54 protein-coding genes, 1 tRNA gene, 1 pseudogene and 1 riboswitch (2 of these 57 running past the window's edge) are annotated in these 54,975 nt (G+C 72.7%); of the genes and pseudogenes, 19 read left to right on the top strand and 37 right to left on the bottom strand.

The window, feature by feature from the left end; all coding sequences use genetic code 11:
* The 3 genes in view from OG946_RS09320 to OG946_RS09310 are tightly spaced (each overlapping or abutting the next) and all read left to right on the top strand, a layout consistent with a single transcriptional unit that may run on beyond the window.
* Positions 1-1,318: the end of a phosphoribosyltransferase gene (locus tag OG946_RS09320; RefSeq protein ID WP_326795665.1), read on the top strand. 1,607 nt of this gene lie to the left of the window's left edge; 1,318 of the gene's 2,925 nt are visible here — the last part of the coding sequence; its start codon lies off the left edge, out of view; the stop codon is at positions 1,316-1,318.
* Positions 1,315-2,124, top strand: coding sequence for an HAD family hydrolase (locus OG946_RS09315; RefSeq protein ID WP_326795664.1), 810 nt, complete (start codon positions 1,315-1,317; stop codon positions 2,122-2,124). Before OG946_RS09320 ends, OG946_RS09315 begins: the two co-directional genes overlap by 4 nt.
* Positions 2,121-2,798, top strand: a complete 678-nt coding sequence (locus OG946_RS09310; RefSeq protein WP_326795663.1) for an O-methyltransferase — start codon at positions 2,121-2,123, stop codon at positions 2,796-2,798. Before OG946_RS09315 ends, OG946_RS09310 begins: the two co-directional genes overlap by 4 nt.
* Here OG946_RS09310 and OG946_RS09305 read toward each other — a convergent pair.
* The 3 genes from OG946_RS09305 to OG946_RS09295 all read right to left on the bottom strand — a co-directional run bounded on the left by OG946_RS09305 (position 2,776) and on the right by OG946_RS09295 (position 5,128).
* Complete coding sequence (locus OG946_RS09305; protein WP_326795662.1) at positions 2,776-3,420, bottom strand: DUF4383 domain-containing protein; 645 nt, start codon at positions 3,418-3,420, stop codon at positions 2,776-2,778. The two genes, OG946_RS09310 and OG946_RS09305, sit on opposite strands and share 23 nt — an antisense overlap.
* Positions 3,421-3,534: 114 nt before the next feature.
* Positions 3,535-3,765 carry an FmdB family zinc ribbon protein gene (locus OG946_RS09300; RefSeq protein WP_326795661.1) on the bottom strand — a complete coding sequence of 77 codons (231 nt, stop codon included), beginning with the start codon at positions 3,763-3,765 and terminating at the stop codon, positions 3,535-3,537.
* Positions 3,766-3,856: 91 nt separating this feature from the next.
* Entirely contained in the window at positions 3,857-5,128 is a 1,272-nt protein-coding gene (locus OG946_RS09295; protein WP_326795660.1) for a hypothetical protein, read from the bottom strand.
* A gap of 140 nt (positions 5,129-5,268) precedes the next feature.
* On the opposite strand from OG946_RS09295, the gene OG946_RS09290 reads away from it, so the two are divergent.
* Positions 5,269-5,340, top strand: a tRNA-Val gene (locus tag OG946_RS09290).
* 124 nt (positions 5,341-5,464) lie between these two features.
* Here the strand turns inward: OG946_RS09290 and OG946_RS09285 are convergent.
* The 13 genes from OG946_RS09285 to OG946_RS09225 all read right to left on the bottom strand — a co-directional run bounded on the left by OG946_RS09285 (position 5,465) and on the right by OG946_RS09225 (position 21,498).
* Positions 5,465-6,307, bottom strand: a complete 843-nt coding sequence (locus OG946_RS09285) for an AfsR/SARP family transcriptional regulator (RefSeq protein WP_326795659.1) — start codon at positions 6,305-6,307, stop codon at positions 5,465-5,467.
* Between the two features lie 16 nt (positions 6,308-6,323).
* A complete protein-coding gene (locus OG946_RS09280) occupies positions 6,324-6,926 on the bottom strand; it encodes a TetR-like C-terminal domain-containing protein (protein WP_326795658.1) in 603 nt (200 codons plus the stop codon).
* 139 nt (positions 6,927-7,065) lie between these two features.
* Positions 7,066-8,499 carry an NAD(P)/FAD-dependent oxidoreductase gene (locus OG946_RS09275; RefSeq protein ID WP_326795657.1) on the bottom strand — a complete coding sequence of 478 codons (1,434 nt, stop codon included), beginning with the start codon at positions 8,497-8,499 and terminating at the stop codon, positions 7,066-7,068.
* Between the two features lie 101 nt (positions 8,500-8,600).
* Positions 8,601-10,220, bottom strand: coding sequence for a class I adenylate-forming enzyme family protein (locus tag OG946_RS09270; protein WP_326795656.1), 1,620 nt, complete (start codon positions 10,218-10,220; stop codon positions 8,601-8,603).
* A 157-nt stretch (positions 10,221-10,377) separates the two neighbouring features.
* Positions 10,378-12,609 (bottom strand): MMPL family transporter, encoded by a 2,232-nt coding sequence (locus OG946_RS09265; RefSeq protein ID WP_326795655.1) that lies wholly within the window; start codon positions 12,607-12,609, stop codon positions 10,378-10,380.
* 57 nt (positions 12,610-12,666) lie between these two features.
* Complete coding sequence (locus OG946_RS09260) at positions 12,667-13,665, bottom strand: alpha/beta hydrolase (RefSeq protein WP_326795654.1); 999 nt, start codon at positions 13,663-13,665, stop codon at positions 12,667-12,669.
* Positions 13,665-15,245 carry an FAD-dependent oxidoreductase gene (locus OG946_RS09255; RefSeq protein WP_326795653.1) on the bottom strand — a complete coding sequence of 527 codons (1,581 nt, stop codon included), beginning with the start codon at positions 15,243-15,245 and terminating at the stop codon, positions 13,665-13,667. The genes OG946_RS09260 and OG946_RS09255 overlap by 1 nt, the downstream gene beginning before the upstream one ends.
* A gap of 5 nt (positions 15,246-15,250) precedes the next feature.
* Entirely contained in the window at positions 15,251-16,234 is a 984-nt protein-coding gene (locus OG946_RS09250; RefSeq protein ID WP_326795652.1) for an NAD-dependent epimerase/dehydratase family protein, read from the bottom strand.
* Positions 16,231-17,493 carry a nucleotide sugar dehydrogenase gene (locus OG946_RS09245; protein WP_326795651.1) on the bottom strand — a complete coding sequence of 421 codons (1,263 nt, stop codon included), beginning with the start codon at positions 17,491-17,493 and terminating at the stop codon, positions 16,231-16,233. Before OG946_RS09245 ends, OG946_RS09250 begins: the two co-directional genes overlap by 4 nt.
* 42 nt (positions 17,494-17,535) lie before the next feature.
* A complete protein-coding gene (locus tag OG946_RS09240) occupies positions 17,536-19,152 on the bottom strand; it encodes a class I adenylate-forming enzyme family protein (protein ID WP_326795650.1) in 1,617 nt (538 codons plus the stop codon).
* 27 nt (positions 19,153-19,179) lie between these two features.
* Positions 19,180-20,130, bottom strand: a complete 951-nt coding sequence (locus OG946_RS09235; protein ID WP_326795649.1) for a UbiA family prenyltransferase — start codon at positions 20,128-20,130, stop codon at positions 19,180-19,182.
* A 23-nt stretch (positions 20,131-20,153) separates the two neighbouring features.
* On the bottom strand, positions 20,154-20,315 hold the full coding sequence (locus tag OG946_RS09230; RefSeq protein WP_326795648.1) for a hypothetical protein: 162 nt from the start codon (positions 20,313-20,315) through the stop codon (positions 20,154-20,156).
* 535 nt (positions 20,316-20,850) lie between these two features.
* A complete protein-coding gene (locus tag OG946_RS09225) occupies positions 20,851-21,498 on the bottom strand; it encodes a GH25 family lysozyme (protein WP_326795647.1) in 648 nt (215 codons plus the stop codon).
* 293 nt (positions 21,499-21,791) lie between these two features.
* Between OG946_RS09225 and OG946_RS09220 the strand changes: the two genes are divergently transcribed.
* The 3 genes from OG946_RS09220 to OG946_RS09210 all read left to right on the top strand — a co-directional run bounded on the left by OG946_RS09220 (position 21,792) and on the right by OG946_RS09210 (position 23,785).
* On the top strand, positions 21,792-22,121 hold the full coding sequence (locus OG946_RS09220; protein WP_326795646.1) for a hypothetical protein: 330 nt from the start codon (positions 21,792-21,794) through the stop codon (positions 22,119-22,121).
* The gene (locus OG946_RS09215; RefSeq protein WP_326795645.1) at positions 22,118-22,324 is read left to right on the top strand and encodes a hypothetical protein; all 207 of its coding nucleotides are present in this window, start codon (positions 22,118-22,120) and stop codon (positions 22,322-22,324) included. The genes OG946_RS09220 and OG946_RS09215 overlap by 4 nt, the downstream gene beginning before the upstream one ends.
* A gap of 489 nt (positions 22,325-22,813) precedes the next feature.
* Positions 22,814-23,785, top strand: coding sequence for a hypothetical protein (locus OG946_RS09210; RefSeq protein ID WP_326795644.1), 972 nt, complete (start codon positions 22,814-22,816; stop codon positions 23,783-23,785).
* Between the two features lie 33 nt (positions 23,786-23,818).
* Here the strand turns inward: OG946_RS09210 and OG946_RS09205 are convergent, their stop codons facing one another.
* Entirely contained in the window at positions 23,819-24,421 is a 603-nt protein-coding gene (locus OG946_RS09205) for a DedA family protein (RefSeq protein WP_326800192.1), read from the bottom strand.
* Between the two features lie 310 nt (positions 24,422-24,731).
* The gene (locus tag OG946_RS09200; RefSeq protein WP_326795643.1) at positions 24,732-26,807 is read right to left on the bottom strand and encodes an MDR family MFS transporter; all 2,076 of its coding nucleotides are present in this window, start codon (positions 26,805-26,807) and stop codon (positions 24,732-24,734) included.
* A gap of 212 nt (positions 26,808-27,019) precedes the next feature.
* On the opposite strand from OG946_RS09200, the gene OG946_RS09195 reads away from it, so the two are divergent.
* Together OG946_RS09195 and OG946_RS09190 are read left to right on the top strand one after the other, a co-directional pair.
* Complete coding sequence (locus tag OG946_RS09195) at positions 27,020-28,093, top strand: peptidoglycan-binding protein (protein WP_326795642.1); 1,074 nt, start codon at positions 27,020-27,022, stop codon at positions 28,091-28,093.
* Between the two features lie 2 nt (positions 28,094-28,095).
* Complete coding sequence (locus OG946_RS09190) at positions 28,096-28,764, top strand: nitroreductase (RefSeq protein WP_326795641.1); 669 nt, start codon at positions 28,096-28,098, stop codon at positions 28,762-28,764.
* Between the two features lie 35 nt (positions 28,765-28,799).
* Here OG946_RS09190 and OG946_RS09185 read toward each other — a convergent pair whose 3' ends face one another.
* The 4 genes and pseudogenes from OG946_RS09185 to OG946_RS09170 all read right to left on the bottom strand — a co-directional run bounded on the left by OG946_RS09185 (position 28,800) and on the right by OG946_RS09170 (position 31,444).
* Positions 28,800-29,534, bottom strand: a complete 735-nt coding sequence (locus tag OG946_RS09185) for an SDR family oxidoreductase (RefSeq protein WP_326795640.1) — start codon at positions 29,532-29,534, stop codon at positions 28,800-28,802.
* A gap of 91 nt (positions 29,535-29,625) precedes the next feature.
* A pseudogene (locus OG946_RS09180) lies at positions 29,626-29,775 on the bottom strand (XRE family transcriptional regulator); the annotation flags it as partial.
* A 450-nt stretch (positions 29,776-30,225) separates the two neighbouring features.
* Positions 30,226-30,771: a hypothetical protein gene (locus tag OG946_RS09175; protein WP_326795639.1), complete on the bottom strand. Its 546-nt coding sequence runs from the start codon at positions 30,769-30,771 to the stop codon at positions 30,226-30,228.
* Between the two features lie 58 nt (positions 30,772-30,829).
* Positions 30,830-31,444, bottom strand: a complete 615-nt coding sequence (locus OG946_RS09170) for an ATP-binding protein (RefSeq protein WP_326795638.1) — start codon at positions 31,442-31,444, stop codon at positions 30,830-30,832.
* Between the two features lie 264 nt (positions 31,445-31,708).
* Between OG946_RS09170 and OG946_RS09165 the strand changes: the two genes are divergently transcribed.
* On the top strand, positions 31,709-32,596 hold the full coding sequence (locus tag OG946_RS09165; protein WP_326795637.1) for a helix-turn-helix domain-containing protein: 888 nt from the start codon (positions 31,709-31,711) through the stop codon (positions 32,594-32,596).
* Positions 32,583-32,786: a DUF397 domain-containing protein gene (locus OG946_RS09160; RefSeq protein WP_326795636.1), complete on the top strand. Its 204-nt coding sequence runs from the start codon at positions 32,583-32,585 to the stop codon at positions 32,784-32,786. Before OG946_RS09165 ends, OG946_RS09160 begins: the two co-directional genes overlap by 14 nt.
* Before the next feature lie 248 nt (positions 32,787-33,034).
* Here OG946_RS09160 and OG946_RS09155 read toward each other — a convergent pair whose 3' ends face one another.
* A complete protein-coding gene (locus OG946_RS09155) occupies positions 33,035-33,571 on the bottom strand; it encodes a DUF2087 domain-containing protein (protein ID WP_326795635.1) in 537 nt (178 codons plus the stop codon).
* The gene (locus OG946_RS09150) at positions 33,568-35,076 is read right to left on the bottom strand and encodes an amidase (protein ID WP_326795634.1); all 1,509 of its coding nucleotides are present in this window, start codon (positions 35,074-35,076) and stop codon (positions 33,568-33,570) included. The genes OG946_RS09155 and OG946_RS09150 overlap by 4 nt, the downstream gene beginning before the upstream one ends.
* 104 nt (positions 35,077-35,180) lie before the next feature.
* Here OG946_RS09150 and OG946_RS09145 point away from each other — a divergent pair, with 104 nt between their 5' ends.
* From OG946_RS09145 to OG946_RS09135, 3 genes are all read left to right on the top strand, one after another.
* Positions 35,181-35,774 (top strand): TetR/AcrR family transcriptional regulator, encoded by a 594-nt coding sequence (locus tag OG946_RS09145; RefSeq protein WP_326795633.1) that lies wholly within the window; start codon positions 35,181-35,183, stop codon positions 35,772-35,774.
* 85 nt (positions 35,775-35,859) lie between these two features.
* Positions 35,860-36,522: an HAD-IA family hydrolase gene (locus OG946_RS09140; protein ID WP_326795632.1), complete on the top strand. Its 663-nt coding sequence runs from the start codon at positions 35,860-35,862 to the stop codon at positions 36,520-36,522.
* 141 nt (positions 36,523-36,663) lie between these two features.
* Positions 36,664-36,936: a Tn3 family transposase gene (locus OG946_RS09135; RefSeq protein WP_326795631.1), complete on the top strand. Its 273-nt coding sequence runs from the start codon at positions 36,664-36,666 to the stop codon at positions 36,934-36,936.
* A gap of 6 nt (positions 36,937-36,942) precedes the next feature.
* Here the strand turns inward: OG946_RS09135 and OG946_RS09130 are convergent, their stop codons facing one another.
* On the bottom strand, positions 36,943-37,827 hold the full coding sequence (locus tag OG946_RS09130) for an aldo/keto reductase (protein ID WP_326795630.1): 885 nt from the start codon (positions 37,825-37,827) through the stop codon (positions 36,943-36,945).
* 14 nt (positions 37,828-37,841) lie between these two features.
* Positions 37,842-38,783: an NAD-dependent epimerase/dehydratase family protein gene (locus OG946_RS09125; protein ID WP_326795629.1), complete on the bottom strand. Its 942-nt coding sequence runs from the start codon at positions 38,781-38,783 to the stop codon at positions 37,842-37,844.
* A 70-nt stretch (positions 38,784-38,853) separates the two neighbouring features.
* On the opposite strand from OG946_RS09125, the gene OG946_RS09120 reads away from it, so the two are divergent.
* Positions 38,854-39,762 (top strand): LysR family transcriptional regulator, encoded by a 909-nt coding sequence (locus OG946_RS09120; RefSeq protein WP_326795628.1) that lies wholly within the window; start codon positions 38,854-38,856, stop codon positions 39,760-39,762.
* A 208-nt stretch (positions 39,763-39,970) separates the two neighbouring features.
* Here OG946_RS09120 and OG946_RS09115 read toward each other — a convergent pair whose 3' ends face one another.
* Both OG946_RS09115 and OG946_RS09110 read right to left on the bottom strand, forming a co-directional pair.
* Complete coding sequence (locus tag OG946_RS09115) at positions 39,971-40,552, bottom strand: TMEM165/GDT1 family protein (protein WP_326795627.1); 582 nt, start codon at positions 40,550-40,552, stop codon at positions 39,971-39,973.
* A 192-nt stretch (positions 40,553-40,744) separates the two neighbouring features.
* Positions 40,745-41,596, bottom strand: coding sequence for an ABC transporter permease (locus OG946_RS09110; RefSeq protein WP_442814598.1), 852 nt, complete (start codon positions 41,594-41,596; stop codon positions 40,745-40,747).
* Between the two features lie 184 nt (positions 41,597-41,780).
* Between OG946_RS09110 and OG946_RS09105 the strand changes: the two genes are divergently transcribed.
* The 3 genes from OG946_RS09105 (at position 41,781) to OG946_RS09095 (ending at position 44,714) form a co-directional block, all read left to right on the top strand.
* Positions 41,781-42,443 (top strand): HNH endonuclease family protein, encoded by a 663-nt coding sequence (locus OG946_RS09105; protein WP_326795625.1) that lies wholly within the window; start codon positions 41,781-41,783, stop codon positions 42,441-42,443.
* 198 nt (positions 42,444-42,641) lie between these two features.
* Entirely contained in the window at positions 42,642-43,331 is a 690-nt protein-coding gene (locus OG946_RS09100; protein ID WP_326795624.1) for an ankyrin repeat domain-containing protein, read from the top strand.
* Positions 43,332-43,478: 147 nt separating this feature from the next.
* The gene (locus OG946_RS09095) at positions 43,479-44,714 is read left to right on the top strand and encodes a hypothetical protein (protein ID WP_442814296.1); all 1,236 of its coding nucleotides are present in this window, start codon (positions 43,479-43,481) and stop codon (positions 44,712-44,714) included.
* Here OG946_RS09095 and OG946_RS09090 read toward each other — a convergent pair.
* A complete protein-coding gene (locus OG946_RS09090) occupies positions 44,700-45,110 on the bottom strand; it encodes a DUF2000 domain-containing protein (protein ID WP_326795623.1) in 411 nt (136 codons plus the stop codon). The two genes, OG946_RS09095 and OG946_RS09090, sit on opposite strands and share 15 nt — an antisense overlap.
* A 54-nt stretch (positions 45,111-45,164) precedes the next feature.
* On the opposite strand from OG946_RS09090, the gene OG946_RS09085 reads away from it, so the two are divergent.
* Complete coding sequence (locus tag OG946_RS09085; RefSeq protein ID WP_326795622.1) at positions 45,165-46,013, top strand: AraC family transcriptional regulator; 849 nt, start codon at positions 45,165-45,167, stop codon at positions 46,011-46,013.
* A gap of 20 nt (positions 46,014-46,033) precedes the next feature.
* On the opposite strand, the gene OG946_RS09080 is transcribed toward OG946_RS09085, so the two are convergent.
* The 8 genes from OG946_RS09080 to OG946_RS09045 form a co-directional block, all read right to left on the bottom strand.
* Positions 46,034-47,563 carry a UDP-N-acetylglucosamine 1-carboxyvinyltransferase gene (locus OG946_RS09080; RefSeq protein WP_326795621.1) on the bottom strand — a complete coding sequence of 510 codons (1,530 nt, stop codon included), beginning with the start codon at positions 47,561-47,563 and terminating at the stop codon, positions 46,034-46,036.
* Positions 47,564-47,601: 38 nt separating this feature from the next.
* Entirely contained in the window at positions 47,602-48,546 is a 945-nt protein-coding gene (locus tag OG946_RS09075) for an ECF transporter S component (RefSeq protein ID WP_326795620.1), read from the bottom strand.
* A complete protein-coding gene (locus tag OG946_RS09070) occupies positions 48,543-50,189 on the bottom strand; it encodes an ABC transporter ATP-binding protein (RefSeq protein WP_326795619.1) in 1,647 nt (548 codons plus the stop codon). Before OG946_RS09070 ends, OG946_RS09075 begins: the two co-directional genes overlap by 4 nt.
* The gene (locus OG946_RS09065) at positions 50,186-51,403 is read right to left on the bottom strand and encodes a CbiQ family ECF transporter T component (protein ID WP_326795618.1); all 1,218 of its coding nucleotides are present in this window, start codon (positions 51,401-51,403) and stop codon (positions 50,186-50,188) included. The genes OG946_RS09070 and OG946_RS09065 overlap by 4 nt, the downstream gene beginning before the upstream one ends.
* Entirely contained in the window at positions 51,400-52,110 is a 711-nt protein-coding gene (locus tag OG946_RS09060; protein ID WP_326795617.1) for an SCO2322 family protein, read from the bottom strand. Before OG946_RS09060 ends, OG946_RS09065 begins: the two co-directional genes overlap by 4 nt.
* Positions 52,107-53,435 (bottom strand): prenyltransferase/squalene oxidase repeat-containing protein, encoded by a 1,329-nt coding sequence (locus OG946_RS09055; RefSeq protein WP_326795616.1) that lies wholly within the window; start codon positions 53,433-53,435, stop codon positions 52,107-52,109. Before OG946_RS09055 ends, OG946_RS09060 begins: the two co-directional genes overlap by 4 nt.
* A gap of 169 nt (positions 53,436-53,604) precedes the next feature.
* A riboswitch (cobalamin riboswitch) is annotated at positions 53,605-53,680 on the bottom strand.
* 82 nt (positions 53,681-53,762) lie between these two features.
* Positions 53,763-54,833, bottom strand: coding sequence for a prenyltransferase/squalene oxidase repeat-containing protein (locus tag OG946_RS09050; protein ID WP_326795615.1), 1,071 nt, complete (start codon positions 54,831-54,833; stop codon positions 53,763-53,765).
* Positions 54,830-54,975: the final stretch of a class I SAM-dependent methyltransferase gene (locus OG946_RS09045; RefSeq protein WP_326795614.1), read on the bottom strand. The gene runs 580 nt beyond the window's last position; only the last 146 of its 726 coding nucleotides appear in the window; its start codon lies beyond the right edge, outside the window; it ends in the stop codon at positions 54,830-54,832. Before OG946_RS09045 ends, OG946_RS09050 begins: the two co-directional genes overlap by 4 nt.

Here is a 54,975-nt window from a genome sequence, read left to right as displayed (position 1 = left end):
CGTCACCGACTCCGCCGCCGACACCCCCGCCCTGCACGCCCCCGGCGGGCTCCTCGACGTGCTCGCCCCGCACACCGACCGGGTACTCCTCGCCGTGATCCCCTCCTACGTGCCCCCCGCCGCCGAGGCCGGGACCGGGTCCGCCGCCCTGGCCGAGCCCCTGCGCGGGCCCGCGTTCTCCTCCTACGCCCCCGACGACGTCGGCTGGCTCCTCAAGGACCTCTCCGACGTCGCCCTCGAAGCCCCCACGGAGGAGCGCGAGGAGGCCATCCAGCGCGGCGGCGCCCACTACGCCGAGTCGCTGCCCGTCGAGTACCAGCCCAGCCCCGACTACGTACGCCTCTTCCACACCGCCCTCGACGCCACCGCGGGCCGCATCGCGGACGCCGTCGCCACCGTCACCGAGACCGTGCTCGCCGAGCGGTCGCCCGCACCCGTGCTCGTCTCCCTCGCCCGTGCCGGCACCCCCGTCGGGATCCTGATGCGCCGCTGGGCCCGGTACGCCCACGGGCTCGACCTGCCGCACTACGCCGTCTCCATCGTCCGCGGCCGGGGCATCGACACCGCCGCCCTGCGCCGGCTCGCCGCCCACCATGACCCCGCCGACGTGGTGTTCGTCGACGGCTGGACCGGCAAGGGCGCCATCGCCCGCGAACTGGCCGCCGCCCTCGGCGACTTCCCCGCCTTCGACCCGCGGCTCGCGGTCCTCGCCGACCCGGGCCGCTGCGTGGACACGTACGGCACCCGCGAGGACTTCCTCATCCCCTCCGCCTGCCTCAACTCCACGGTCTCGGGCCTCATATCCCGCACCGTGCTGCGCGCCGACCTCATCGGCCCCGCCGACTACCACGGCGCGAAGTTCTACCGCGAGCTGGCCGGCGACGACCTCTCAGGAGACTTCCTCGACGCCGTCACCGCCCGCTTCCCCGCCCCCGCCGCCGTCCGCCCCATGCCCGCGGCCGCCGAGCGCGAGCCGACCTGGGCGGGCTGGGCCGCGGTCGAGCGGATCAGCGAGGCGTACGGCATCGGGGACGTGAACCTCGTCAAGCCCGGTGTCGGCGAGACGACGCGGGTGATGCTGCGCCGGGTGCCGTGGCGCGTGCTGGCGCGGCGCGGCGCGGGGGCCGACCTGGACCACGTACGGCTGCTCGCGGAGCAGCGGGGGGTGCCGGTGGAGGAGACGGACGATCTGCCGTACACCTGCGTGGGGCTGATCCACCCCCGGTACACCCGCGGGGCGACCGGCGCGGACGGCACCGCGGCCGCGACCGCCCCGGGCGCCCCCCTCCCCGACGCCCCTGGAGCGCCTGCCCTGTGACCATCATCGCCAGCGACCTCGACCGCACCCTCATCTACTCCCCGGCCGCCCTCGCCCTCGCCATGCCCGACGCCGCCGCGCCGCGCCTGCTGTGCGTCGAGGTCTACGAGGGCAGGCCGCTGTCGTTCCTGACCGAGACCGCCGCCGCGCTGCTCGCGGACCTCGCCGGGCGGGCCCACTTCGTCCCGGTGACGACGCGCACCCGCGAGCAGTACGGCCGCGTCCGGCTGCCGGGGCCGCCGCCGCGGTACGCGATCTGCGCCAACGGCGGCCACCTGCTGGTCGACGGCGAGGCCGACGCCGGGTGGCGGGCGCGGGTGGGCCGGGAACTGGCGGCGGGGAGCGCGCCGTTGGCGGAGATCCGCGCGCACCTGGAGCGGGCGGCGGACCCGGCGTGGCTGCGGAAGCTGCGGACGGCGGAGGACCTGTTCGCGTACCTGGTGGTGGAGCGGGCCGCGGTGCCGGAGGAGTGGCTGAAGGAGCTGGGGGAGTGGGCGGAGGGCCGGGGGTGGTCCGTCTCCGCGCAGGGGCGGAAGGTCTACGCGGTGCCGCGCCCGCTGACGAAGAGCGCGGCGGTCGCGGAGGTCGTACGGCGGGTGGGTGAGCCGGCGGCGGACGGCGTGCTGGCCGCCGGGGACTCCCTGCTCGACACCGACCTCCTCCTCGCCGCCGGCCGCGCCTGGCGGCCGGGGCACGGCGAGCTGGCCGCCCGCGGCTGGACCGCGCCGCACGTCACGGCGCTCGACGAGCGCGGCGTGGCAGCGGGCGAGGAGATTCTGCGGCAGATGGCAGGATGCCTCCCATGACCTCTCCCTCTCCCGCGGGCCGGGACAAGCGACCTGACCAGACGCCGGAGCTGTACCGGTACGTGCTGGACCACAACCCGCCGCTGGACGCCGTGCAGCGCGACCTGGTGGAGCTGACGCACAGCCGCTTCCCCGACTCGGCGAGCATGCAGTCCGCGCAGGAGCAGGGTCCGCTGCTGGCGTTCCTGGTACGCCTTGTCGGTGCCCGGCACGTCGTGGAGGTGGGCACGTTCACCGGGTTCTCGTCGCTGTCCATGGCGCAGGCGCTGCCCGCCGACGGGAAGCTGGTGGCGCTCGACGTCTCCGAGGAGTGGACGGCGTACGCGCGCGAGGCGTGGGAGAAGGGCGGCGTCGGGGACCGGGTCGAGCTGCGGCTCGGCCCCGCGGCGGACTCGCTGCGGGCGATGCCCGCGGAGCCGCACATCGACCTGGCGTACCTGGACGCGGACAAGGGCGGCTACGTCGGGTACTGGGAGGAACTGGTGCCGCGGATGCGGCCCGGCGGGCTGATCGTCGCGGACAACGTGCTCTTCCACGGCCGGGTCGTCGACCCGGACGCCACCGGCGGGGCCGCGGCGATCCGGACGTTCAACGACCACGTGGTGGCGGACGACCGGATGGACTCGGTGCTGCTGACGGTTGCGGACGGCCTCACCGTCGCGCGGCGCCGGTAGCGGCCCTGGCCTCCTCGTCTTCCGCTACCGCCTCCTCCTCGTTGCGGGTGCGCCAGTACGGGTTGTCGTGGGGAAGCCGGCCGCTGACGCGCCCGTACATCCCGAACATCGCCAGGACCACCCCGAGGATGAAGCTGAACAGCACGTTCTGCATCCTGAAGGCGAAGAAGTTCCAACTGGTGTCCAGGACGGCCAGGTTGACGAAGCCGCTGAGGACGAACAGCCCGCCGAGGACCATGTTGAGCGTCGAGGCGAAGTTGCCGCCGCGGACCATGCCGTAGAGCAGCAGGGCCCCGACGACGATGGACAGGGTGCTCAGCGCGCCGTTGCTGTTCAGGCCGAGGGTCTGGTGGCCGCCGGTGTCGAAGAACCCGATGCGGTCGAAGAGGCCGAGGATGCCGAACGCCAGCAGGAAGAGGCCGGCGAGGCCGGCGCCTGCGCGGTAGACGTTGCTGAGGTGGTGGTCGACGGGCAGGTGCTCGTCGAGCTTGGTGTGCTGGTGTGCGGGATGCCCGATGTTGACGCGGTCCTTGAGGGCTTCGCGGCTGCCGGGCACGTGCTCCTTGGGCGGTTCGGCCAGGGGGTGCGGCAGGGACTCCATGACGTGCTCCTGCTCGGCCATGGCTTGACCTCCTTACGGCGGTCGTACTGCAGTGCCGTAAATCCAGGATCAGCCCGGTCCGCATCCCGGGGCAAGTCGCCCAGGTCAGGCGCCGTACGCTACGGCGCCCCGCGGCTACGCGCAGCAACCGCCGCCGCAGCACCCGCCCCCGCCGCCACCGCCGCCCTGCGGCGCGGCTCCGGCGCCGGTGGCGGTGGCGGCGCCACCGACGGCGACGGTGGAGAGCAGCTTGACGGTGTCGTCGTGGCCCTGCGGGCAGTCCGCGGGCGCGGAGGACTCGGCCATGGGCCGACTGACCTCGAAGGTCGTCCCGCAGGACCGGCAGCGGTACTCGTATCGCGGCATGGCGGACAGCATATCGCCGGTACGGGACGGGCCGTAGGGCGCGCGACGGCGGCCGGGGGAGGGGAGGCCGCGTTGCCCGCGGTGCCCGGGGTCAGCGGGCGGTGCCGGCGCCGCGTTCGGCCCGTATCGCCTGGACCACCTCGGCGACCGTCTCGCGGACCGCCTCCAGCTCCTCCAGGAAGCTCCAGTAGTCGGGATGCCGCCCCGTGAGGGCCGCCTCCGCCCGGTCGACGCGCGCGACCGCCGCGTCCAGCGGGCCCGCGTGCCGGGGGTCGGGGCGGTCGCGGCCGGCCATCGCGAGGCGCTGCGCGTCGCGGATGGCGAAGCGGGTGCGGTTCACCTCCGAGCTGCGGTCCTTCTCCACCGCGTCGAGGCGGTGGAGCCGGTCGCGGGTGGCGTCTACGGCCTCGTCGGTCTGGTTCAGCAGCGCCCGCACGCTCGCCAGCAGCGCGATCGCGTCCGGCCAGCGCTGCTCGCGGCGGGCCCGGGAGGCGTCGGCGATCTTCTCCTCGGCCTCGGTGACGGCCTGCGCGGCGCGGTCCGGCACCTCCTGCAGATCGCGCCAGCAGGCCAGCGCGAAGCGCCGGCGCAGCTCGCTGAGCACCGGCTTGACCTTCTCGGCGCGGGTGGCCAGCGCCTGCGCGCGGGTGCGGAGGCTGACCAGGCGGCGGTCGATCTCCTCGGCGCGCTGCGGCAACTGCACGGCCTCGCTGCGCAGCGCCTCCGCGTCGCGCTGCACGCCCACGGCGCGGTGGATGGTCTCCTGCACGCCGTGCCGCCCGGCGCCCTCGTTGAGCTTCGTCAGCTCCGGGCCGAGCCCGGCCAGGCGGGCGGCCAGATCGTCGGCCTGGAAGCCCTTGCCGCGCACCTCGTCCAGCGCCGTCGTCGCCGCCAGCAGCGCCTGCCGGGCCCGCTCCACGGCGGGCGCGAGCCGGGCGAGCTGGCTCTCGGCCTGGTCGAGGAGGGGACCGAGGCCGTGCGCGAAGTGGTTGAGGTCGGAGCGGACCTTCTCCAGCCCGTTGGTGGCCTGCTGCAGTTCCTGCCGGGCGCGGGAGGCGGTGCCGTGGTCGAGGTCGTCGCGGTCGAGGTCGTAGGAGTCGACGGCGCTGATGTACGTGTGGCTGACCTCGTCGATGCGCCGGCCCAGGGCGGCGAAGTCGGAGGTCGCCTTGCGGGCGGCCGGCGAGTCGTCGACGGCGGCGATCGTCTCCACGGAGATGCGCAGGTCGCGCTGTGCGGTATCCAGCTCGTAGAACGCGGTCGCGGCGGCGTCCTTGGCCGCCTGCGCCTCGGCCCGAGCCCCGTCGCCCCGGTCCCCCCAGCCCCACCGCCGGGTGCCGCCTCCGCCTCCGCCGAATGCCACGAGACCCCTTTCCGTGCCCTGCGCTCCCCTGGAGACTCATTCTCCCACCAGGGCTGAACGAACACACGGCCCACGACGATCCCCGCCGCCCCCGCAGGTCGATCGCCGCCGGCGGGGCACGATACGCTGTCCCCGCATCCGGGCGCGTAGCTCAGCGGTAGAGCGCTGCCCTTACAAGGCAGATGTCGGCGGTTCGAACCCGTCCGCGCCCACTTGATCACCGCCGGTCCCCCGGGCGGCCCCCGCGGAGTCGGCGGCGGCCCGGGCGGCCGCCGGTGGTAGGCGGCCGCCCGGGCGTGCGAGGTCGTTCCGTGGGTGGACGGCCCGACCCCGGGCCTAGCCCGCTCGCGCCGCCCCGTGCGGGAGCGAGCCCGCGCCCTCGGGGTGCTCCGCTCGCCATGCCGACGGGTGCAGGAGCAGCAGATCGCCGTTGAGGACCCGGCGGTGCAACTGCTGCATCTGGATGCCGGGTTCGATGGCCAGCTCCTTCACCAGCGTCGCGCGCAGCTTGGCGAAGGTGCTCAGCGCGTCGGCCTGGCGGCCCATCCGGTACAGGGCGACCATCAGATGGGCGTGGAACTGCTCGTGCATGGGCAGTTCGGTGACCAGGGTCTGCAGGTCGCCGACCACCTCGTGGTGCCTGTTCAGGTGCAGCGCGGCGCTGATGCGCTGTTCCAGGGCGGAGATACGGGCCTCGCCCAGGCGGACGGCCGTGCTGTTGAGCAGGGTGCCGTGGGGGATGTCGGAGAGCAGCGGGCCCCGCCACAGGTCCAGCGCGCTGCGCTGCAGCTCCGCGGCGAGGTCGTAGTCCCCGCGGTCCATGGCCTTGCGGCCCTGCGCGTACAGCTCCTCGAACCTCACCAGGTCCAGTTGTGCGTCGTTCAGCAGCAGCATGTATCCGGGCGCGCGGGTCACCAGGGCCTTCCGGCCGCCTTCGGCGTCGGCCTCCTGGAGGACCTTGCGGAGCTGGGAGACGTACACCTGCAGCGTGGTCATCGCGGTACGCGGCGGCTCGTCACCCCACAGCTCGTCGATCAGCCTGTCGATCGAGACGACCTTGTTCGCCCGGACGAGCAGCGTCGCGAGTACGACACGGAGCTTGGCGGCCCGGGGGGTCAGGTCGCCCCCGCCGGCCCGCCGCGCGTGCACTTCCAGCGGGCCCAGTATTCTGAACTCCACTGATCTCCTTCGCCCCTCAGTCGGTACGGTCCGGGCGCGACGCCAGGCCGCCCACGGCGTGGTCGGCCAGGGAGGCGCCGAGTTCGGCGGTGAGCGTTCCGGTGCCGAGGAGCAGACGGAACCAGATCGGGCCGAACACCATGTCGATCGCGGCGTCCAGATCGAGGTCCCGCCGGACCTGGCCCGCCTCCTGAGCCGAGCGGAAGCGCTTCGAGGCGGCCGCGCGGTTGGGGGTGAAGACGCGGTCCAGGAAGACCCTCGCCAGCATCCGGTCGGTGTTGGCCTCGGCGGCGAGCGCCGCGATGTGGGGACCCACACCGGGGTCTCCGAACGCCTCCGCGATGGACGTCAACTGGGACCGCAGATCGGCCTCGAAGTCGCCGGTGTCCGGGAACACCAGCCGGGGGGCGACCTCGCCGAACAGCGCCTCGACGACCATCAGGCTCTTCGTGGGCCATATCGCCCGCAGTTGCTGCTCGTCATGGCCGGCCAGCTTGGCGACGTCGGCCAGTTGTATGTCCTCGTACACCCGCTCCCGGCACAGTTTCACCACTGCCCGCAAGAAGTCCTGCCGCGCACCGGGGGACGGCTCCGCCACCGCAACCTGTTGCTCAGTCATGGGCCGAGTCTAGAGTTCGGCTTTCTCGGGCAGCAGCGATCCAGGTATGGCAAGGATCTGCCGTTTGGCTACGGGGCGCTGGCATCCCCGCGCGCGGCGGGTGCACGGCGCCGGCGGCCCGGCGCCGTGCCCGCCGGGCTCAGCGGTTGCCGCTGGTGATGCCCGGGGCGTCGTCGTCGGTCTGCGCCCCCGCGAGTACGGGTTCCGGCACCGTGATCGAGGCGCCGCGGCGCCGGAGGGCCGCCAGCACCACCCCGGGGCGGAAGAGGTGGGCCGGCGGTTCGAGCAGCATCACCACGCTGAAGAACGCCTTGCCCGCCACCGGGTTCACCAGCGCCTCCGCGCTGACGCGCTTGACGTACCAGTCGAGCATCCGCTCCAGGGCGTTGGGGCGGCCGCCGCCGACCGTCGTCGGGTAGCGGCGGTCCTCGCTCGTCGCCATGGTCCAGGGGTTGCGGATCGTACGCGCGACCATCTTCTGCGCCTTGCGGGTCATCCCCTTCCCCGCACCGTGCTTGGCCAGCAGCTTGCGCAGCGCGAGCCCCTCGAAGCAGGCCACCGACATGCCCTGCCCGTAGACCGGGTTGAAGGTGCACGCGGCGTCGCCGAGCACCAGGAAGCCGTCCGGGCGCCGGCTGAGCTTCTCGTAGTAGCGCCGCCGGTTCTGCGTGTTGCGGAAGCCGAACACGTTGGTGGCGGGCTCCGCGTTCTCGATCATCTTGTGGATCATGGGGCTGCGCAGTTCCTTCGCGAACTGCGTCCAGGCGTCGGACTCGACCGGCGGCTCGTAGCCGCGCAGCCCGCCGAGGGCGACCAGCCAGCGGTTGTCCTCCACCGGTATGAGGAGCCCGAAGCGCGGGGTGGAGAGAACCGGCTGGATCATCACGACATTGAACGACTCCTTCTCCGACTCCGGCGTACGGTGCAGGAGTCGCGAGGCGTACGCCATCCCGGAGTCGATCAGCTCTTCCTTCGGCTCCGGATAGCCCAGGTCGCGGAGCCAGCGCGGCGCGTTCGAACCGCGCCCGCTCGCGTCGACCACCAGGGGAGCCGTCAACTCCTCCGGCTCGCCGCCCTTCTCCGCCGCGACGACGCCGCGCACCGCGTCCTGGGAGCAGAGCAGCGCGGAGACCGTTATGCCGTGGCGGATCGTGATGCGCGGGCTCTTGAGGACCCGCGAGCGCACGATCCAGTCGAGCATCGGCCGGGTGCAGGTGAGGAAGGAGCCCGCGCTCCCGCGGATGGCGGTGCCGCGGTCGTTCCAGCCGGCGTAGTCCAGCCAGAGCAGTTCGGCGGGCAGCTTCGTACGGGTCGCGCCCGCCTCGACGAGTTCGTCGATGATGCCGGGAAGCAGCTCTTCGAGAGCCCGCTGGCCGCCCTCCATGAAGGCGTGCGCGTGCCGGCCCTGGGGCACGCCGGGCCGGAACTCGGGACCGGTGGGCTCCCGGTCACGTTCCAGCACGGTGACTTCGTCCATCACCTCGGCAAGGGCCCACGCGGCGAGCATGCCGGTCAGCCCTCCGCCGATGACGATGGCGCGCCCGCCCCTCGCTCCGGTGGATATGTCAGTCATCCGATTCTCTCCCCTGCGTTCCGAGTTCAGGTTTCTGCCGACCTGTGGGCACGCCTCATGACGGAAAGACGGCCTGTCTCCCTCGGCTCCGGGCCGTCGTCTCAGGTCCAGCGGCCGCTGCCGAAGGTCTCCTCGCTGTTGAGCATCCGGTTGCGCAGTTGGGGCCGGCGGACCTTCCAGGTCCCGGTCCTGGGGAAGTCCTCCCACGGGATGACCCGCGGTTCGTCGAGCTCGGGCAGGTCCGCGGTGGCCCGCCGCCACTCCTGCGGGTCGAGGGGGGAGCCGTCGTAGGTGCTGACCACGGGGAGGGGCAGCCCGTTCGGGTTGCCCAGGACGATGGCCTCGGTGACCGCGTCGAGGCGCTCGATCAGCAGGCTCTCCAGTTCGAGGCTGCTCATGCCGGGGATGCTGTCGACCTCCCGGTCGAGGATCTCCAGGCTGCCGGTCCGGGTGTGGACGCCGATGTCCCCGGTGTTCCACCAGCCGTCCCAGTCCTTCTCCCGGTGCCGCTCGGGCTCGCCGAGGTAGGTGAGGCAGCGGCCCTTGGTGCGGATGAGTACGAGCCCCCGCTGGCCGCGCCGCTTGGGCTTGCGCGTCTCGGGGTCGACGACCCGGATGCGGGTGACGAAGGGGATGGGGCGGCCGACGTTGTTGGTGATCGGCCCGCCGCGGCTGCCCTCGGAGCGCATCACCTTGCGCTTCGGGTAGACGGCCAGGGTCGCGGGCCCGATCTCACTCTGGCCCCAGCTCTGCCCCCACACCGCGCCGCGGCGCTTGGTGGCCGCCATGAAGGCGCGGACGGTGCTGGGGTGGATGGCGTCGAAGGTGCTGAGGTACGCCCGTATGTTCGTGAACAGCTCGGGGTTCGTCCGGATCAGGTGCTCCCACAACTGGTAGATGTTGGGGCACGCTTCCAGCGTCGTCGGACGGTGCTTGCTCAGCGTCTCCACGACCGTCGAGGGGTCCGCCTGGCTCAGCACCACGGCCTTCGCGGGCGGCAGCGCGAACTGGGCGAAGGTCCAGGTGACCGCGCGCGAGTGCACGAAGGCGATGCACGAGGCGATGGTGTCGTCGGGGCGCGTGGAGAGGAAGGGGATGCGCAGCGTCTCCAGCTTGGAGAGCACCCCGAGGAGCGTGTTCGCGGAGTGCGCGACGAACTTGGGGACGCCGGTGGTCCCGGAGGTGTGCGTGCACAGCATCGGCTCGCTGTTGTCCACGATGTCCGGCTGCGGGACGTCCGCACCGGCGAACTCGGCCAGCGGCGTCACTCCGGACGGGCTGTCCGGCGCACCGTCGACGCAGACCATGCGGGTGGATTTGTCCACCAGCTTGATGCCCGCCCGGTCCGCGGCGCGGAGCACCTCATCGGAGGCGACCAGCAGCTTCGGTTCGAGCCGCGGCATCATCCGGGCGAGCGTCTCCGAGTCGAACGTCGAGGTGATCATGGCAGGCAGGGCGCCGATCCTGGCCACCGCGGCGGCCAGGACGATGGTGTCGAGGTGGTTGTTCTTGACGAGGGCGACCCGGTCACCGCGACGCAGTCCGGCCGCCTTCAGTCGTCCCGACATGTCGGCCACCAGGTTCGCCAGCGACGTGGCGTCGTGGGTCCTGGTGTCCGGCGCGATGGAGAACGGTATGTCCAGGTGCCACTCCGGCGCCTTGGCTCCGGCGTAGTGCTCGAAGAGCAGCCCGATGTTCTTGGGACGTGGGTTCTTTGGCATCGCGGAATCCCGCTTCGTAGAGGAAACGTGGGCATGTGCCGGCACGAGGTGCCGGGGCGGCGGCGCGGGTGGGGCGTACGGCGCCCCACCCGCGCCGCCGGGCACCGCGGTTCCCCAGGGAGCCGGGCGGCGCGGTGAGCGGCCGTACGAGGTGGTGCTACTGCTTCTGCGCGGCCAAGGAGGCGTCGGTGTCGGTGCCGGTGGCGGCCGGCGCCGGGGTCATCTCCTCCCCCTCCCTGATGCCGAAGCGGGTGTGCAGCGCCTTGAGGGGCTTGGGTGCCCACCAGTTGGCGCTGCCCATGAGCTTCATGAACGCGGGCAGCAGGCCGCCCCGGATGAGCGTGGCGTCCATGACGATCGCCAGCGCCATGCCGATGCCGATGGCCTTCATGTAGCTGATGCCCGAGGTGAGCAGGACCAGGAAGACCAGCGAGAGCAGCAGCGCGGCGTAGGTCACCACCTTGCCGACCCGCTCCAGGCCTGAGGCGACCGCCAGTTCGTTGTCACCGGTGCGGTCGTACTCCTCCTTGATGCGGGAGATCATGAAGACTTCGTAGTCCATGGACAAGGCGAAGGCCATGGCGAAGATCATGATCGGCGCCGTCCAGGTGATGCCGCCGGTTTCGACGAAGTCGCCGACCAGCCACATCAGGTTGCCGTCCTGGAAGATGAACACCAGCGCGCCGAAGGTGGCGGTGAGGCTGAGCGCGGTGAGCACCATCGCCTTGAGCGGCAGCAGGATGCTCCCGGTCAGCAGGAACAGCAGGATGAACATGATCACGAAGAGGATGGCGCCGGCGATCGGCAGCCGGTCCACCAGCGTGTCGAAGGTGTCCGTGCTCACGGCCGCCTGCCCGCCGACCTGCACGTCGAACGGCGCCTTCTCCGCCCGGACGTCCTCGACCAGGTCGGAGCCGGCGTCCGAGTACGGGTCCGCGGCGGGGATCATCGAGAAGTACACGCCGTCGTCCACGGCGAAGCGGGCCGAAGCAGGGCCCGGTTCGGCGGCGAGCTGCCCGTCCTCGTACGTGCCGGTGAGGGTGTCCACCCGGGTGGCGCCGGGCAGTTGGGACAGCCGCTTGGCGTAGTCGTCGATCTCCCCGGTCTGCTGGTCCGGTGCGCCCGTGTTCGTCGCGACGATCTGGACCGGCTGCTGCTCGCGGGAGTCGAAGTCCTCGCGCAGCACCGAGGCGACCTCGGCGGACTGGGCGTCCGTGGCGAGCACGCTCTCGTCCGGCAGCCGCAGGTTCATGTTGAGGGCGGGCAGGCCGAGGGGGATGACGATGGCGAGGACCAGCACGGTCACCGCGATGGGGCGGCGCATCACGCCGGTCGCCAGCTTGTGCCAGGAACCGCCGCCGTCCTCGGACGGGTCGGCCTTGCGCCGGATCAGACGCCACTTCTCGATCCGCGGGCCGAGCCACTTCAGCAGCCCCGGCAGGAGCACGACCGTGAGGAACGCGGCCAGCAGCGAGGTGACGATGCAGCCGATGGCCAGCGACCGCATCATGGTGAACGGCAGCACCAGCAGCCCCAGGAAGGCGGCGGCGACGGTGAACGCCGAGAACAGCACCGTCCGTCCTGCGGTGTGCAGGGTGGTGCTGATCGCCTCCGGGATCTCCTTGCCCCGGCGCAGCTCCTCGCGGTACCGGGTGACGAAGAGCAGGCTGTAGTCGATGCCCAGGCCGATGCCCAGGAACGTGGTCGTGTTGACCACCACGTTGGAGGTGTCGGTGGCGAACGTGATGCCGAAGAGGACACCCATCGACGTCAGCATCGCGCATATCGCCACGGAGAGCGGCAGCAGAGCGGCCACGACGCCGCCGAAGATGATGATGAGAACGAGCAGGACGAGCGGGAAGACCATGAACTCGGCCTTGGTCGCGTCCTCGGCGGCCTTGGTGGTGTTCTCCAGCCACATCATGGCGGAGCCGCCGGTGGTCACCTCAAGGCCGTCCACCTTGCCGGTGTAGTCCTCGTCCAGCTTCTCCACCCGGTCGATGACGTCGTCGAAGTCACCGGTGATCCGACCGAGGACGAGGGCCTGTTCGCCCGACTCCCCGCGCAGCGCGGGGGCCTGGTCAGAAGACCAGTAGGACACCACGTTGGTGACGTCCGCCTCGTCCGCCAGCTTCTCGGTGAGCCGGCCGCCGGCCGCCGCCACCTCCGGGTCGTCCACGCCACGGGCGTCCTCGACGACGAGCGCGAGGTTGGGCTCCCCCTGCTCGAACGTCTTCTCCAGTTCCTGGGCCGCCTTGTACGACTCGGTGCCCGTGGACTCGTACCCGCCCATGGTCAGCCGGTCCTGCAACCCCGCCGAAGCCCCACCGAAGAGGAAGACGACCAGTAAGGTCAGTCCCACCACCTTCTTCGGTGACGTGAGCGCCATGCGCGTCAGTCGATCAAACATCGCTTACCTTTCGCATCATCAACTCCGCCACGGGAACTACCCGGAGAGCTTCCGGTCCACCCAGTCCCGGACGATGGCGTAGCTGTCGGTGGCATTCCGGTGAACGTTCAATGAATGACCCGCGCCCGGGATGACGTGTGCCTCAAGCTCCGACTCCGGCGCGTAGAAGTCCGCTTCAAAAGCGAGTACGGCTTCGCCTGTTGCCGCGAAGTCCACGTCCGCACTGCTGAACAAGGCGTCATGCTCTCCCACCACCAACAGGACCGGGACCTTGACCGCACGGGAATGCTCGGGCAGATAGGTCTTTGGCAGGCTCTCACCCTCGCCGATGGTGGCAGTGGACTTGATCTTTTCGTTATGGGCGGAGAGATCGGGGTCCATGCCGTCGGCATGCTCCAGCATCCGGGCGCGCAGACCGGGGCGTTGGGTCATGTACCACTGCGGAAGGGAGGCGTCGTTCAGGACCGGGTCCTGGGAGCCCGGGTGGAAGAAGTTGATCACCTCGTCGTAGAGCGGCGAGGTCGTGTGCAGCATGCCGGTGACCACGAGCGCGTCGATGTCGGCGTGTGCGGCGGCCTCCATGACGGCGATGCCCGCGCCGTAGGAGTGCCCGACCGAGACGATCTTGCTGAAGGAGTGCCCGGCCGGGGTGCCGGAACGGAGCTGCTGCATCACGTGATGGATGGTCTCGACGTGACTGTCCGCGTGGAGTTGTGCTGCCGGGGGCCTGCTGCTCGCTCCCGTTCCCACCCGGTCCAGCAGCAACACCGCGTATCCGGCTCGGAGCATATGGTCACAGTAGTCGTACTCGCCCGGCACCTGCCAGTAGCGCCTGTCGTAGGTGAGACCGGGCAGCAGCACCTGGACGATGTCGGCGCCGCCCTCGGGTATGACGAGCTGAGCGCTCAGGACCCATTCGTTCTCGGGGTCGGCGTTTGTGCGGATACGGAACGTCAGGTCCTCGGTAATGTGGCCGGTTTCCGATGCCTCACCCGACGTCTTATCCGGCGCCTTGTCTGTGGACTGAGTCGACATCAGCTACTCCTAGTTTTCCGGTGGGAGGGCGAAGAGATCGCCCGGTCGTCCGCTCCTGGAGCGGTCTCGTCCGCCTCGTCCGCGGGCCGCGGTGCCGCTGCACCGGGCGCGCGGGACGCGCGGGAAGTGGTCGGGGCGTCCGCGGCGGAGCGGTCGCTCTGCCGGGCGGGCCCGGCGCCGTGCGGCGCGCGCGGGGGGTCGGTGGACACGGGCCCGCGGGGCCCGCGCAGCGCCGACCTGAGCACGCGCGGCCGGAACACCGCGGTCGGTGCGGCCAGGAGCTGGGCCAGCTCCAGCACCACCCGGGCCGCGTCGTGGTCGGTCGGTGCGGCGGCGCCGACGCGGTCGACGTAGCGCATGCCGAGCCGGGTCGGCAGATCGGGCGGGCTCGCTTCGGCGGCCCAGGGGTAGTGCAGGTCGATGGCGGTGGCCAACTGCCAGGCGACGGCGACCTGCTTGGCCAGGGCGCGGCGGAGCCGCTGGGTGCCGCCCCCGGCCGTCCCGCGGCTTTCCAGCATCCTGTCGAGGAGCAGCGCGCTCTGCACGGCGACGGACATCCCCTGCCCGTACGAGGGGTTGAAGGCCGCGAGCGCGTCGCCGATGACCAGGAACCGGTCGGGCCAGCGGCGCAGCTTCTCGAAGTGGCGCCAGCGGTTCTCGGTGCGGCCCGAGCCGTACACCGGGCCGACGGGGGTCGCGTCCTTGATGGCCTCGTACACCACGGGGTGGCGCAGCGACTTGGCGCCCTCCAGCATCCCCTCGTGGTCCGTGGGCGGGCGGTTGCCGCCGCTGGCGGAGACCGAGACCATCCAGCGCCCGTCCTCGATGGGGTTGAGGATGCCCTGGCGGGGGTTCTCGGGGGTGGCCAGCAGCAGGATGCACTTCCAGTCGGCGGTGTGTCCTGCGGGGGGCTCGTAGACGGTGGTGCCGTAGGCGGTCTTGGCGTCCACGACGCTCTCGGCGGGCTTGTCGTAGCCCAGTTCGCCGAGCCACTGCGGTGCGCGGGACTTGCGTCCGGCCGCGTCGACGACGAACTCCGCGGCCATCGGCTCCGGTTCGCCCCAGCCGCCCTTGGCGTCCTTGTCCTTGGCGCGTACGCGGACACCGGTGACCGAGTCGCCGGGGCCGCCCTGCAGCCCGACCACCTCGTGCTCCTGGAGGAAGGTCACCTTCGGCTCCGCCCGCAGCCGGTCCCGGACGACCGCGTCGACGATGTCGCGGGTGCCCGTCATCATCGTCATGCCGGTCTCGAACCGGGGTATCCAGCCGCCCGGGGCGAGCATGAGCATGTCCTCGGGCACCCGGACCGACACCATCTGCGCGTCGAGGAGTTCCTGCTGGATCCCGGGGAACAGCTGGCCCAGGCCCTGGTGCCCGGCGGCCATGAGGTTGTGCGCGTGCCGCGACTGCGCGACTCCCGGACGCCACTGCGCGTCGCTCGGCAGCCGGTCCCGCTCGATCACGGTGACCCGCTCCATGTGACGGGCCAGTACGGCGGCGGCGGTGAGCCCGGCGAGGCTGGAGCCGATCACGATGGCGTGGCCCGCACCGTCCCGAGTACCGCTCAGGTCCCTACTCATCTGCCTCACCTTCCGCGCTGCTTCGTGGAGGAGCCGGGTCGTGGTAGTGCGGCCGCGCCGGCCGCGAGGGCCTCCAGGGTTCCTGGCAGGCCCTCGGCCACGGTGGGGTGGGCCGGCGCCCAGCCGAGGTCCGCGCGTGCGCGGCGGTTGGACACGCGGTACGACGTCATGAGCGAGGCGGCCACCGGGCGGCCCAGCGCCAGGGAGGCGGCGAACCCCGGCACCCGCGACACCCGTGACACGCCCATCTCGCGGGCGATGGTGCGGGTGAACTCGGCGAGCGGCAGCGGTTCGTCGTCGACCAGGTTGTAGCCGCTGCCGGCCGGCGCCCGGTCCAGCGCGGCCAGGTAGCCGGCGGCCAGGTCGGACAGGTGGACGCAACTCCAGTGGTTCCGGCCGTCGCCGGGGTGGCGCAGCCGGCCGGCGCGCCCCTGGTCGTAGAACGCGGCCTTGAAGTTGCCGCCGGGACCGTAGACGAAGCCGGCGTAGAGCACCACGGAGTCCAGGCCCCGCGCCGTCAGGGCGCGCAGCCGGGCGGCGCCGTCCGCGTGGCCGGCTCCCAGCGGGGCGGGGGTGTGCGGGGTGGACTCGTCGATCCACTCGGCGCCGTGGTCCCCGTACACAAACGTTCCGGCAGCGTAGAGCAGCCGGTTGCCGGCCTCCAGGCAGGCCCGGGCAAGGGCGTCGGACATCACCCGGTCCGCCTCGCGCATCCGGCCGAGCGCGGCCTTCGACATCCGTCCGCCGACGCGGAGCTGGGCCGCGTGCACCACGGCGTCCACCTCGTCCACCAGCGGCACGTACGTCTCCGGGCGCAGCATGTCGCCGGTGTGCAGCCGGGCGCCGGCCTCGGCGAGTCCTTCGGCCCGGGACGTGTCGCGTACCAGCGCGGTCACCTCGCGGCCCGCCGCGAGCAGCGCTCGGGTCACCGCGCCGCCGATGAAGCCGGTCGCGCCGGTGACCAGGATGCGCTGCGGCGGCCCGCTCACAGGTGCTCCACCGTCGGGCCCGCGGGCAGCCGGCGACGGCAGTCCAGGACGTACGGGGCGTGCTCGACGACCAGTTCGTAGTCGAACGAGGAGTGATCGGTGATCAGCAGCACGGCGTCGGCCTGCTCGATCTCCTCGGGGACCAGCTCGGCCCGCATCACCCGGTCGTCGATGGTGATCGGCTCGACCACGTGCGGATCCACCGCGCGCACCTTCGCGCCCATCCGCAGCATGGCCTCGATGACCCGCACCGCCGGCGACTCCCGGGCGTCGCCCGTGTCCGGCTTGTACGCGAGTCCCAGCACCAGGACCCGGGCGCCGTTGACCGACATCCGCCGCTCGTTGAGCGCGGAGATCAGCCGCTGGACCACGTAGCCGGGCATGTGGTCGTTGACGTCGTTGGCCAGCTCCACGAAGCGGAAGCGCTGCCCCAGGGCCCTGTTCACACGCCAGGACAGATAGACCGGGTCCACCGGCAGGCAGTGGCCGCCGACTCCGGGACCCGGGGTGAACCGCATGAAGCCGAAGGGCTTGGTCGAGGCCGTGTCGATGGCCTCCCACACGTCGATCCCGAGTTCCCGCGCGTAGATCGCCAGCTCGTTCACCAGGGCGATGTTGACGTGGCGGAAGGTGTTCTCCACCAGCTTGGTCAGCTCGGCGACCCGGGTGGAGCCGACCGGGACGGTGTTCTCGATGAGCCCGCCGTAGAAGTCGTCGACGGCCGCCAGCGACTTCTCGTTCACTCCGGAGACGACCTTGGGCGTACGGTCCAGGGTCCAGGTGCGGTTGCCCGGGTCGATCCGCTCCGGGCTGTAGCCGAGCTGGAAGTCCTCGCCCGCGGTCAGCCCCGAACTCTCTTCGAGGATGGGGGCGACCAGTTCCTCGGTGGTCCCCGGGTACGTGGTGGACTCCAGCACGACGGTGGCGCCCCGGCGCAGGAAACGCCCCACCGTGCCCGTCGCCGACTCGATGTGCCGGAGGTCGGGCGCCCCCTCCCGCAGCGGCGTGGGGACGCTGATGACCGCGACGTCGAATCCGTCGATCTGCTTCTCGTCGGTGGTGGGCCGGTAGTTGCCCGACGCCAGCGCGCTCGCCAGCCGCTCCGGTGCGATGTCCTCGACGAAGGACTCGCCGGCGCACAACCTCTTGACCCGCTCCTCACTGACGTCGAAGCCGACGACCGTGTGACCCGCTTCTGCAGCCAGCATGGCGAGCGGGAGACCGACGTAGCCCTGGCCCATGATGACGATCTTCTTCATCGCCTGGTCCGTTCTCTGGTGGCGGTTGAGGTGACGGTCCGCTCAGGTCCAGCGGCCGGAGCCGTACGTGGCCTGGGAGCCGAGCACTTGCTGGCGCAGGTCGAACCGCCGGACCTTCCAGGTGCCGGTGCGGGGGAACTCGTCCCAGTCGATGATCTTCGGCTCGGCGAGTTCGGGAAGTCCCTCGGTGGCCTCGCTCCACTCCTCCTTGCCGAGCGTGCCGTCGGACAGGCTGATCACCGGGACCGGCAGGCCGCCGGGGTTGCCGAGCACGATCACCTCGGTGGACCTCTTCAGCCGTTCCAGCAGGATGCTCTCCAGCTCGATGCCGCTCGTCCCCGGGATGACGTCCACTTCACGGTCGAGGATCCGCAGCAGCCCGGTACGCGACCGCACGCCGATGTCGCCGGTGTTCCACCACCCGTCCCACTTCTTCTCCCGGTGCCGCTCGTCCTCGCCGAGGTAGGTGAGGCACAGGCCCTTGGTGCGCACCAGGACGAGCCCCTGCTTCCCGCGGGCCACCGGCTTGCGGGTCTCCGGGTCGGCCAGCCGGATCCGGGTCACGAACGGAACGGGCCTGCCCACGTTGCTGGTCACCGGGTTCAGCGCGCCCGCGTTCTTGCGGATCTTGTTCCGCGAGTAGAGCGCCATGGCCACGGGCCCCGTCTCGCTCTGGCCCCACACCTGCCCCCACACGGGCCGGCTCCGGCGGGTTGCCTCCATGAACTTGCGCACCGTGGAGGGGTGGATGGCGTCGAAGGTGTTGAGGTAGGCCCGGATCTGGCTGAACGCCTCCGGGTCGCTCTCGGTGAGCGGCTCCCAGCGCTGGTAGAGGTTGGGGCAGGTCTCCAGGACCGTGGGCCGGTGCTCCTTCAGCGTCTCGGCGACGAGCCCCGGTTCCGAGCCGCCGAGGACGACCACCTTCTTGGGCGGCCTGGCCAGTTGGGCGTACGTCCAGGTGATGGCCCGCCCGTGGACGAAGGCGATGCACGAGGCGAACACGTCGTCCTTGCGCACCGCGAGGCCCGGTATGGGCAGCGTCTCCAGCTTCGTCAGGACGCCGATCAGGGTGTTGGCCGAGTGCGCGACCAGCTTGGGCACGCCGGTGGTGCCGGAGGTGTGCGTGCAGATCATGGGCTCGTCGTCGGCGCGCAGATCCATGGGAGGCACGTCGGCACCGGCGAGGTCCGCGAGGGCGAGCGATCCCGGCGCGAGCGAGGTGTCGCCCTCGATCGCGACCACCTGGGTCTTCTCGCCGGTCATCGTCACGCCCGCGGCCGCCGCGGCGGCGAGCACCGAGTCCGAGGCGATGAAGACCCGGGGGTCGAAGCGCTCCATCATGGTGGCGAGCGTCGCGGGCGCGATGGACGTGGAGATCATCGCCGGCAGCGCGCCGATACGGGCCGCGGCCGCCGCCAGCAGCACGACGTCGTGGTGGTTCTCCTTGACGATGGCCAGCCGGTCACCGCGCCGCAGGCCCGCCTCGCGGAGCCGCCCCGACATGTCGGCCACCAGCCGCGCCAGCCCCGAGACGTCGTACTCCCGGCCGCCGCCGGGCGCGATGTCGAAGGGACGATCGAGGCTCCACTGCGGCGTCTTCGCGCCGGCGTAGGACTCGAGCAGGCCGCCGAGGTTCTTCGGACGTGGTGCTTTCTTCATGATCCACCTTGCTTTCCCCGAAGTGGGTCAGACGGCGAACAGGTTGGCGACGATGATCAGGACCACACCGAGCCGATGCGCCTGACCGCCGAGCTTCCGGGCTTTCAGAGGGTCGTTCCGGACCAGGCCGGTCGCCACCTGGACGACGCGCACCGCGACCAGCGGGGCGAGGAAGAACCCGAACCACCACGGCACGGCGCCGAGGGCGCAGGCGAGCACGATGACGGCGGTCTCGGACAGGCTCAGCACGGCGATGACCCCGCGGTACACGGGCGGAGGGAGCATGATCGCGAGGTTCCTGCGGCCCGCGGCCCGGTCCCCCTCGACGTCGTTGATGTTGGAGTAGACAGAGACCAGCAGGCTCCAGAGGCCGAAGAGGTACGCCTCCAGGGACACGATGCCGGTCAGCTCCCCGTGGGTCAGGCCGTAGGGGATCAGCACCACCAGACCGGTGCTCAGCAGCAGCACCAGCTCCTGCCCGCCCCGGTAGCTCAGCCGCAGGCCGTACGAGTACTGCACGCTGATGAAGACGAGGAAGACGGTCAGCAGCAGGGCCCAGACCGGCCGGTGCGGCGAGGTCAGCACCGCGAGACCCAGCCAGACGAGGCCGGTGAGCAGCGCGGCGTAGCCGAACCGTACGGCCTCCCGCTCGGTCAGCCGCCCGTCCAGGAGCGGCTTGCGCTTGCGGCTGCGCAACTGCTTCTGCTCGGGGTCGTAGTTGAACTGGTCGCTGCCGTCCCGGAAGCCCGTGACGTCGTCGAACGCGACGGTCGCCGCACAGACGCCCACCCAGCCCAGGGTGAGCACGGCAAGCGTCCACACGGTGACCGGGTCGTCCCGGGTCCCGGGTGGCAGCATCGTCCACACCACGAAGGCGGACAGGTAGTAGTCGAAGAACGACAGCTTCGCCAGACTGACGAAGGCGCTCAGCCTCTTCCCGGGCGGCGCCGCCCGTCCTTCTTGCAGGGTCTCGCTCATGAGATACCTCTGCTTCCAGGCCGTCAGGCGGCCAGTGGCCGGCGGCCGGTGGTGGATATCAGGACCGAGCCGCAGACCGGGCGGCTGAACGCGGAGGAGGTCCGTGGCGGTCTGAGGGCCGTCGCCTGGGCGAAGCAGGGCACCTGGAGGGTGCCGGCCTGGGCCGGTGTCGTCGCACCTGTCACGCTTTTCCCTTCCAGACGTACGGACGGACTGCTGCGCCCGGCTCCCGGGAGTGCTCAGCCCGGGTGCGCGCGCGGGAAGGACAGCCGGAGCCGGATCTGGAACAGATGGCCCCGATGACGTGCCCGCGCCCGGCCGAGTATCCAAAGCAGTCCATGGACGGGACTAAAGCCGCTGCTCACAGGCCCTGTTGGCGCGTGGATGCGCGGGAGGGGCCGATTCCGGCGGCCGCTTGCCGCGGGGGAGAGGGCAGGAAGGCGTACGACCGGTACGTGGTGGTCGAAGCGAGGCGAGGGGCGTACGGATGCGCAAAGCCCCGCGAAGGGTCCGGGGTTGCTCGTCGGCCCGGTGTCTACTCGGGAAGCGACGGCTGAGGACGAAGCGGGCGGTGGTGCGCGGAGACGCGTGCGCTTCCGGCCCGCGGAACGGCAGGTTCTGCGGACCGGAAGCGGCGTTCGTTCCGGGCGCTATTCCCGGGAGACCCGGCGGACCCGGCGGGGTGCCTTGCGGCCGCCCGGGGCTAGGCTCGCCGCACGCTCATTCCTGATCCTCGGCTCCCCCTCCGGCCGCGGTCTCGGCCGGCTGTCCTGCCTCCGTTCCGTCCGCCGTGAGCTTCGCGTCGAACCGCTCCCGCGCCCACGAGCGCAGGGCCGAACGCGAAGTGAAGCGGCCCACGTTCGTGTCGATCGGCGACGACGTGTACTGGTGGAAGCGCCACGACGCCTGGATGTCCGGCTTGCCGGGCTTGCCGTTGTACTGGGCGATCCACAGGCCGTCGCCGGCGTAGCTGGTGGTGTCGCGGTTGAGCCAGAAGTCGCGGTTGCAGTAGAGGAGCACCTTGTGGCGCGGGCGCAGCCGCTTCACCTCCTTGATGAAGGCGTCCTTCTCCTTGTTGCTCGCCGCGGTGCCCTCGCTCGTGTGCTCCCAGTCGCAGGCGAGCATGTCGCCCGGCTTCTCCTTCGCCTTGTCGACGAAGTACTGGGCCTGTGCCTTGATGTTGCCCGGCCAGAGGAAGTGGTAGAACCCCAGCACCAGGCCCGCCTCGCGGCCGTGCGCGGCCTGGTCGCCCTGCTTGGGGTTGACGTAGCTGCGGCCTTCCGACGCCTTGACGAAGACGAAGTTCATGCCCCTCGTGGAGTAGTTGCCTGACTGGTGCGAACTGACGTCGATGCCCTTGATGGTCATCACTCGTCCCTTTCGAGTGGGGGTCGGGACGGGACGGTGGCCGAATCCCTCGCGCTGTCCTTTGCTGTCCTTGCCGTCTCGTGCGTTTCTCCCCTCATCCCCGTTGCGGGCACCGCGCAAGCGCCGTCGGCGAATCGCGCGTTCGCCGCGTGTGCCCCCAAGAGGCCGCCGCACCGGGGGAGTTCGATGCGGAAGAGGACGTTCAGGTTGTGGTTCAGGGGGCCGCTGTGCGGGCATCTCCCGTGTGAGAAGGCCGCTTTACCCGTGGTGGCCGCAGATCGGGGGATCTGACCATGAATCTCTACATCTCTGTGTTACGTACCCTCGTGCCGCTGCTCGTGGGCTGGGTCGTGACCGCGGCCGGTGCCTTCGGCGTCGACGCCGACTCCACGACCGTGACCGCCGGGGTCACCGCGCTGGTCACCGCCGTGTACTACGCGGTGTTCCGGGCGCTGGAGGAGTGGGCGGCGAAGCGGGACCGGAAGCCCCTGCGGATCGTCGCGGGCGTGCTGCTGGGCTGGGCGCGACCGCCGGAGTACCCGGCGCGGGCGTCCGCGGCGCGGCAGTCCGCGGCGCCGGCGGCCGCCGTACCGCCGCCCGACGCCGAGGGGCGGCCGGCGTGAGCGGGGCCGACTGGATCTGGGGCGGACTGCTCGCCCTCGGCGCGGTGGTGGAGGTCGTCGCGCTGTGGACGCCGAAGAAAGGCGACACCCTCTCGGAGCGGACCCGGGCGTGGTTCCGGGTGCGTACGCCGGTGGGCAAGGCGGTCTTCGTCGCGGCCTGGGTGGGCTTCGCGGGCTGGTTCCTGGTGCACATCGCCTGGTGACGGGCCCCGCTCGGACGTGGACGGCGGCCGCCGTTACCGTGGGCCCGCGGGGGCGGATCCGCCTCCGTGCGCGTACGGGAGGAACGGCGACCTGCGGCGATGCGTCGTACGCCGACCACGTCTCCGTACGCTACGGGCCCGCCCCCGCCCCCGGTCCGCGGCCACTTCCACCCCACTGGACCGCTGTCCGCGAGACCGGCCGGACCGTCGCGCCCGGCTGCGCGGACGCGCCCGAGGGGCCGTCGGTCGCCCTCGCCGGGCGGGTGCCGGACGTGCCGCCGCACGCCTCTTGCCCTCATGGCCGTCATGGGCCTGACCGTCAGAGGCATCTCGTACGTCACGGTCGAGGCCGGCGCCGTACGAGGCGGTGGCCGGGCGGTACGGGCCTGAGTCTGGCGGGCGTTGCCGGAAAGGGCCGAACGGCCTCGACCCGGAGGCGGTCGACTCCCTACCCTACTGGCCAGTTGTCGCCGCGTGCCGGAGGACCTGATGGAGACGAAGCGCTGGGCCGGGCCCGTGCTCGCCGTGGCGTTGGTGGCCGTGGCCGTCGGCTGGGGCGCGGTGTCGCGCTCCGACGGCGGCTCGGGGGGCGGCGACGCGGTGGACAGCGCGGTACGCAACCAGGCGCCCGACCGCTCCCGTTTCACGACCCCCGACCCCGCCGCCCCGGGGCCCGGCGCGTCCGGCTCCGGTTCGGCCGATCCCGGCGCGCCCCCGCGCGCTCCGCAGGACGTGCTCTATCTCGGCGACTCCCTCGCCATGGAGGCCCAGGACATCCTCGGCAGCCGGCTCGAACGCTCCGCCCGCGTCGGCTCGTACAGCAGTGAGCCCGTCGCCGGCGTCACCGTCTGCGACTACCTCCAGGGCCGTCCAGGACGTTCCCTCGTCCCGCCCGAGGACAAGGCCGCCGCCCTGGTCAAGAAGCGCGAACCGGGCGTCATCGTGCTGCAGTTCTGGGGCAACACCTGGGGCTACACGCCCTGCATGGAGGGCGTCGAGTGGGGGACGCCCGCGTACTACGAGCGCTACGCCGCCGATCTGCGCGCCCTCACCGGGCAGATCACCGACGCCGCGCGCGAAGCGGACGTGCCGCGGCCCCGGATCGTCTGGGTGCAGCAGCCGCCCGACGCGCTGCACCCCGACCGGATCGAGCAGGTCAATGCCCTGTACGACCAGCAGGCCGCCGCCTCCGGCGACCTGCTGGCCGACGGCGGCCGCGAACTGCGCGACGACGACGGGAAGTGGACGCAGTATCTGCCGTGCAACGACTACGAGCAGCGCACCGCCGGCTACTGCACCGGCCCCGGCGGCACCGCCCGACTGCACCGCGACGACGACCCGTTGCACTTCTGCCTCGCGCCGACCCCGGAGGGCGGGCGGCCGTGTCCCGCCAAGTCCCCGGGTCTGGAGCGCTACACGCGGGCGATCGAGGACGAGGTCGACGCCTACCTGCGCGGCTGACGCCCCCCCCGACGCCCCGACGCGCGCGGGCGGTCAGTCGGAGGCGGTCGGCTGCGGGCGCGGCCTGCGTACCAGGTACGCGGCGCCGAGCCCGCCGACGAAGAGCGCCAGCACCGACACGCCCGTCGCCAGCCAGCCGGCGCCCAGCCAGCGGCTGCCGAAGTACCCGAGCGTCACGCCGTACGCGGCCCACAGCAGCCCGGCGAGCACGGACCACGGCAGGAACTCCCGCACCTGCCGGTGCATCGCGCCCGCGCCGAGCATGACCACGCTGCGCCCCGCCGGCGCGAACCGGGCCAGGACGACGATCCCGCCGCCCCGCCGGCCGCTGAGGTGGTGGCCGAGGCGCTCCTGCGCGCGGACCAGCAGGCGGGAGTTGGCGAACTTCTCGCGGCCTCTGCTGGCCAGCCGGAAGGCGAGCATGTCGCCGAGCACCGAGGCGGTGGCGGCGCAGAGCATGAGGGCCAGCAGCTCGATGAGGTGGTCGGCGGCGGGCAGGGTGGCGCCGTTGCGTACGGCGTCGGCCGCGGTGGTGGTGCCGGCGGCGGCGGTGGCGGCCATTATGACCAGCGCGCCGCTGGGCAGCAGCGGCAGGAAGACGTCGAGGAGGACGGAGGTGGCGACGATGGCGTACATCCACGGGGTACCGCTCAGTGACCCCACAAACTCCACTGTTCCCCTGCTCCCCGTGTCCCGGTGGTCATCCGGTGATTTTCTGCCGCGGACGAGAGCGCCGGGCGGATCACAGCGTACGCCTGGCGCGTCGCCGTCATTCGCACGGGGGGACCAGATGTAACCTGCATCACCCCTGAGGGCCCCGCTCACCTGCCGTCACTCGCATGCCGTACGGCACGGAGTGCCGGGCGCTTGTCCGTACGGCGGTCGTACGCCGGGGCGTACGGCGGTGGTGCGGCCGTCGTATGGCGCGGGCGGGGCGCGGTGCCGCTCAAGCGGGGGGTTTCGGCGGGGAGTCCGGGTCCGGCCGCCACTTCTCCACCGCCTCGCCGGGCGGCGCCTCGTGGTCGGAGCCGCACAGCTCGGCGGACAACTCCTCCACCAGTTCGGTGAGGTCCGTGGGCCGGTCGGGCGTCCACCAGTCGCCGAGCATCTCGGCCAGCGCCGCCTGCCGCGCCGCCGAGAGCCGCTTCGCGGCCCGGGTGCCTTCCTCCGTACAGAGCACCGGCAGCCCCTCCCGGCGTGTCAGGCCCTGCTCCTCCAACTCCTGTGCCGCGCCGAGGACCACTTCGAGCGGCAGCCTGGTGCGCTCGGCGAGCGCCACCGGCTCGGCGGACCCGTACCGCTGGACGCGCAGCAGCAGCCAGCTCGACGCGGGCCGCAGGTCGAGTCCGGCGCGGCGGGTGATGTCCTCGTACAACTCCCGCCGCCCCTCCCGGGTGCTGAGCGCGCTGAGCGCGCGGCACACCTCGTCGTGGGGGGAGCGCTCGACGGGGTTGGTGGCGACGGTCTCGCTGCCGTCGGGGACGGTGACGGTGCCGCGCAGCGGGTCCTCGCGCAGGAAGAGCGAGATGAGAAAGGCGAGGCAGGCGACGGGGGCGGCGTAGAGGAAGACGTCGGTGATGGAGGTGGAGTATGCGTTCACCACTTCCTGCCGCAGGGAGGCGGGCAGCCGGGCGATCGAGCGGGGGTCGGACTCCAGCGACTTCATGCTGAGCCCGCCGGGCAGGGACACGCCGCTCAGCTCCGCTTCGAGCTTGTGGCGCAGCCGGCCGGTGAAGACGGTGCCGAAGACGGCGACTCCGAAGGACGCGCCGATGGAGCGGAAGAAGGTGGCGCCGGAGGTGGCGACGCCGAGGTCGCCGTAGGAGACGGCGTTCTGCACGGCGAGCACGAGGACCTGCATGACGAGGCCGAGGCCGAAGCCGAAGACGAAGAAGTAGCCGCTGAGCTCCCAGTTGCTGCTGCCCTGGTGCAGCCGGTGGAGCAGGAGGAGGCCGACGGTGGTGACGGCGGTGCCGAGGACGGGGAAGACCTTCCAGCGGCCGGTGCGGCTGATGAGCTGACCGGAGCCTGTGGAGGCGATGAGCATGCCCGCGACCATCGGGAGCATGTGGACGCCGGAGGTGGTCGGGGAGACGCCGCGGACGACCTGGAGGAAGGTCGGCAGGTACGTCATGGCGCCGAACATCGCGAAGCCGACGACGAACCCGATGACCGAGCAGAGCGTGAACGTGCGGATGGCGAAGAGCTTCAGCGGGATGACCGGCTCCGCCGCCCGCCGCTCGACCCGGATGAACGCGGTGAGCAGCGCGATCGCCAGCAGCCCGGCCACGACGACCTCCCAGGAGCCCCACGCCCAGGTCGTACCGCCGAGGGAGGTGACGCCGACGAGGCAGATGGCGAAGGAGGCGATGAGGGCGGTGCCGAGGTAGTCGATGCGGTGCTTGGTGGCGCGGCGCGGGATGTGCAGGACGACGGCGATGACGACGAGGGCGGCGAGGCCGATCGGCAGGTTGATGTAGAACACCCAGCGCCAGCTCAGGTGCTGGGTGAAGATGCCGCCGAGGAGCGGGCCGAGGACGCTGGTGGTGCCGAAGACGGCGCCGAACAGGCCCTGGTAGCGGCCGCGTTCGCGCGGCGGCACGATGTCGCCGACGATCGCCATGGCCAGCGACATGAGCCCGCCGCCGCCGATGCCCTGGAGGGCGCGGAAGCCGATGAGCTGGCCCATGTTCTGCGCGATGCCGCAGAGCGCGGAGCCGACGAGGAAGATGACGATGGCCGTCTGGAAGAGCTTCTTCCGGCCGTACTGGTCGCCCAGCTTGCCCCAGAGGGGGGTGCCGGCGGTGGCGGCGAGGAGGTAGGCGGTGACCACCCAGGACAGGTGCTCCAGGCCGCCGAGGTCGCTGACGATGGTCGGCAGGGCGGTGGCGACGATGGTCTGGTCGAGTGCGGCGAGGAGCATCCCGGACAGCAGGGCGCCCATGGACACCAGGACGGCGCGCCGGGGGAGGCCCTGCCCGGGGACCTCGGGGGCGGGCGGGGCGCCGGCGGTCTGGGACATGCGCGGCTCCCCTCGGGTGTGACCGTGCGGCGGGTGGTGCTTGTGAGACTCGTGGTGTCGGTGATGCGCGGATCGTTTGCCTCATAGTCGCCCGGATGCGTCGATACGGCCCGCCGGGGCGGTCCGCTCGGGCCGGGTTGCGGCCGGGGTGCGGTGCGCGGGGTTCCGCGGGGTCTGCATAATCGCCTCCAGCCCACAGGAGGGGGAGCACGGTGATACCTCGCGCATGCCGCACCTGCGGCGAGCCGCCCCGGGAGGACGGCGGGCGAGGCTGCGCCTGCGGCGCGGAGAGCGGTGCGGAGGACGGCGTCGAGGCGAGCGCGGGGGGCCCGCCGGGGCGGGAGAGGCCGCTGCTGCGGCCGTACGTCATGAAGGCGCCGGGTCCGGTCGGGGGATGGGACGGCGACGGCGACGGCAACGAGGGCGCCGGCCCGCCGGAGGGCCACGGCCCGGTGGCACCGGCCCCCGACAGCACCGTCGCCGCCTCCTACGGCCCCATCGGCGCCGCGCCGGAGGGGCCCGCGGACGCCGACCTCGGCCTCTTCGCCGACGACCCGGCCGCGCCGCGCGCCGCCCGGGATCCGTACCACGCGGACGACCCCCGCGACCCGTACGACCCGGGCCGCCGCGGCGACCGCCTCGCCGCCCGCCGGCGCCGCCGGCTGACGCTGGTGCTCACGGTCGGCGGCGTCCTGGCCGCGCTCAGCGTCGGGCTGCTGGGCTCCGGGCTGTTCTCGGACGACGGGGAAGACGACCGTGCCGTACCGAAGCCGGACACCATCACCGCCGTCCCCACCGGCGGCGGCACGAAGCCCGGCCCCGACGACGCGCACAGCGGCGCCCCCACCGCCCCCGCGGACGGCGACGACCCGGCGGAGCCCAGCGCCACCGCCTCCGACCGCACCGGTTCCGCGTCGGCCGACCCGGACGGTGCACCCGCCGAGCGCACCGAAGCCGGCCAGGTCACCGCCGCCCCACCCGACTCCGGCTCCGACCCCACCACGCCCGCCGACCCCGACCCCGGCACCACCCCCGAGGACCCGGACCCGCCCCCGCCGCCGCCCACGCTGCGGGAGGGTGACAAGGGGCCGGAGGTCGTCGAGTTGCAGAAGCGGCTCATCGATGCGGGCTACGACAAGTTCCTGGACTCCGACGGCGAATACGGCTTCTTCACGGGACAGGCGGTCGAGGGCTTCCAGCGCGACAACGACATCGACGGCGACGAACGCGGCGTCTACGGCCCCCAGACGCGCCGCGCGCTGGAGTCCATGACGAAGGAACCCTGAGCATGGACGTGTACGAGGCCGTGGACAGCCGCCGGGCCGTGCGGGCGTTCAGCGACGGGCCCGTACCCGCGGAGGTTCTCGAACGGGTGCTGTCCGCGGCGGCCCGCGCCCCGTCGAGCGGCAACCTCCAGCCGTGGCACCTGTACGTGGTCACCGGTGACCCGCTGGCCCGGCTGAAGAAGCGCGCGACGGCCAGGGCGCTGGCCGGGGACCCGGGCGACGAGCGGGAGTACCCGATGTACCCGGCTGGCATGGGCGGCCCGCCGTACCGGGACCGGTTCACCGCCGCGGCGGCCCAGCGGTACGCGGCGCTGGGCATCGAGCGCGACGACCCCGGGAGGCCGCAGAAGATCGCCGCCCTGAACGCGGGGGCGTTCGGGGCCCCGGTCGTCCTGTTCTGCTATCTCGATCGCGCGATGGGCCCGGGGCAGTGGGCGGACGCGGGGATGTATCTGCAGACGGTCATGCTGCTGCTGCGGGCGGAGGGGCTGCACAGTTGCCCCCAGGTGATGTGGACGACGTACCGGCGGACCGTCGCCGAGGCGGTCGGTGCCGGTGACGGGCTCGTGCTGCTGTGCGGTGTCGCGGTCGGCCACGCGAAGGCGGACGTGCCACCGCTGCGTACGGACCGGGCGGACCCGGCGGAGACGGTGACCTTCGTAGGAGCGTGACGGCCCGGGCGCGGGCAGATGGTGCGGACGGCCCGTCAGCCGGATGCCTGTTCGAAGTGGAACGCCTTGATGAAGCAGTCCCGGGGCTGTCCGAGGGCGAAGAGCACGCACTCCGCCACCGAGTGGGCCGTCAGCATGTCGCCGGGGCCGCGCGGCGTGCTCTCCCACTCCGGGGACAGCGGATCGGGGTTGCTGAAGTCCGGCGGGTAGAGCGAGATGACCCGCACTCCCCGGGGCCGTAGCCGCGCGGAGAGGATGTCGGCGAAGCCGGCCTGTGCGCTCTTGGCGGCGTAGAAGGCGTCGTGTGCGTCGGAGCGCCGGTGGGCCGGAAGCCCGGCGGCGGAGATCATGTTGACGATGTCCGGCCTGTCGGACGCGAGCAGCAGCGGCAGCAGGCGCTTGACTACCAGGATCGTGCCGGTCGCCCCCGCGGCGACGGTGTCGATCACGTCCTCGTCGGTGGCGGAGAGGAGATCCGGCCCGCCCAGCCAGCGCGCGCCGTTGTTGACCAGCACGTCCACCCGGTCGGTGCGCTGGGCCACGTCGGCGGCGAACTGGCGGATCGAGGCGGGGTCCGCCAGGTCGCAGGCGAGGGCGTGCACCTGTGCGTGGCCGAGGTCGCGGATCTCGTCAGCCACCCGTCGCGACGCAGCCAGGCTGCGGGAGGACACGAAGACCTCGGCACCCTCCCGGGCGAAACGGATGGCAAGAGTCCGGCCGAAGTCGCGGGACGCACCGGTGATGACGACGCGTTGCCGTTCGAAGCCCATGTGTTGCCCGCCGCCTCCGGAGTTTCCCTGCTGTGATCAGATACGTCGAGACCATCACAAGCCGGCCGGTCAGGGGAACGAGACCTTCGGCCTAGGTCCTCCGGCCCCCGCCGCCCCCGCCGGTGCGGAGGTGGATGCGCTCGCCGGACTTGCCGAAGAGGCTCAGTACGTCGACGGGGCCGCGGCCCGCGGCACCGAACCGGTGGGGGATCCGGCAGTCGAACTCGGCGGCTTCGCCGGCGGTCCTGCCGGGACGCTGCTCAGCCACTTCATCGAGTGGCGGGGCGGCTTCTGGGTCGTCGTCGCCCTCACGCTGGCCGGGATGGCCGGCTGCTTCGCCGGCATACCCGCCGTCCCCCGGCCGGGCCCGGGGGCGGCGGACGTCCGGCCGAGCGTGTCGCGGGGAGTTGGCCACGATCCGCAACCCGCACCTGTGGGGCATCTACGCGATCACGATCCTGACCACCGCCGCGTACATGATCAGGTTCAACTACCTCGCGGCCATGCTCACCGAGATCACCGCCCTGCCGGAGGTCTGGATCCCCGCCGTCCTCGCCCTCTTCGGCGGTCTGCCTGATCGGCGCCGCGCTCGCCACGTGCCCGGTCCCGCTGATCCTCGCCGACCGCACGCGTGCGCGGCGCCGACGGGACGGCGCCGGCTGACCCTGCGGCGGTCGCGCACGCGCGCTGCCTACTCCGCCGGGAAGAGCCGCAGCTTCGCGGTGTCCCCGGTGATGGTGACGACGGCGATGGACAACTCGTTGATGGTGGAGGCTCCGCCCTGGTCGGGGTGCTGGCCGAGGAGGCTGGAGGTGAATCCCGTCGCGTCGGTGGACGTCAGGTCCACGCCCTCGGCGCCGACGCCGGTCACCTGGAACGGTCCCGCCCGGAGACCGGGAACCGCCGGGATCTCGGCGCCCTTCTGCACCACGACCGTGCAGCTTCCGTCCGTACACGCCGCCAACTCGGCCTGCGTCGACGGCTTCAGCGGCTTCACCGGGGTCGGCGACGGCGGCGGGGTGGTGGGCGTCGGTGTCGGTGTGGGCGTCGGTGATTGGGGGGACGGCTCGGCCGAGCGCGAGGGTGTGGCCGACTCGGACGCCTTCGCGTCGTCCGAGTCGGAGCCGCAGCCGGTCAGTACGGCGGCGAGGGCCAGGAGGGCGACGCTTCCCGCCGCGCCGCGTGCCGCCGACGGCCTGGCAGCGGGGCGGCGGTCCGTTGAATCGGATGTGGTCATGACGGCGTTCTACCGCCGCCCGCCCGGGTGGGGTCCCCGCGCGGACAGCGCCGCGGACTCATCGAAGGGCGCACTCGGCCCAGACGGCTTTGCCGGGCCCCGGCCGCTCGGCCACGCCCCACTCGTCGGCGAGGGCGGCGACGACGAGGAGCCCGCGCCCGTGGTCGTCGTCGTGACGGGGCGCGCGGGTACGGGGACATCCGTCGCCGGTGTCGTGCACCTCGACCCGCACCGTGTCGTGCAGGGTGACGACGCGGACCATGAAGTCCCGGTCGGGTGGCCCGTACCGGACGGCGCTGGTGGCGAGTTCGGAGGTGCAGAGCCGGATGTCGGCGAGCAGGTCGGCGCCCGCGATGCCGCCGAGCGCCGCCGCGACGAAGTCGCGCGCGCGGCCGACCTCGCCGGCGTCGCGGGCGAACTGCCGCTTGTGCACGGGCTCCAGCGGGATCGGCCGCCGGGCCCGGGAAGCGGGCTGCGCCCGCGCGGCGGTACGGGCGGGGTGGTGGCCGCCGCCGGGGCTGCCGGGGCAGCGGCCGGTGCGGCAGGCGCGGTAGCGGATGTTGGCGCCGCGGATTCCGTGCGGGAGCGCCGCGTGGGCGTCGGCCGGCCACGGACTCGGCGAACCGTGCGTTTCGTGGTGGCACTGGGGAATAACCGGTTCTTCTGCGGCCATGGGCACGTCTCCTCGTCTTCCGCGCGTGGCCGTAGGCGTACGAAATGGTTTGGGTCAAGGTGCGTTCTACGCGGCGGGCTTGACACGCTGAGCTACCGGAAGACTAGAGTGCCGCCGCCTTTTGAATTCTGCAAGACTGGATTCCGCGAATCTTGGCCGGGCACTCGAACGAGTGAAGTTCATTGTGAATTCGGGGACCTTGGTGCTTTCATTTCGAGCGTCGGAAGTCCTTCACTTTGAATGACATGGGGAAGGGGAAAACGCATGGCGGAACGGGCGACGGGATCGACGGTGCCGCGGAGGCAACTCGGCCGGTACTTACGTGACCTGCGGAATCAGGCACGGCTCACGGTGCGCTCGGCGGCGCACCAACTGGAGTGGTCCGAAGCGAAGATGTGGCGCATCGAGACGGGACAGTCGTCGCTGCGCAGCTTCGACGTGGAGACCATGTGCAAGGTGTACGGGGCGCCTGCTGATATCACCGAGGCGCTCATGGGCCTCGCGAAGGAGACGAAGGCGAAGGGGTGGTGGCACGCTTACGGCGACGTCATTCCGGAAGGCTTCGACGTGTACATCGGCCTGGAGGAGGCGGCGTCGAGCCTTGCCTCGTACCAGAATGATCTGGTGCCGGGCCTGCTGCAGACGGAAGGCTACGCACGAGCCGTCTTCCGTCGCCACAACCCGGAAGAGACCGAGGAAGACGTCGAGCGCCGCGTGCGGCTGCGCATCGAACGGCAGACGCTCCTCACGCGCGTGTCCGATCCCTCGTCTCTCCGGCTGGTTCTCAACGAGGCGGTACTGCGGCGGCCCGTGGGTGGGAAGGATGTCATGGCGGGGCAGTTGGCCCACCTCGTCGAGGTGGCCGAACGTCCCAACATCGCGATCCGCGTAGCGTCTTTCGCCGCCGGGCTCCATCTGGGCATGCTGTCGGGGTCGTTCATCGTTCTGCGCTTCCCGACGAACGGTGGCGGCGCGGAGACGGAGCCCCCCACCGTCTACGTGGATGGTTACACAGGCAGCCTGTACCTGGACAAGCCGAACGAGGTGCAGAGCTATGAGACGGCGTTCGGCGACATTTGGGAGTCATCGCTCGATGAAGAGGCGTCTCGGCGCCTGATCGCAGACACGGCAGGGAGTCATGGACAGGACTGATCTCGCAGGTGCCCACTGGTACAAGTCGAGCTACAGCAACGGACAGGCCGAATGCATCGAGGTGGCGGTCGCCGACGGCGTCGTCGCCGCGCGTGACAGCAAGGACCCCTCCGGCCCGGTGCTGACGTTCGCCCCCGACGCCTGGCGTGCCTTCGTCGCCGCCGTGCGGGGCGGGGAGTACGGCCGGTAACGGGACCGCAGGACCGCAAGCGCCCCTCCGCCGGCGGCCGTCCGGCGGCGGGGCGCCGGCCGTGCGGAAGGTGCTCACCTGTACGCACCCCGCCTCCGGCGGCACCGGTCGCACGGGGTGCGGCGCGTGGTCGACGGTGTGCTGACGGAGCCGATCGACGCGTACGTGCGGCGGGAGTTCGAGCCGGTGATCCGGGAGGCGGCCGCCGAGGGGTGACGGCCGCGGCCCGGCACGCGAGGGGTGGCCCGTCACGTGCGTTCGTACGCGGTGCCGGACTCGTTCCGCCGTAGCAGGCCCTCGTCGACGAGGGCGCGGCGCAGGCTCACCCAGTCGTCGAGCCATTCGCCGCAGATCGCGTTGACCTTCGCCTCCGAGTACGTCGTGCCGGGCTCGAACGAGGCCGTCACCACCGCCAGCACCCGGCCCCGTACCTCCGGGTCGCCCGGGATCGACGTCAGCCGGCCGCGGCGGAAGTACCCGCCCGCGCCGTCGCCGCCGCCCCGGCCCGTGAGCCGGACCTCGGCCTGGACCGCGAGCCGGAAGGTGTCGTCCCGCAGGGTGTACGTGCGGGTGGCGGCGTCGAAGGCGGCGATCCTGCCCGCCGTGAGCTTCTGGAGCGCCGCGGCGGCGGCCGGGGGGCGGAGCCCGGTGCGGGCGGCGACGTCGGTCACCGTGGTGGCGCCGAGGGCGAGGGCGGCGTAGGCGGCGCGGCGGTCGGTCTGGGCGAGGAGGCCGACGAGGTCGCGGCAGGAGGGCGGATGGTCCTCGGGGGCGGCGGCGTTCATGGGGTGTTCCATTCAGTTGTGGTGCCGGTGTCGTCCCGTACACGTACCGCGTCCCCGGGCCGGCTCGAAAGTCGTTTTCCCCCGCCCCGTCCTGCCTCCGGGTCGATCGGCGTCAGCACCCCGAGCCGGTCCTCGACCGCCTGCGCCGCCTCCAGGCACAGGTCCTCCCGGAACGCCCGCCCGACGATCTGCACCCCCACGGGCAGGCCGTCCACGACACCGGTCGGTACGGCCACGCCCGGCACCCCCACGAAGCTCGTCGCGCTGCACAGCCGCATCGCCGAGGTGACCCGGTTCCGGCCCGCCCGGTCGCGGGACTCCAGCCCCGGCTCGACGGGTGGCTCGGTGAACGACGGGCCCAGCAACAGCGGGTAGGCGTCGAGGAATTCGGCCCACGAGCGGCGGAGGGACATCCACGTGCCCATCAGCGTCACCAGTTCGTCCGCGGTCGCGGGCGGGGTCTGTTCCATCGCCATCGCGATGTAGCGGTCCCCGCCCTCGCCGAGCAGGGTCCGCACCGCCGGCCAGGTCGGCGCGAACTCGGTGACGGTCAGCCGCCCGTACGCCTCCAGCACCTCGTCCAGCCGCGGCACGTCCGCCACCTCGCGCACGGCGTACCCCGCGTCGCGGAGTGCGTCGGCCGCGGTCTCGACGGCCCCGCGGATCGCGGGGTGGACGCCGCGGCCGCCCGGGTCCGCCACGACCGCGACCGTCAGCGGTCCGGGGAGCGCTTCGCCGTACGGCGGCACCGGTACGGCCCTGGGGTCGCGTGGGTCGGTTCCGGCCAGCGCCTCGTACGCCAGCCGCAGGTCCGCCACCGTCCGGGCCAGCGGTCCTTCCGTGACCAGCATCTGGGACGCCGGACCCGGGTCGTCCGGGCCGAGCACGCGGTGGTCCGCCGGGAACCTGCCCGTGGACGGCTTCAGCCCGGCCACCCCGCAGAACTGGGCCGGTATCCGCACCGAGCCGCCGGAGTCGTTGCCGAGGCCCAGCGCCGCCATGCCCGTGGCCACGGCGACCGCGTCGCCGCCGCTGGACCCGCCCGGGGTGCGGCTGCTGTCCCAGGGGTTGACGGTGTCGCCGAAGAGTTCGCTGCGCGTGTGCATCCCCGCCAGGATCAGGGTGGGGATGTTGCCGTGCCCGATCGGGATGGCCCCGGCCGCGCGCAGCCGCGCCACCGGAGGCGCGTCGGCCGCCGCCACGAGATCGCGGAAGCGCTTCACCCCGAACGTGGTCGGCACCCCCTCGACGGGGGTGCTCTCCTTCACCGTGAAGGGCACGCCCGCCAGCGGTCCCAGCGCCACACCGGCGGACCGCAGGCGGTCGGTCCGGGCCGCGGCCTCGCGTGCGCGCTCCGCGAGGAGTTGGGTGACCGCGTTCACCTGCGGGTTGATCTCGGCGATGCGGTCGAGGTGGCTGTCGACCAGTTCGACGGCCGAGACATGTGCGCCGCGTACGGCTTCCGCCTGTTCGGCGGCCGGCAACTTCCAAAGGTCGTCCCGCATGGCCTTTCTTCTTCCTCCTCCACGTTCCGATGCGGCTGCATCGGAACCGTCACCGTACTCTGTATCCGATACGAGCGCATCGGAATAAGGAGGCGGCCGGAAGCATGCCCAGACAGGTGGATCACGAGAGCCGGCGCCGCACCATCGCCGAGGCCGTTTGCCGTCTCGCCGACGAACGCGGCCTGGAGGGCGTGACCCTGCGCGATGTCGCCGCCCGCGCGGAGGTGTCGATGGGGGCCGTGCAGCGGTGCTTCCGTACCAAGGAAGAGATGCTGGTGTTCGCGCTCGGGTACGTGGGCGAGCGGATCGGCGAGCGCGTACGGGCCCGCCTCGTCCGGAGTCCGGCCCAGTCGGCGGGTACGGCGCTGGGGCACGCCGCCGCCGAGGTGTCACTGCTCGGGGGCGAGCACCGCGCCGAGGCCAGGGTCTGGCTCGCCTTCGTCGCCCAGGCGGCCGTCAGCGAAGCGCTCGCCGGAACGCTGCGGGCGAACTACGCGGGCCTGCACGAGGCGTTCGTCCGGCTCCTCGCGGAGGCCGGTGAGGGTGCCGGGCGGGCGGAGTCCCTCGATCCGCAGCGCGAGGCCCGTGCGCTCCTCGCCCTCGCCGACGGCCTCACCGTCCACGTCCTCGTCGGCCATCTCACCCCGGACGAGGCGCACGACGTCCTCCACGCGCACCTGGCCGGCCTCTGGGGGTGAGCCGGCTCATACGGCTCTTGGCGTGGGGTGCGGCATTTTGTATCGTGTGGAAACAAACGCGCTTCTCCACCCCTGGGGGTTACGTATGGGCAGGCCCACGGACATCGGTGTCTTCAAGGCACTGCTCCTCGACATGGACGGTACGCTCCTCAACTCCGACGCCGTCGTCGAGCGCATCTGGCGCCGCTGGGCCGCCGAGAACGGCAAGGACCCCGAGGAGATCCTGCGCCACGCCCACGGGCGGCAGGCGCACGCCACCATGGCGCACCTCTTCCCGGAGCGGCCCGTCGAGCAGAACCTCGCGGACAACGCGCGCATGCTCGCCTGGGAGACCGCCGACACGGACGGCATCGTGCCGGTGCCGGGGGCGCCGGAGTTCATGGCGGGTCTCGCCGGGCTGCCGCACGCACTCGTCACGTCCGCGGACCGGGCGCTGTCGCAGGCGCGGATGGCGGCGGCGGGGCTGCCGGTGCCGGCGATCTCCATCACAGCGGAGTGCGTGAGCGCGAGCAAGCCGGACCCGGAGGGGTTCCTGAAGGGGGCGGCCGACCTGGGGTTCGCGCCTTCGGAGTGCGTCGTGTTCGAGGACGCGGCGGCGGGCATCGCGGCGGCGCGGGCGGCCGGGATGCGGGTCGTGGGGGTCGGCCCGCGGGCGGCGGCGGAGGGGACGGACGTCCACGTGGAGTCGCTGGCGGGCGTACGGATCCGCCCCCTGGGCGGCGGCGCCCTGCAGTTGACGGTGGCGTAGCCGGGGGAGCGGGCAGCCGCGGGGCGCCGCGGCCGGGGTAGCGGGCCTCCGGTCGGTGGCCCCCCCGGGGCGTACGCGGGCTCGATCGTCAGTGGGGCGGCCTACCCTGGGCAATCCGGAGGACGACCTGCCGAAACCTCGATGCTCGCCCTGCACCTGCTGCGGTCCGCGCTCGTCCACGTCAACACGCTGCTGCTGCAGCAGGTCCTCGCCGAGCCGGCCTGGACGAAGAGACTCTCGGACGAGGACCGACGCGGCTTGACCGCGCTGTTCTGGTCCAACACCAACCCGTACGGCACCTTCCGCCTGGACATGGACAAGCGCATCGACCTGGGCTCCTCGGCAATGGTGCCCGGGCAGCGGAGGGCCGCAGGGCACAGCCGAACGCGGTCAAGGTCGGCAATCGACCCGTGACCCAGCTCAGCCCGGCAGGGCGTCCTCAAGTTCCACCATCTCCTGCGCGTCCAGCGTGAGGTCAACGGCCCTGGCGGAGTCGGTGATGGACGCCGGGCGGCTGGCTCCCGGTACCGGGATCACTGCCGGGGAGCGGGTCAGCAGCCAGGCCAGGGCGATCTGCTGTGGGCTGACGCCGCGTTCTGCGGCGATGCGGTGGAAGGCGGTGCCGATGGAGGTGGGGCCGGAGGGGCCGTCGAGGGAACTGCGGGAGATTCCGCCGAGTGGGCTCCAGGGCAGGAAGGCCAGCCTTAGCTGTTCACTCAGCTGCAGCTCGGGCTCGCTGTCGCGGACGGCGGGCGAGTACTGGTTTTGCACGGAGACGAGCCCGTCGCCGAGGATCTGGTGTGCCTGGCGGATCTGGGCGGTGGTGACGTTGGAGATGCCGGCGGCGCGGATGATGCCGGCGTCGAGAAGCTCCCGCAGCGCGCCGACGGATTCCGCCCACGGCACGGTCGGGTCCGGCTTGTGCAGCTGGTACAGGCCGATCGCGTCGACGCCCAGGCGCTTGGCGGAGGCTTCAGCGGCTTGCTTGAGGTGGGCGGGGGTGGCGGTGACGGTCCAGGTGCCGTCGCCGGGGCGGCCGCGGCCGCCCTTGGTAGCCACCAGGACATGGGAGGTGTCGCCGCCGTAGCGGGCCAGGGCGCGGGCGATCAGCAGCTCGTTGTGGCCCGCCTCGCCGGCGTGCCAGTGGTAGCTGTCGGCGGTGTCGATCAGGGTGACACCGGCGTCGAGGGCGGCGTGGACGGTGGCGATGGCCCGCGTCTCGTCCGGGCGGTGCTCGATGGACAGCGGCATGGCACCCAGACCGATGGCGCTGACCGTGGTGTGGGCGATGGTGCGGTACTGCATGGTGGCCCTGTTCCTTAATCGGTGGGAGCGGCGGAGATGGCGGCGAGGGCTTCGGCGACGGCGTCGGGCAGCCAGTCGGTGGTGCGGGAGAAGGAGAAGCCCAGCACCTTCGCGCGGGCGTTGCTCATGGCGTAGTGGCGGTCAAAGGAAAACGGCGAAGCCTCCTCGCCCGCCGGGACGGACCGGTATACGGCCCCCCGGCCGGCCTGCGTGGCGACGATCTCAGCGAGGCCGTGTACATCGAGCGAGCCGTCGGAGCAGGCGTTGACCGGGCCGGTGAAGTCGGCCGCGGTCGCCCACACCAGCAGGTCCGCCAGCTCCTCGTAGTGGATGAAGACCGTGGGCAGCGCCTTCTCGTGCACAGTGATCTCTTCGCCCTGGGTGATGCGCCCGGCATAGTGCGCCAGCCGGCCGGTGAACTCCTGCGCACCGCCGCCGACCACGTGGGCGCTGCGCACAGTGGCGAAGGCAAAGCTGCCGGCGCGGGCGAACACGGCCTCGGCCTGCCGCTTGCCCTCGGCGTAGTGCGCCTCCAGGTAGGCGTCGTCGTACCAGGGCAGGTCGATGGCCACCTGCCAGGTGGCCGGGTCTACGCTCTCCTCCGGCACGGGTGTCCCCGCGGGCACGGCCGGCAGGGCGGCGGTCGCGGGGTCGTAGACCTCGATCGTGGAGGTCATGACGTAGCGCCGGGTGCGGCCGGCAAAGGCGCGGGCGGCGATAGCGGCCTGCACCGGGGTATAGCAGACCTGGTCCACCATGACGTCGAAGGTGCGGGCGTCGAGCGCGGCCATCAGGGCGGCCTCGTCGTTGCGGTCGACCACGAGGTGCTCGACACCGGCGGGCGGCGGGGTGGAGCCGCGGTTGATCACAGTGACCTGGTGGCCCGCGGCCTGTAGGCGCTCTACCAGGAGCTTTCCGAAGTACCGGTTTCCGCCGATGACGCAGATCTTTTGCATGCCCCCATCCTGGAGACCTATCGTCATTAGCAGAAGTCCCGACTTACTGGATACGCATTAAGGAAAACTGTTGATCGATGTGCAGCGGCTGCGCGTGCTGCGGGCGGTGGCGGAGCATGGCAGCTTCAACCAGGCGGCTGCGGCTCTCCGCCTGACCCCCTCGGCCGTCTCCCAGCAGGTGGCTGCCCTGGAGCGCAGCCTCGGTGCCCAGGTCGTCGCGCGCAGCACCCGAGGCGTCACCCTCACCCGGGCCGGCCAGATCATGGTCGGCGTCGCCGAATCCGTCGCCGCGGAGCTCGAACATGCACAACAGCAGGTCGCAGAGCTCAGCACTGGCCGCACCCAGCTCACCATCGCCACTTTCACCAGCGGCGGCAGGCTCATGCTGCCCGCCGCCCTCACCCAGCTCATGGCAGCGCATCCCCGTACCGTGCTCCACGTCAGGGAGGGCGAACCCGAGGACACCCTTCCCCTCGTCCGGCAGGGCGCCGTGGACCTCGCCCTCGCCTACCACTTCGATGGCCCGCTCCCCGTCGGACCGGCCCCCAGCCCCAGCCTGGAGTGGACGCCGCTCCTGGAAGACCCCCTGCACGTCGTCCTGCCGCCAGGGCACCGACTCGCCAACCACGACGCGCTCGACCTTGCCGAACTGGCCGCAGAACCCTGGGTGCTCGGCTGCCTGAAGACCGAGGCATACCTGCGCCGCTACGCTGAGCACGCCGGTTTCGATCCGGAAATCCGCGGGACCACCACCGACTACTTCTTCGCCCGCTCCCTTGTGGCCGCAGGCATGGGAATCTCCCTGATCCCCTCCATCGCACTCGCTCCCGAGATCCCGGGCCTAAGTACCGTCCCGATCAAGTCGCGGGGGCCGATCCGGCACATCGGCGTCGCCACAATCAGCGGCCGTGACCGGCCCCACGTCACGACGCTCATTCGCTCCCTTCGCGAGCAGGCGATGCGGCACAACGGGCATTGATCCGCCACGTACCCACGGAACGCCGACGGGGGCGGCGTTTCACAGGTGTCCGCCTGTGAAACAGACCGCCCGGCGGCACGCGACCTGCGGCGATCATGTTTCATGAGTTGTGGCAAACAGGGACGGATGAAACACCCCCATGAAACGATCCCGGCGTGACCGACCGTCGGGTTTTCCGTGCTCCGCGCGTGCCCCCGGGGGGCTTGGGTCAGCCCCTGATGGCCTCGTAGATGCTGAAGCCCGCCAGGACCAGCATCACGGCCGCCGCCACCTTCGTGATCAGCTTCAGCGGTACGTACCGCATCAGCGTCCGGCCGCCCAGGATCCCGATCGCCGCCACCGCCCACAGCGCCAGCACCGCGCCGATGCCGACCGAGAGCCAGTCGTCGTAGCGCGCGGCGAGGTTCGCGGTCATGATCTGCGTCAGGTCGCCGAACTCGGCGACCAGGATCAGCATGAAGCCCGCCCCCGCCACCTTCAGGAAGCTCTGGTCGGCGGGGGCTTTGACCTCTTCCTCGTCGTCGTCCTTCTTCAGCAGCAGGACCAGCGCGCCGGCCAGGAACAGCGCGCCGACGATCGCCTGCACCGGCCGCTGGGGGAGTTGTGCGAGCAGGCTGCCGGCGGCGATGGCGAGGCTGACGTGGACGACGAAGGCGGCGGCGACGCCGGCGAAGACGTAGGAGGCGCGGTAGCGGGTGCCGAGCATGAGTCCCGCGAGCGCGGTCTTGTCGGGGAGTTCGGCGAGGAAGACGACGCCGAAGACGATCGCGACGGTGCTGAGGCTGAGCAAGGTTCCTACTCTCGGTCGGGCGCCGTACCGAGAGCGTGAGCGCGTGACAGACCTCGGCACGGCAGCGTCAACGGACACTGCGGCCGAAGGTCTCGCCGGCGCGGAGATCCTGCGGCCTGCCGGCCGTGCAGTTCCGCGCTCCGGGCGCCGGCCCAGCGGGCTGGGCAGTATGTCGACGACACCGGCTGAGGGCTACTCCCCTTCAGACGTCCCCGAGTGTAGGCGATGCACCCGGCCGTGGGCGACCAGCTCCAGCGTCACCGCGACCGCCACCGCCTGCACCGCCATCAGCGCGACCAGCACGAAGAGCTGCACCGCACCGGCCTCGACGGGGGACGCGCCGCCCAGCAGCATGCCGACGTACGCGCCGGGGAGTGTGACGAGGCCCACGGTGCGGGTCTGGTCGAGGCCCGGGATCAGGGCGTCGGAGGCGGCCGGGCGGGCTATCTCCAGGCGCGCCTCGTGCTCCGGGAAGCCGAGCGCGAGCGCCGCCTCCACCTCGCCGTGCCGGGCGGTCAGCTCGTCCAGCGCGCGGCGGCCGCCGAGTACGGTGCCGGTCAGCGCGCCGCCGATGAGGATGCCGCTGACGGGGATGAGGGCGATGTCGTCGACGGCGACGAGGCCGGTGAGCAGCAGCGTGGCGACGACCGGGGTGACGCCGGTGGCGATGGGGACGGCGGCCCAGCGCCAGGTGCGGTTGTGGGTGATGCGGCGGCCCGCAGTCCAGGTGGCGACGGCGAACATCAGGGCCACGAAGGCGAGGAGCAGGGGCACGGCGCGTACGACGTAGCCGATGACGAGCGAGACGGCGGCGAGTTGGGCGGCGGCGCGCAGCCCCGCGGTGGCGATGGCGCGCGCGTGTGGTGAGCCCCCGAGGGGTATTCGGCTCTTCCCGCCCCCTCGTTTCCCGCCGCCGGCGCCGCCTTTTCCGCTCTGCCGGTGCTCGTTTCCCTCGCCGAGCCGGGCCACCGCGGCGACGGTGACGGCGGCGGCCAACAGGGCGGTGAGCACGGCCGCGAGGGTGACGTTGACGGGCAACACCAGCCGAGCGTAGTCCGGTCGGGGGGCGGCGGCCCCGGGGGCGTGGCGAGGGCGAACCCGGTACGCGGTCTTGCGGATGACATGGTCATGTCCTCAAGGTGTTACCTGGCGACTGCAGAAACGACACTTCGCAGCGCCAGCATCCACGTGCACGTGCACAACACCCCCCATAGATCCGGGAGTTCGTATGTCCGGCATTTCTCAGCGGCCGCTCGCGCGGCTGAAGGTCTACGCGCGTCACCTCGCCGCGCCGCTCGCGGCGGCGGCGCTGCTGCTGACCGCGGCACCCAGCGCCCAGGCCGAACCGCCCGCCCCGCCCAGCCCCGACACCGCCCGCGGCTACCTCGCGGAGATCACCACCGCGCCCGAGGGCTCCTCCGACGGCTACGACCGCGACCTCTTCCCGCACTGGAGCACCCAGTCCGGGGCCTGCAACACCCGCGAGGTCGTCCTCGAACGGGACGGTGAGAACGTCGAGCAGGACGCGAGCTGCGCCGCGGTCAGCGGTTCGTGGTACTCGCCGTACGACGGTGCGACCTGGACCCAGGCCTCCGACGTCGACATCGACCACATGGTGCCGCTCGCCGAAGCCTGGCGCTCCGGCGCGAGCGCGTGGAGCACCAGCGAGCGCGAGCAGTTCGCCAACGACCTCGGCGTCGCGCAACTGCTCGCGGTGACCGACAACGTCAACCAGTCCAAGAGCGACCAGGACCCGGCGGAGTGGATGCCGCCGTCGACCGAGTACCACTGCACCTACGCGAGCATGTGGGTGTGGGTCAAGCACACGTACGACCTGACCGCCGACGACGCCGAGAAGGCGAAGCTGGAGTCCGTCCTCTCCGGCTGCTGACGGGCTGAGGGGTCGTGGGCCGAGGTCTGCGACCCCGCAGGCGCCGTCCGGTGGCACGCGTGGCGCGGCGCGGAACTCCCGCGCCGCGCACCGCGGTTCGCCGCCCCGCCCCCGGCCCCCGGCCCCGCCCCGGGAGCGGTCCCGGGCCCCCCGCGCGACACTGCCTCCACTCCCGACCGCGGAGAAGTGGAGGGCCCCGTGCTGGGTCTGCTGATCGCACTCGTGACGTCTCTCGTCCTCGCCGTCTCCCGGCTCCGCCGGCGCCGCCGCCGCACCGAGTTCCTCGGTGCCGTCCTGCGCGGCGATCCCGCCGAGGTGCGCGCCCTGGTGGACCGGGGCTACGGCCTCGGCATCTCCGACGCCCAGGGCGACACGGCGCTGCACTACGCCTACTACGCGGGCGACCACGAACTCGTCCAGATGCTCCTCGCCCTCGGAGCGCGCGAGGAGTCGTACAACCGCGACGGGCTGCTGCCGCACCAGCTCGCCGAGGTGGCCGAGGCGGAGCTGCGCATCGAGGAACTCGTCGACCTCTTCCGCCGGAACGACGGCGAAGCGACCGCCCGGGCCGCCGAGCTGGCCGAAGAGCTGCGCCCGTACCACCGCGCCCCCGTCTATCCCGCCGCGCTGACCAACGTCCTCGCCAGGACCGAAGACGGCGAGCCGCTGCGCGCGGTGCTCCTGACCGCCATCCGGCTCGGCCGCGCGGACTTCCTCGCCGTGCTGGAGCAGGAGCTGGGGCACCGCGGGGACCGCGGGATCGCCGAGGACTACCTCAACAGCGGTTCCCCGCGGCTCGGGTACGCGGCCCAGCAGTGGGCCGCGGGACACGACTTCGCGATCACGGACCGGGGCGGGGGCACCCGCGCCGGCTGGGGCCGGCTCTGACGCGCCGCCGCCCCCCGGCCGCGTAGCGCATCAGGCCCAGGCCCGTCGTCCGGGCGGTGTACGTGCTCGGGCATCCGGGTGAGCATCCGGTATTTGTATGTTTTTCGGGTTATCACTCCAGCGAACGGCGCGGGAGAGAGGTGACCCATGGGCAGGGCGAGACGTGCGGTGGTCGGCGCGTACGCGGCGGCGGTGCTGGTGCCGGTGGCGGCGGCCGGGTGCACGGCGGGGCCGGGAGACGGCGGCGACAGGGCCGGCGAGAAGGGCAGCGAGCGCGCGGATGCCCGGACCGACGCCCGCGGCGCCGCCCGGAAGAGCCCGAGCGCACACCTCATCGGCGACGGCTCCACCGCCTGGACCGGCGCGCAGCCCGCGCAGCCGCGGGTGCGCAAGCTCGCCCCGGGCGAGAAGCCGCCGCAGTTCGTCGTCTTCTCCTGGGACGGCGCCGGCGAGATCGGCGACGGCCTCTTCAAGCACTTCCGGGAGGTGGGGCGGAGGTACGACGCCGCCATGACGTACTTCCTCTCCGGCATCTACCTCCTGCCCGAGTCCAAGCGCTCCCTGTACGAGGCCCCCGGCCACGCCCCCGGCGCCTCCGACATCGGGCTGCTCAGCGACGCGCACATCGAGGAGACCGTCGACCAGGTCCGCGGCGCCTGGCTCGACGGCAGCGAGATCGGCACCCACTTCAACGGCCACTTCTGCGGCCCCACCGGCGTCGCGAGCTGGTCGAAGGAGGAGTGGAAGAGCGAGATCGCGCAGGCCAAGCAGTTCGTGCAGCGGTGGAAGACGAACACCGGGCTGCGCGACGCCGCGCCGCTGCCCTTCGACTACGACAAGGAGCTGACCGGCGCCCGCACCCCCTGCCTCGAAGGGGCCGACAACCTCCGCGCCGCCGCCCGCGAACTGGGCTGGCGGTACGACACGAGCGGGGTGACCGAGCAGGTGTGGCCGGAGAAGAAGGACGGCCTGTGGGACCTGTCGATGCAGCTCGTGCCGTACCCCGGCAGCGACCGCGAAGAGCTGACCATGGACTACAACTTCAAGGTCAACCCCCTCACCACCCCCGCCAACGCCCAGTCGCAGATGCGCGACGGGCTGCTCGCCGGCTTCCGGCGCGCGTACACGGGCAACCGCGCGCCGCTCATCGTCGGCAACCACTTCGAGACCTGGCACGACGGCGCGTACATGCGCGCGGTCGAGGAGACCATCAAGGAGGTCTGCCCCCGCGAGGACGTGCGGTGCGTGTCCTTCCGGCAGCTCGCCGACTGGCTCGACGCGCAGGACCCGCGGACGCTGCGGGCGCTGCGCGGCCTGGAGGTGGGGCAGGCGCCGGAGGGCGGCTGGGGCACGGTGGGCAGGCGCGGCTCAGGTGTGGAGTGACAGGCCCTTGACCGTACGGTCGACGGCGTTCCTCGGCCCGTAGACCGCGAGGCCCGCCAGGGTCAGGTCGGCGGCGGCGACATCGCGGACGGCGGCGCGGTTGTCGTCGTCGTTGCCGGTGGCGAAGAGCTCGTCGGTGTAGACGGCGGTGGCGAGGCCGCGGGACAGGGCCCGGGTGTGGGTACGGGTCAGGCCCGCGGCGTCGGCGGCGAAGACGAGGACGGGCTCGCGGAACATCGGCAGGTACCGGTTGCCGGAGCCGTCCTCGTACGGCTTGCCCATGATGTCGTCGGCGGCGTGGGCGACGCCGCTGCACAGGAAGGCGGTGACGTTCAGCCGCTGCCAGGCGGCCAGGTCGTGCCGTACGACCACGGCGATCTTGGTCTCGAAGCGCATGCCGCCAGCCTGGCCCCGGCGGGCGGCGGCGGTCTTGAACGCTGGTGCGGCACCATGGAAGGCGTGAGCGACTGGGTCTCCTACTGGCGGGACGCGCAGCGGCCGGTGGAGGCCATGCGCGCCCACTTCGAGGAGCACGTCTTCCACCGCCACAGCCACGACGCCTACTCCTTCGGCCTCACCGAGACCGGCGCCCAGCGCTTCGTCTGCCGCGGCGGCACGCACACCTCCGCCGCGGGACTCGTCATGGCCTTCAACCCCGACGACCCGCACGACGGCGAGTCGGCGGCCGAGCTGGGGTTCACGTACCGGATGGTGCACATCGGACCCGACGTCGTACGGGACGTCCTCGCCGACGCCGGCGCCGGCGCCCCCGACGGCGCCGTCGCCCTCCCGCTCTTCGCCGACCCCGTGCACCGTGACCCGCCGCTGTGGCGCGCGCTGCTGCGGCTGCACGCGGCGCTCACGGAGGGCGCGGGCCCGCTGGTACGCGACGAACGGCTGACCGCCGCCGTGACGGCCATGGTCCACCGCGCGTCGACGGCCCCGCCGCGCGCCCGCACGCTGCGCCCCGGCGGCCCGCAGGCCGGCGCCGCCCGGCGGGCGCGGGCGGTGCTCCGGGAACGGTTCGCGGAGGAGATCCCGGCGGCGGAGCTGGCCGCGGCGGCGGGCTGCAGCCGCTACGCGCTATACCGGGCGTTCCGGACGGAATACGGCATGTCCCCGAGCGACCTCCAGCGCCTCCTCCGCCTCCGCGACGCCCGCCACCGGCTGACGGCGGGGGAGAGCGCCGCCGGGGCCGCGGCGGCGTCGGGCTTCGCGGACCAGAGCCACCTGCACCGCTGGTTCGTCCGCACCTACGGCATCACCCCGGGCGAATTCACCCACGCCGTACGGCGGTAGCGCGCCGGGGGGGACGGGCGTCAGATGTCGCGGAAGGTCTCGATGCGGGCGCCCACCGAGTTGAGGCGGTCGGCCAGGGACTCGTAACCCCGGTTGATGACATAGACGTTGCGGAGCACCGACGTGCCCTCCGCCGCCATCATGCCCAGCAGCACCACCACCGCGGGGCGCAGCGCCGGCGGGCACATCATCTCCGTCTCGCGCCACCGCGTCGGGCCCTCGACCAGCACGCGGTGCGGGTCGAGGAGTTTGACGCCGGCGCCCAGGCGGGTCAGTTCCGTGAGGTAGATGGCGCGGTTGTCGTAGACCCAGTCGTGGATGAGGGTCGAGCCCTGCGCGGAGGCGGCGATGGCCGCGAAGAACGGCACGTTGTCGATGTTGACGCCGGGGAACGGCATCGGGTGGATCTTGTCGATCGGCGCCTGGAGCTTCGACGGGTGTACGGTCAGATCCACCAGCCGCGTACGGCCGTTGTCTGCCGCGTACTCCGGGGTGCGGTCGAGGTCGAGGCCCATCCCCTCCAGCACCGACAGCTCGATCTCCAGGAACTCCACCGGCGCCCGCCGCACCGTCAGCTCCGACGACGTGACGACCGCCGCCGCCAGCAGGCTCATCGCCTCCACCGGGTCCTCGGACGGGGAGAAGTCCACGTCCCGGTCGATGTACGGCACGCCGTGCACGCGCAGCGTGGTCGAGCCCACGCCGTCCACGCGCACGCCCAGGTGCTCCAGGAAGAAGCACAGGTCCTGGACCATGTAGTTGGAGCTGGCGTTGCGGATCTCGGTCACGCCGTCGTGCCGGGCGGCGGCCAGCAGCGCGTTCTCGGTCACGGTGTCGCCGCGCTCGGTCAGCACGATGGCCCGGTCGGGCCCGACGTCCGAGACGACCTCGCAGTGGTAGACGCCCTCGGTGGCCGTCACGTCCAGGCCGAAGCGGCGCAGCACGGCCATGTGCGGCTGTACGGTCCTGGTGCCGAGGTCGCAGCCGCCCGCGTACGGGAGTTTGAAGCGCTCCACCCGGTGCAGCAGCGGGCCGAGGAACATGATCACGCTGCGGGTGCGGCGCGCCGCCTCGTTGTCCATGGAGTCCAGGTCCAGCTCGGCCGGCGGTACGACCTCCAGGTCGGCGCCGTCGTTGATCCAGCGGGTCCGCACCCCGATGCTGTTCAGCACCTCCAGGATGCGGAAGACCTCCTCGATCCGCGCCACCCGGCGCAGCACCGTGCGCCCGGAGTTCAGCAGCGTGGCGCACAGCAACGCGACGCAGGCGTTCTTGCTGGTCTTCACGTCGATCGCGCCGGACAGCCGGCGGCCGCCGCTGACCCGCAGATGCATCGGGCCCGCGGTCCCCAGGGCGACGATCTCGCTGTCCAGTGCCTCGCCGATGCGGGCGATCATCTCCAGGCTGATGTTCTGGTGGCCGCGCTCGATCCGGTTGACGGCGCTCTGACTGGTGCCCAGTGCGGCGGCGAGCTGACTCTGCGACCATCCGCGGTGCTGCCGGGCGTCACGGATGAGCCTGCCGATGCGCACGAGGTAGTCGTCTGCCATGACTTGGACGCTATCTCACATATGAGATGCCCGCGCATTCAGGGGTTTCGCGTCTCGAATGTCACTGGAGTACCGAATGCGGCCTTTCGGGTGGCGCGGCGCAGCGCAGCGAGCACGGATCGGCCGAGGGTCAGCGTGCACACCGCCGTCACCACCGCGCGCGGCAGGTCCCAACCCAGTGACGTGGCGAGGCAGTACGCGACGAAACGGGCCAGGTTCTCCGGCAGCGGATCGCCCGCGACGAACGACACGCCCGTAGACATACCGCTCAGATATGGCCACCCCTGGAGGTTCATGACCGTGCCGTAAAGAATTGAAGCGATTGCTCCATACGAGGCAAGCAGCCACAACTCCCGGCGCCCCCGCAGCCGCTCCGCCCCCGGCAGCAGCCCGGCGCCCATCGCGACCCAGCCCATGGCCAGCATCTGGAACGGCATCCAGGGCCCGACCCCGCCCGTGAGCAGGGCGGACGCGAACATCGTCACGGCCCCGAGCACGAACCCGAAGCCCGGTCCCAGCACCCGCCCGGAGAGCACCATGAGGAAGAACATCGGTTCGATCCCCGCCGTCCCGGCCCCGAGGGGCCGCAGCGCGGCGCCCACGGCGGCGAGGACGCCGAGCATCGCGACGGCCTTGGCGTCGAGCCCGGAGTCGGCGATGGTCGCGCCGACCACGGCGACGAGGAGCGGCAGGAGGGCGGCGAAGAGCCAGGGGGCATCGCCGGAGTGGGCGAGGCCCGAGTCGGGCCCGGCGAGCAGCGGCCAGCCGAAGGCGGCGACGCCGATGACGGAGACGAGCAGCAGGGCGGCGGCGGAGACGGGGCCGAGGCGCACCACGCGGAGGCGGGAGGTGCGGGCGGGGGCGGCGGCCGGGGGGCTTCCGCCGGGATCGGGCGTGCCGGTCGTGCCGGGGGTGTCCGGGGGGTTCGCGTACGTATCGCCGCCGGGTGTCCCGGGTACGGCTCCTGGCTCCTCCGCGGTCATGCCGCCGCCTCCAGGGCGTGCCGGACCTGGGTGACCGTCAGCCACGTCCTCCCCGCCGCCGAGTCGCTGCCCGCCGGGCTGAGGATCTTCGCCACCTGCGGCGCGAACGACGGCGAGGCGACGACGACCTCCGCCGTCGGCCCGTCCGCGACCACCTCGCCGTCCGCCAGGATCACCACCCGGTGCGCCAGTTCCGCGGCCAGCTCCACGTCGTGCGTCGCCAGCACGATCGCGTGGCCCGCCGCGGCGAGCCCGCGCAGCACGCCGACGAGCCGGGCCTTCGCCGCGTAGTCGAGGCCGCGGGTGGGCTCGTCGAGCAGCACCAGCCGGGGGCGGGCGGTGAGGATCACGGCGAGGGCGAGCGCGAGCCGCTGGCCCTCCGACAGGTCGCGGGGGTGCGCCTCGTCCGGTACGCCGGGCAGCAGCTCGGCGACCAGGGCCCGGCAGGTGCCGGCCGCGGCCCCCGCGTCGCCGTCGGCGGCGGCGCACTCCGCGGCGACGGTGTCCGCGTACAGCAGATCCCGCGGATCCTGCGGTACGAGCCCGGCGTGCCGCAGGAGTTCGGCGGGGCGGGTGCGGTGCGGGGCGAGGTCCCCGAGCCGTACGGAACCGGCGGCCGGCCGGTGCATGCCGACGAAACCGGCCAGCAGCGTGGACTTCCCCGCGCCGTTGCGCCCCATCACGGCGACGGTCTCGCCCGCGGCGACGGACAGCGACACCCCGCGCAGCACCTCCGCCCGCCCGCGGCGCACGGTCAACCGCTCCGCCACGGCGGCGGGCCCGGCGCCCCGCCCGCCCGGTCCGCCCTCGCCGCCGCCCGGCGTCAGCCCCGCCAGCCGCTCCCGCAGCGGCGCCGCGCGCCGGCGCGCGTCCCGTACCGTCAGCGGCAGCGGCGACCAGCCCGCCAGCCGCCCCAGCGCGACCACCGGGGGGCGTACCGGCGAGAGGGCCATCATCTCCGCCGGCGCGCCCGTCTCCGGTGCCGCGCCCGGGGACGGCAGGACGATGACCTGGTCCGCGTACTGCACCACCCGCTCCAGCCGGTGCTCCGCCAGCAGCACCGTCGTCCCCAGGTCGTGCACCAGCCGCTGGAGCACCGCCAGCACCTCCTCCGCCGCCGCCGGATCCAGCGCCGACGTCGGCTCGTCCAGGACCAGCACCCGCGGGTGCGGCGTCAGCACCGAGCCGATCGCCACCCGCTGCTGCTGGCCGCCGGAGAGCGAGGCGATCGGCCGGTCGCGCAGCTCGGCGAGGCCCAGCAGGTCGAGCGTCTCCTCCACCCGCCGCCGCATCGTGTCGCGCGGCAGGCCCAGGGACTCCATGCCGTAGGCGAGTTCGTCCTCGACCGTGTCCGTGACGAAGTGCGCCAGCGGGTCCTGGCCCACCGTGCCGACGACGTCGGCCAGTTCGCGCGGCGGATGTGTACGCGTGTCGCGGCCGTCGACGGTGACACGGCCGCGCAGGGTGCCGCCGGTGAAGTGCGGCACGAGCCCGCAGACGGCGTTCAGCAGCGTCGACTTGCCGACTCCTGAGGGGCCGACGAGCAGGGCGAGTTCGCCCTCGGGGACGGTGAGGTCCACGCCCCGGATCGCGGGCTTCGCGGCGCCGTCGTAGACGACGGACACGTCCTCGAAACGGATCACTGGGCGGTCTCCTCGGTGGTTCTCGGGGCGCGTGGTTCCCGCGGCCGCGGCGGTACGGGCGCGACGAGCGCCGGCAGCAGGCCGAGCAGGCAGCCCGCGGCCGGCCACAGCGGCAGTTCCGGCGCGGTCAGGGGTACGGCGGTGGGGTGCAGGGCGTCGGGGGCATAGGAGTTGGCGTAGATCATCAGGCCGCCGACGGCCGCGCCGGAGGCGGCGACCAGCCAGGCGCGCGGGCCGAAGCGGTCGGGCCGGTAGCGGCTGCGCACCGCGCGGCGCCCGCCGAGCCACAGCCCGCAGGCCGCGGCGGCGGCGCCGAGCGCCAGTACCGGCAGGCCGTAGCCGGCGCCGGTGGCGGCGAGCAGCCCGTACGTGCCGGCGCAGACGCCGAGGAGCCCGCCGAGGGTGAGGGCGGCGGTGGTGATCCTGACGGCGCGGGGGAGCCGGGCCGTACGGCCGTATCCGCGGGCGTCCATCGCCGCGGCCAGCGCCACCGAACGCTCCAATGCGCCCTCCAGCACCGGCAGTCCGACCTGGACGAGGGCCCGCGGCCCGCGGTCGTCGCGGCCGCGCAGCCGGCGGGCCCGGCGCAGCCGGGCGACGTCGGCGACGAAGTGCGGGGCGAAGGTCATCGCGACGACGACGGCGACGCCGAGTTCGTACAGCGCGGCGGGCAGGGACTTCAGCAGGCGGGCGGGGTTGGCGAGGGCGTTGGCGGCGCCGACGCAGATGAGGAGGGTGGCCAGCTTCATGCCGTCGTAGAAGGCGAACGTCAGTTGTTCTGCGGTGACCTGGCCGCCGAGGCGGACGCCCTGCGCCCACTCGGGGAGGGGGACTTCGGGGAGGGTGAAGAGGGTGTGGGTGCCGGGGATGGGCGAGCCGAGGAAGGTGGCGAAGAGGAGCCGGACGGCGATGACGAGGAGGCCGAGCTTGAGAAAAAGGGCGTAGGAGCGGGCCCACGGCGCGTCGGTGCGGCGGGCGGCGACGACGTGGCCGGCGACGGCGACCAGGAGGGCGAGGAGGAGGGGGTTGGTGGTGCGGGAGGCGGCGGTGGCGAGCCCGAGCGCCCAGAGCCACCAGGCCCCGGCGTGCAGGGCGTTGGCGCGGTCGGCGAGGGGCGGCCGGAGGACGCCGCCCTCGCGCACTGCCTTCGCGGGCGCGCTCCGCCCCTCGGCGGTGCGCGGGGAGCCGGGGCGGTGGGGGGCCTCGGGTGTCATGTGCGGCGGCGGCGCAACTGCCAGACCGTGAGGCCGGCGAGGACCGCGACGATGACGAGGCCGCCGACCGTGCCGGTGGACGGGCCGGAGTCGCCGTCGCCGGCCTCGTCGGCGGGGACGGCGGAGGTGTCGACCCGGTCGTGCGCCTCGCCGACGCCGTCGTCGGACGATGCCGGCTCGGCGCAGCCGCTGCGCGGGTAGCCGTCGATGGCGCAGAGCAGGCCGTTGGAGTCGTAGCGCAGCGCCTCCGCGACGGCGGCCAGCGCGTCGCCGAGGGTGGCGTCCTCGGCGACCGAGGCGCATTCCGTACGGGCCGGGGGCGGGGTCCGGCCGCCGGGGGCGTGCGCGGCGGTGCCGAAGTCCAGGACGAGGGCGACGCGTTTGCGGCCGTCGTCGGGTGGGGTGTCGCCGCAGATGGCGTCGAAGTCGGCGGCCCCGCGGGGGCGCGGGCCGCCGCCGGACTCCTCGCTGACGGCGAACCGCACGCCGTGCACGTCCCCGTCGGCGGGCCGTTCGAGCCCGGGGCCCTTGGTGGCGTAGACCCAGGAGTCCCCGTCCCGGTCCCAGAAGGACCAGTACCGGTACCCCTCCGCGGCCTGCGCCCCGGGCGCACCCGCCCCGAGCACCAGCAGGGCGCCTCCGGCCGCGGCGACGAGCGCCCGCCGGATCGTCCGCCGCCCGCGGCGCGGTTGCCCGCCGCCGGTCATGCGCGCTTCTTTCTGCGGGCGCTCGCCAGCAGGCCGATGCCCGCGCCCGCCGCCAGGCCCACCGCCAGCAGCGACCAGACCGCCACACCCGGGCCGCCGTCGTCGTCCGACGACTCCTCCGCCGCCGGGTCCGTCGCCGGCTTCTCCGCCGTCGGCTGCGGGCCCGTGGCGTTGAGGCTCGCCACCAGGTCCGTACCGCCCCCGAAGGCGCTCGGGTCGGCGTCCACCGCGTCCGCGGCGAGGATGAGGGTGGCCAGGGCCGCCGGGTTCTCCTTCGACCAGGCCAGGGTGCTCTTGTCGCGCTCCAGCCAGCCGTACGGCTCGCGCGCCGCGCTGCCGTGGCCGCCCGCGGCCAGCGCCAGCGCGGCGACGGCGGTCGCGTTGTGGTCGGGGCCCTCGCCGGTCATCATCGGGAGGTGCCCGTCGCCGGCCGCGAGCTTCTGCGCCAGGTAGGCCGCACCCGCGTCCGCCGCCTCGGCGGGGGACGGGTCGTCCGTGCAGGCGCCCGCCTCGACCGGCTCGTCCTTGCCGCCGCCGGTGTCCCCCTTCGCCGGGCCGGCGCCGAGGCCGTTGCCCGTGCCCGCGAGCACGGCCGCCGCGGTCGCGTAGTCGTTGGGGAACAGCGCGCCGTCGTCCTCCGGCTGGTACGCGTACGCGCCCCGCTCCGCCTTCTTCGCGTCGCAGCCGAGTTGCAGCGTCGCCAGCGCGTCGTACGGGCTGCCGCCGCCCGCCGTCGTCTTCTCCGGCTCCTCGCCGACCGCGGCGAGCGCGCCGACCACGACCGAGGTCGAGTTGGCGTCCGTCGGGCCGCCGGGGTTGAAGCCCCAGCCGCCGTCCTCGTTCTGGATCTCCTTCAGCCAGGCCACGCCCTTGGCCACGGCCTTGCGCTCCCCGCCCAGCGCGCTCAGCGCCTGCACCGCGGCGGCCGTGGCGTTGGTGTCCTCGGCCGCCTCGTCGCAGGGCTTGGCGACATCCGCGCGGTACGCGGCGAAGCCGCCGTCCGCGCACTGCTGCCCGGTGAGGAAGGCGACCGCGGCCGGAGCCGGGCGCAACTGCTGCGAGCGCTGGGCGAGGAGGGCCAGCGACTGCCGCCAGACGCCGTCGAATTCGGGGTCCGCGGTGCCGTAGAGACCCCCGGGCAGCTTCTTCTGTGCGGGTACGGCCTGCGCGGGTGTGCCCTGCGCGGCGACCTGCGCTGCCGCCTGCGGCGCGGTGGCGGCCGAGGCCGCCGTCGCCGGGCCGGCGACGGTCAGGGGCAGCAGCACTGCGGCGGCGAGTGCGGCGCGCGTGCCGCGGGCGGCGGCGGTCCGGCCTATCGGAGCCATGGCGGAGCGGGGGCCTTTCGGGACGGGGCGGCCGGCACAGCCGGCCGCGGCCGCCCGTCCGCGCTCGACGCGCGCCGGGGGTACCGGGCTCAGCTCCGCATACCGCGACGGACGGGGCCCGGGCCGGCATCGGTACCGGCGGGGCCCCTTTGAGCCTGCCACGCCCCACGGGTGCTCCGGCTCGCGCGGCCAAGGCGGCCGCACTCACGGTTGCGGGTCAGCGCCGGTTTCGCACCGGCTTCCCCTGCGGGGCGCGGTTGAAGTTGTCGCCGCTCACCTTACGCCCCGTGCCCGCGGAGGTCAGCGCCGGTCCCGGCCCGTACCCCCTCAGCAGCAGTCCGGGTCCAGCCCTCGCGGCAGCCCCGCCCCGCCGAACACCGCGCCCGTCGCCTCCTCGCCGCCGACCGCCGCCAGCGCGAGCAGCAGCGCCCCCGCCGTCCACGACGTGCGCTCCGCGGGCCAGATCGCGTCGTCCTCGAAGACGTACCCGGTCCAGTACATGCCGTCCTCCGCCCGCAGGTGCTTCAGCCAGCGCAGCACCTCCAGCGCCCGGTCGCCGTCGCCCGCCGCCCACAGCGCGAGCACCAGCTCCGCGCTCTCGCCGCCGGTCACCCACGGCCGGTCGCTGACACAGCGCACGCCGAGCCCGGGGACCACGAAGCGGTCCCACTCGCGCTCGATGCGCGCGGTGGCCGCGGGCCCGGTGACCGCGCCGCCGAGCACCGGGTAGTACCAGTCCATCGAGAAGCGGTCCTTCTCCAGGAACCGCTCCGGGTGCCGCCGGATCGCGTGCCCGAGCCGGCCGAGGGCCAGCTCCCAGCCGGGCTGCTGCTCGCCGAGCCGCCCGGCGGCGGCCAGCGCGCAGCGCAGCGCGTGGTGCACGGAGGAGGAGCCGGTCAGCAGGGCGTCGGTGAGCACCTCGCCGTCCGCCGGCTCCCGCTTCCAGCCCACCTGGCCGCCCGGCTGCTGGAGCCGCAGCACGAAATCCACCGCCCCCTGCACCACCGGCCACATCCGGCGCAGGAACGCCTCGTCCCCGGTGGCCAGATAGTGGTGCCAGACGCCGACGGCGGGGTACGCGCAGAAGTTCGTCTCCCGGCCGCGGTCGGCCGGCCGGGCCGCGTCCCCGTCCGCGTACGCCGCGTACCAGGAGCCGTCCGGGAGCTGGTGCCGGCGCAGCCACTCGTACGCCGCCTCCGCGCGCGCGTGCTCGCCCGCGGCGTCCAGGGCCATCGCCGCCTCGGTGTGGTCCCACGGGTCGAGGTGGTGCCCGCGGAACCACGGGATCGCGCCGTCGTCCCGCTGCACCGCGGCGATCCCGGCGACGGTCTGCGCCACCTCGGCGGCGTCCAGCACGCCGGGCAGGACCAGGTGTTCGGTGCGCTCGGAGCTGGTCACCGGCCGCCCTCGTGGGGCTTGGTCGCGTAGACGACGACGCTCTTGCCCATGACCGGGTTCAGCAGCCGCTCGGCGAGGCGGGTCGCGAGCGGCTTCTTCATGATGTCCCAGACCAGCAGCTTGTGGTACGCGCGGACGGCGG

Origin of the sequence: Streptomyces sp. NBC_01808 (assembly GCF_035917395.1) — a bacterium.
In the GTDB taxonomy this organism is placed as follows: Bacteria; Actinomycetota; Actinomycetes; order Streptomycetales; family Streptomycetaceae; genus Streptomyces.
Note: the sequence above shows the minus strand (reverse complement) of the source record. Positions and strands in the feature narration are given on the sequence as shown.

Excerpts from the sequence above, each read along its gene's own strand:
- OG946_RS09060 (WP_326795617.1), bottom strand. The coding sequence starts at position 52,110 with ATGACCGGCGGCGGGCAACCGCGCCGCGGGCGGCGGACGATCCGGCGG.
- OG946_RS09055 (WP_326795616.1), bottom strand. The coding sequence starts at position 53,435 with ATGGCTCCGATAGGCCGGACCGCCGCCGCCCGCGGCACGCGCGCCGCA.
- OG946_RS09200 (WP_326795643.1), bottom strand. The coding sequence starts at position 26,807 with ATGTCCCAGACCGCCGGCGCCCCGCCCGCCCCCGAGGTCCCCGGGCAG.
- OG946_RS09150 (WP_326795634.1), bottom strand. The coding sequence starts at position 35,076 with ATGCGGGACGACCTTTGGAAGTTGCCGGCCGCCGAACAGGCGGAAGCC.
- OG946_RS09085 (WP_326795622.1), top strand. The coding sequence starts at position 45,165 with ATGGAAGGCGTGAGCGACTGGGTCTCCTACTGGCGGGACGCGCAGCGG.
- OG946_RS09170 (WP_326795638.1), bottom strand. The coding sequence starts at position 31,444 with ATGGCCGCAGAAGAACCGGTTATTCCCCAGTGCCACCACGAAACGCAC.
- OG946_RS09225 (WP_326795647.1), bottom strand. The coding sequence starts at position 21,498 with ATGACCATCAAGGGCATCGACGTCAGTTCGCACCAGTCAGGCAACTAC.
- OG946_RS09155 (WP_326795635.1), bottom strand. The coding sequence starts at position 33,571 with ATGAACGCCGCCGCCCCCGAGGACCATCCGCCCTCCTGCCGCGACCTC.
- OG946_RS09190 (WP_326795641.1), top strand. The coding sequence starts at position 28,096 with ATGGACGTGTACGAGGCCGTGGACAGCCGCCGGGCCGTGCGGGCGTTC.
- OG946_RS09125 (WP_326795629.1), bottom strand. The coding sequence starts at position 38,783 with ATGCAAAAGATCTGCGTCATCGGCGGAAACCGGTACTTCGGAAAGCTC.
- OG946_RS09310 (WP_326795663.1), top strand. The coding sequence starts at position 2,121 with ATGACCTCTCCCTCTCCCGCGGGCCGGGACAAGCGACCTGACCAGACG.
- OG946_RS09160 (WP_326795636.1), top strand. The coding sequence starts at position 32,583 with ATGGACAGGACTGATCTCGCAGGTGCCCACTGGTACAAGTCGAGCTAC.
- OG946_RS09130 (WP_326795630.1), bottom strand. The coding sequence starts at position 37,827 with ATGCAGTACCGCACCATCGCCCACACCACGGTCAGCGCCATCGGTCTG.
- OG946_RS09090 (WP_326795623.1), bottom strand. The coding sequence starts at position 45,110 with ATGCGCTTCGAGACCAAGATCGCCGTGGTCGTACGGCACGACCTGGCC.
- OG946_RS09210 (WP_326795644.1), top strand. The coding sequence starts at position 22,814 with ATGGAGACGAAGCGCTGGGCCGGGCCCGTGCTCGCCGTGGCGTTGGTG.
- OG946_RS09185 (WP_326795640.1), bottom strand. The coding sequence starts at position 29,534 with ATGGGCTTCGAACGGCAACGCGTCGTCATCACCGGTGCGTCCCGCGAC.
- OG946_RS09165 (WP_326795637.1), top strand. The coding sequence starts at position 31,709 with ATGGCGGAACGGGCGACGGGATCGACGGTGCCGCGGAGGCAACTCGGC.
- OG946_RS09275 (WP_326795657.1), bottom strand. The coding sequence starts at position 8,499 with ATGACTGACATATCCACCGGAGCGAGGGGCGGGCGCGCCATCGTCATC.
- OG946_RS09255 (WP_326795653.1), bottom strand. The coding sequence starts at position 15,245 with ATGAGTAGGGACCTGAGCGGTACTCGGGACGGTGCGGGCCACGCCATC.
- OG946_RS09140 (WP_326795632.1), top strand. The coding sequence starts at position 35,860 with ATGGGCAGGCCCACGGACATCGGTGTCTTCAAGGCACTGCTCCTCGAC.
- OG946_RS09065 (WP_326795618.1), bottom strand. The coding sequence starts at position 51,403 with ATGACACCCGAGGCCCCCCACCGCCCCGGCTCCCCGCGCACCGCCGAG.
- OG946_RS09220 (WP_326795646.1), top strand. The coding sequence starts at position 21,792 with ATGAATCTCTACATCTCTGTGTTACGTACCCTCGTGCCGCTGCTCGTG.
- OG946_RS09135 (WP_326795631.1), top strand. The coding sequence starts at position 36,664 with ATGCTCGCCCTGCACCTGCTGCGGTCCGCGCTCGTCCACGTCAACACG.
- OG946_RS09280 (WP_326795658.1), bottom strand. The coding sequence starts at position 6,926 with ATGACTGAGCAACAGGTTGCGGTGGCGGAGCCGTCCCCCGGTGCGCGG.
- OG946_RS09175 (WP_326795639.1), bottom strand. The coding sequence starts at position 30,771 with ATGACCACATCCGATTCAACGGACCGCCGCCCCGCTGCCAGGCCGTCG.
- OG946_RS09270 (WP_326795656.1), bottom strand. The coding sequence starts at position 10,220 with ATGCCAAAGAACCCACGTCCCAAGAACATCGGGCTGCTCTTCGAGCAC.
- OG946_RS09095 (WP_442814296.1), top strand. The coding sequence starts at position 43,479 with ATGGGCAGGGCGAGACGTGCGGTGGTCGGCGCGTACGCGGCGGCGGTG.
- OG946_RS09145 (WP_326795633.1), top strand. The coding sequence starts at position 35,181 with ATGCCCAGACAGGTGGATCACGAGAGCCGGCGCCGCACCATCGCCGAG.
- OG946_RS09260 (WP_326795654.1), bottom strand. The coding sequence starts at position 13,665 with ATGTCGACTCAGTCCACAGACAAGGCGCCGGATAAGACGTCGGGTGAG.
- OG946_RS09300 (WP_326795661.1), bottom strand. The coding sequence starts at position 3,765 with ATGCCGCGATACGAGTACCGCTGCCGGTCCTGCGGGACGACCTTCGAG.
- OG946_RS09205 (WP_326800192.1), bottom strand. The coding sequence starts at position 24,421 with ATGTACGCCATCGTCGCCACCTCCGTCCTCCTCGACGTCTTCCTGCCG.
- OG946_RS09105 (WP_326795625.1), top strand. The coding sequence starts at position 41,781 with ATGTCCGGCATTTCTCAGCGGCCGCTCGCGCGGCTGAAGGTCTACGCG.
- OG946_RS09305 (WP_326795662.1), bottom strand. The coding sequence starts at position 3,420 with ATGGCCGAGCAGGAGCACGTCATGGAGTCCCTGCCGCACCCCCTGGCC.
- OG946_RS09235 (WP_326795649.1), bottom strand. The coding sequence starts at position 20,130 with ATGAGCGAGACCCTGCAAGAAGGACGGGCGGCGCCGCCCGGGAAGAGG.
- OG946_RS09080 (WP_326795621.1), bottom strand. The coding sequence starts at position 47,563 with ATGGCAGACGACTACCTCGTGCGCATCGGCAGGCTCATCCGTGACGCC.
- OG946_RS09075 (WP_326795620.1), bottom strand. The coding sequence starts at position 48,546 with ATGACCGCGGAGGAGCCAGGAGCCGTACCCGGGACACCCGGCGGCGAT.
- OG946_RS09240 (WP_326795650.1), bottom strand. The coding sequence starts at position 19,152 with ATGAAGAAAGCACCACGTCCGAAGAACCTCGGCGGCCTGCTCGAGTCC.
- OG946_RS09245 (WP_326795651.1), bottom strand. The coding sequence starts at position 17,493 with ATGAAGAAGATCGTCATCATGGGCCAGGGCTACGTCGGTCTCCCGCTC.
- OG946_RS09265 (WP_326795655.1), bottom strand. The coding sequence starts at position 12,609 with ATGGCGCTCACGTCACCGAAGAAGGTGGTGGGACTGACCTTACTGGTC.